This window comes from Streptomyces dysideae (genome assembly GCF_001514305.1).
Classification (GTDB): Bacteria; Actinomycetota; Actinomycetes; order Streptomycetales; family Streptomycetaceae; genus Streptomyces; species Streptomyces dysideae.
Genome location: NZ_KQ949106.1, coordinates 58698 through 116368, shown reverse-complemented (window position 1 = coordinate 116368; position 57671 = coordinate 58698). Strand labels below are relative to the sequence as shown.

The following is a 57671-nucleotide window of genomic DNA, read 5'->3' as shown; positions in this document are numbered from 1 at the left end:
CGTCCGCGTCGGTGCCGGCGCCGCCGGTGGTCTTCGCGGGGGCCTTGCCGTCGCCGGAGCCGCCGGCGCCGACGAGGACGGTCTCGGTCTCCTCGGCCTTCTCCTCGACCAGGACCTCGTCCAGCGTCAGCACGCCCAGACGCTTGCGCTCCCGCATGCCGAGGACGTACGAGAGGATGAAGACGCCGAGGAGGCCGACCAGGAGCGCCGGGATCATCGGCACGAAGATGTCGCTGGCGTCCAGCTTCAGCGCGGTCGCGGCACGGGCGGTCGGGCCGCCCCACGGCAGGGTGTTCATCACGCCGTTGGCCATCGCGGCGACACCGGTCATCACGACCATGCTCATCCCCAGGCGCTTGTACAGCGGGTACAGCGCCGAGACCGTGATCATGAAGGTGGTCGAGCCGTCGCCGTCGAGGGAGACGATCGAGGCCAGCAGGGCGGTGCCGATGACGATCCGCAGCGGGTCCGCCTTGCAGAACTTCAGGATCCCGCGAACGATCGGGTCGAAGAGCCCGACGTCGATCATCACACCGAAGTAGACGATCGCGAACATGAGCATCGCCGCGGTGGGGGCGAGGCTGGTGACGCCGTCGATGACGTAGTCACCGAGGTTGGCGCCCTTCCCGACGAAGACGCAGAACAGTGCCGGGATCAGCACGAGCGCCGCGATCGGCGACATTTTCTTCAGCATGATCAGGACCAGGAAGGTCGCGATCATGGCGAAGCCGAGGATGGTCAGCATGAATGGATACCTAACGTTCGCCCTTGAACATCCCACCAGGGACGGCGGTGCGTTGACGTTAGGTCCCGCCAAGCAGCGTTAACAAGACGTTGACATGCGAGCAATAAGCGCAAAACTCCAGGTCAGCGCTTTGCTCAGGTCAGCGGGGTGAGCTTTTCGGCCACGGCGGCCAGTTCGACGGGCACCCCGTTGAACACGGCGTTGCCCGACAGCGGGTCGAGGAGGGTGCCGTCGAGGAGCTGGTTGACGTTGACGCCGGGGTCGGCGGAGGCGTGGCTGAGGCGGGTGCCGGGGCGGTCGTGGCCCCAGCCGTGCGGCAGGCTCACCACACCCCGGCGCACGCCGTCGGTGACCTCGGCGGGGGCGGTCACCTCTCCCCCGGCGCCCTTCACGCGCACGGCGGCCCCGTCCCGTACGCCCAGCCGCTCGGCGTCCTCGGGGTGGATGTGCAGGGTGCAGCGGTTGGTGCCGCCGGTGAGGGCGGGGACGTTGTGCATCCAGCTGTTGTTGGAGCGCAGATGCCGGCGGCCGACGAGCACGAGTCCGTCGGGGCGCGCCCGCAGCGCTTCCCTGAGCCGGGGCAGATCGTCGGCGATCGGCCGCGGCAGCAGTTCGACCTTGCCGCTCGCGGTCTTCAGCGGCTGCGGCAACCGCGACTTGAGCGGCCCGAGGTCGATGCCGTGCGGATGGGCGAGCAGTTTCTCCAGGGTCAGCCCGTCCGGCCGTACGCCGAACCCGTCGCCGTACGGGCCGAGGCGCAGCATCATGTCCAGCCGCCGCTCGGGACCGCTGTCGCCGGTGAGCTGAGCGGCCAGTTCGCGTGGATCCCGCCCGTACGCCGGGGAGTGCGGCTCCTTGACCGCCTTGCCGAGGGTCTGCTCCACGACCATGGCGTCGACGGCGGCCGGATCGGCGCCGTGCATGCCCGTCGCCGCCAGGATCAGCCGGGCCAGGATCTCGGTCTCGGCCATGCGGCCGGGCTCCAGGGGGACGGCGGGACGGGTGTAGCGGACCTGGTTGCGTACGGCGAGGGTGTTGAAGGCGAAGTCGTGGTGCGGGCTCTGCGAGGGCGGGGGCGGGGGGAGGACGACGTCGGCGTGCCGGGAGGTCTCGTTGAGGTAGGGGTCGACGCTGACCATGAAGTCGAGCGAGTCGAGGGCCTTGTCGAGGCGGTTGCCGTCCGGGGCGGACAGCACGGGGTTGGCGGCGACGGAGACGAGCGCCCGGACCGGCTCACCCTGCTCCGTGGCGGTGTCGATCTCCTCGGCGAGCGCGGAGAGCGGCAACTCGCCCTTCGCCTCCGGGTGCCGGCTCACCCGGGAGTGCCATCGCCCCAGGGCGAAGCCGTGGCCCGGTCCGGCGGGACGGGGCGTCTTGTCGGTGGCCGCCTGCGGGAAGAGGGCGCCGCCCGGGCGGTCGAGGTTGCCGGTGAGGATGTTCAGGACGTCCACCAGCCAGCTGGCCAGGGTGCCGTGCGGGACCGTGCAGCTGCCGATGCGGCCGTATACGGCGGCGGTGGGGGCGGCGGCGAGTTCACGTGCGAGGGCGCGGATCGTGCCAGCGTCCACGTCGCAGGCGTCGGCGACGGCTTCGGGCGTGAAGTCCCGTACGGATTCCCGAAGTTCGTCGATCCCCTGGACGTGCGGGGCCAACTCGCCGAGATCCACGAGCCCTTCCTGGAACAGCACGTACGTCATCGCCGCGAGCAGCAGGGCGTCAGTGCCCGGCCGGATCGCGATGTGCCGGTCGGCGAGCTTGGCGGTGCGGGTGCGGCGCGGGTCGATCACCGTGAGGGTGCCGCCGCGGGCCTTGAGGGCCTTCAGCTTGCCCGGGAAGTCGGGGGCGGTGCACAGACTCCCGTTGGATTCCAGGGGGTTGGCGCCGAGGAGCAGCAGGTGGTCGGTGTGGTCGAGGTCGGGGACGGGGATCGCGAGGGCGTCGCCGTAGAGGAGCCCGCTGGAGACGTGCTTGGGCATCTGGTCGACCGTGGACGCGGTGAAGAGGCTGCGGGTGCGGAGGCCGGCGAGCAGGACGGGCGGGTAGAGGGCGCCGGCCATGGTATGGACGTTGGGGTTGCCGAGCACGACGCCGACGGAGTCCGGGCCGTACCGTTCGACGACCGGCCGGATCCCGGCGGCGACCGCGTCGAAGGCCTCCTCCCAGGTGGCCTCGCGCAGCTCACCGTCCCTGCGGACGAGGGGGGTGCGCAGCCGGTCGGGGTCGCCGTCGACGGCCCCGAACGAAGCACCCTTGGGGCAGATGAAGCCGCGACTGAACACGTCGTCGCGATCGCCGCGGGCACCGGTCACCCGGGTGCCCTCGATGGTGAGGGTCAGGCCACAGGTGGCCTCACACAGGGGGCAGATGCGCAGTGCGGTGCGGGACACGGGTCCTCCCGGAGGGTGGCGGCTTCGCTGACGCAGGGACGTATGTCGCAGCCCGAGCATACCGACCGGTAGGCATGGAGGGGAGGCCCTGGCAGGGGTGAGGTCGCGAATTCGCGCACGGTCGACCGCCAGCCAACACACTGTCACCCCAGCGCCCGACCGAGGTCGCCATTCCACGAACGCGCCCACCGACTCCGACGGAACCGCCGCCGCGCCCGGCCGCGCCCGGCGATTCCACGAACGCGCCCACCGCGCCCGGCTGGACCACCGCCGTCCCCCGCCCTACGCGCTGCCGCCCCGCGACCGAACCCTGCCGCTCCACGGCCGTCCCACGACCGAACCACCACCCAACACCGGTCCCCCGACCGTCGCGCCGCCCATCTCACAGCCGCACGCCATTGCCCCGCAGGTCTTGCCGCCACTTCAGCGGCACCCCGCCGTCGCCACGACGGCCACCCGCCGCTCCCCACGTCCGTCGCGCTGCCGGCACCGCGAGCACCCGCCGCCAGCCCGCGACGCTCACCGCCACGCCCGCGACCACCCGACCACCAACCCCCACAGCCACCCGCCACTCCCCCACAGCCGCCGCCCCGGCGAGCGCCCGTCTTTCCCGCCGCCATGCCGTCGCTGCGCCGCAACCACCCCCGTCGCCCGCGGCCGTCTCACCATGCCCCCGGCGGCCGCCCCGGGCCCCTCAGTCCAGCACCCGCGCCAAATACGCCCGCAGCATCTCCCGGGTCTCCGCGATGATCCGTTCGTCCCCCTCCGGGGCCATCCGGAAGGCCAGGTGGACCAGGGTGTCCGCGGTTTCCACCGCGATGAGGAAGGTGCGGCGCAGGTCGTCGTCGGGGGTGCGGTCGAGGTAGGTGGAGAGGAGGTCGGTGAGGCGGTCGGCGACTCGGTGGTTGGGTTCGGTCTGGCGGTTGCCGACCGGGATCTGGTTGCCGAAGTCGACGAGGGAGAAGCCGGGAGCGGTGCGCTTCATGGCGAGGTACTCGTCGAGTACGGCGTCCACCACCGCGCGCCAGCCGATGTCGCCGGCCTGCTTCAGGCGCTCGGTGACACGGTCGGTGTAGCGCTCGAGGTTGCGCTGGGCGAGCGCGTCGGCCATCTGCCGTTTGTTGCCGAAGAAACGGTAGACAGAGCCGATGGGGACGCCGGCGCGCAGGGCGACGGCGCGGGTGCTCAGGGCGTCGTAGCCGACCTCGTCGAGGAGGTCGGCGCAGGCGTCGAGGATTCGGGTGAGCCGTTCGGCACTGCGCCGCTGCACGGGCGCACGGCGTAGCGGGGTCGCGTTTGGCACGGTGCTCATGATGCCCCTACGGCCCGGTCCAGTGAACCTCGGCCCCCACTGTGGAGCCGGGCAGCCGCGGAGGCCGTCGGGGTCGCCGTCACCGCCTCCGACGCGGTGATGTCGGCCGTGCTCTCGACGGGTTCGCCGTCGACGGCCCATACCGTGCCGTCGTCGGCATGGAGACGGGCGGTGACGTGGTGCGTGCCGCGCGGGACCAGGTCGGCCGGGAGGCGGCACTCGGGGCCGCGGAGCCGGGTGACGAGGTGGCCGTCCAGGTAGACATACGCAAGCCCGCGGCCGGCCGCCGCCTCCGCCTTCGTACCGGCCGGTGAGAAGCGGAAGTTGCGGACGGTCAGCCGTACGTCCCAGCTGTCGTCCTCCTCCGGCTGCACCTCGATGCCGACCTCGGGCGCACCCTTCTCGCCCACCTCGCGGTACTTCCGCCCTTCCTCGTCGGCGTCGTCGAGAAGCCTGCCCACCGGCGAGGGCGACGCCCCGCCCGGCTGTTCCCGGGCACCACCGGAGGCGCAGCCCGCGGATCCGGTCAGCAGCAGGACACAGACCGCGAGCGCGGCAGGAAGGGCCCGCATCCACGACGACATGCGGGGGAGCGTAGAACACCGGTCCGAAATACGGATCCTTCTGAGGTCGGGTTCCGGTCGTCCTCAGAGAGGAGGTCAAGCGTCCCCCTTGCGCCCGCGAATACGCAATCCTACGGTGAAGCATAGGAATCAGATCTCAAGGGAGCGATCATGAGCGGGGACGCGCGGAAGACCGCGGAAGGGCTGACCTACCTCTCCGGTTTCGGCAACGAGCACAGCTCGGAGGCGGTGCCGGGCGCTCTGCCCGAGGGCCGCAACTCACCGCAACGTGCGCCGCTCGGGCTGTACGCGGAGCAGCTGAGCGGTACGGCGTTCACCGAGCCGAGGGCGCACAACCGCCGCTCGTGGCTGTACCGGATCCGTCCGTCGGCCGCGCACCCGGCGTTCACGCGCACGGACAACGGCGCGATCCGCACGGCGCCCTTCACGGAGTCGGTGCCGGACCCGAACCGGCTGCGCTGGAACCCGCTGCCGGAGCCGGCCGAGGGCACCGACTTCCTGGCGGGCCTGTGGACCCTCGGCGGCAACGGCGACGCGACCCAGCGCTCCGGCATGGCAGTGCACCTGTATCACGCCAACTCCTCGATGGACCGCGTCTTCAGCGACGCCGACGGCGAGCTGCTGATCGTGCCGGAGCGCGGCGGACTGCTGCTGCACACGGAGTTCGGGCTGCTGCACGCGGAGCCGGGACAGGTGGCGCTGGTCCCACGTGGGGTGCGGTTCCGTGTGGAGCTGCTCGACACCGCATCCGACGGCGGGCAGAGCCCGACCGCGCGCGGCTATGTGTGCGAGAACTACGGTGCGCCCTTCCGGCTCCCCGACCTGGGCCCGATCGGCGCCAACGGGCTCGCCAACGCACGGGACTTCCGGGCACCGGTCGCCGCGTACGAGGACTTCGAGGGGCCGGTGGAGGTGGTCAACAAGTTCTGCGGCAACCTCTGGACGGCGACGTACGACCACTCGCCGCTCGACGCGGTCGCCTGGCACGGCAACCATGTGCCGTACATCTACGACCTGCGCCGTTTCAATGTGCTCGGGACCATCTCCTACGACCACCCGGACCCTTCGATCTTCACGGTGCTGACGTCGCCGTCCGACACCCCCGGCCTGGCGGGCATCGACTTCGTGGTGTTCGCGCCGCGCTGGCTGGTGGGCGAGGACACGTTCCGGCCGCCGTACTTCCACCGGAACGTGATGAGCGAGTACATGGGCCTGATCGAGGGCGCGTACGACGCGAAGGCAGCCGGTCCAGGGGGCTTTGTGCCGGGCGGCGGCTCGCTGCACAACATGATGTCGGCGCACGGACCGGACCGGGAGACGTTCGAGCGGGCGAGCGCTGCCGAGCTGAAGCCGCACAAGGTCGACGACGGCCTGGCGTTCATGTTCGAGACGCGGTGGCCGGTGACGCTGGCACCGCAGGCGGCCCGCGCGGAGCATCTGCAACAGCGGTACGACGACGTCTGGCAGGGCCCCGAGCGTCATTTCCGCCCCTTGCACTGAAGATTGCCTACCGGTACGGATGGCCCTGTGACCTCCTTCGCCCCGGACTCCATCGTCCTGAACCGCAAGCTGCCGCTCTGGTACCAGGTGTCGCAGTCGCTGCGCGCCTCGATACTGGGCCGCCGCGCCCAGGACCCGCTGCGGCTGCCCACCGAGGAGCAGCTGGCCGGGCACTACGGCGTGAGTGTGCTGACCATGCGGCAGGCGCTGAAGGAGCTGGAGGACGAGGGGCTGATCACCCGGCACCGCCGGCGCGGCACGTTCATCGAGCCGGACGCCCGCCGGGGCGCCCCCGTGCGGCTGCTCGGCTCGGTGGACGCGATCGTGGCCCAGCAGTCCGGCATGGCGACGGAACTGCTGGACCACGGCAAGGCGCCCGTGCCCGGCGACCTCGCCGAGTACTTCCCGGATCTCGACGAGGTGGCCACGTACCACCGCCTGCGTGGCGACGAGAAGACGGGCGAGCCGACCAACCACGCCCGCAACTACGTCCGCCCCGAACTGGCCGCCCGCATCGACCTGGACGACCTGCTGCGCTGGCCGATGACAAAGGTGCTGCGGGATGCCGTGGGGGCGGACATCAGCCGCATCACGGACACGGTGGAGGCAAGGCTGGCGGACCCGGAGACGGCGCGCCTGCTCCAAGTCCCGCTGCTCAGCCCGATCCTGCACTACACGGGCATGACGTACGACGCGGCGGGGCGGGTGCTGGACGCGGCGGTCATCCACTACCGGGGTGACCGCTTCTCCTTCACGGTGACCCTCGACGCCACCTGACCCCTGTGTCGCGGACAAGTCGTACGATGCCCAGCGTGACGCACGACGACGCTCCGCTGCTGGCGGACCTTCTGCCGTGGTCCGTCGCACCGCCGCGGCTCGGCCGGGGGTGGCCGACGGGCCCCGACGAGGCATCCCTGAAGGCCCGCTGGGACGCCCTGGTGAAGGCCGAGGGCCCGGACCGGGAGGCCCTGCTGGAACCGACGCGCTCGCGCACGCTGCACTCGGCGGTGGGCCAGCTGCCGGGCCAGTCGACCGGCACCGAGAAGCTGATCCGCGCGACCGGCCCGTGCGCGGACCCCGTACGCGTCCTGCACGCCCCCTTCGACGAGCAGTGGCTGATCCCCGACCACCGCCTGATCGACGCGGCCCGCCCCGAGCTGTGGCGGGTGGCGGACGAGCACCAGATCTTCGCGGTCGAGGCGACGGCGGTCCCCGACGCCTCCGGCCCGCTCCTGCTCGCCACCTCGCGGCTCGCGCTGTTCCGCCCCGGCCGCGTCCGCCCGCTCTACCGACGACCCGGCGGTGCGGAACCGAACCTGGCGCCGGGCCTGCTGGAGCACCTGGGCGCGCGGCTCGGGCGTCCCGTGGCGGCGGTGGACGTCCTCGCATGGTCTCTGGCGACCGTCCGCCACTCCCCCTGCGGACATGCCGTCCCGCTCACCGAGGACACCGAACTCTGGGCACACGGCGTCGAGTTGGGCCGGCGCCTGCTGTGGCTGATGCGCCGCAACGGCGACCGCCCCAAGCTGCCGGGCGGCCGCCGCCCCTACGTCCGCGCGCCACTCCCGTCCCGCCCCGTCACCCTCCATTACGACCGCGACGAGGAGACCCTGCACCTCGACGAGGGCCGCGTCTCCCCGGTGCCGCCGGAGGCCTGGGACTACGAGGTCGACGGGGTGCGGGTCCTGGAGCAGTGGTTCACCGCCCGTACCACTGAGCCCGAGCCCGGCACACTGGCGGCGATCCGCCCGGCGGCATGGCCGCAGACGTGGACGTCGGAACTGCTGGAGCTGATCACGGTGCTGGCGCTGCTCGCGGAACTGCGGCCGCGGCAGGAGGAGTTGACAGTGACGGCACCGGTGACGGCGACGGAGCTGCGCGGGGCGGGGGTGCTTCCGGTACCGGAGGCGGCACGGAAGCCGGCGTCTGTCTTGGATCACCATGAGGAAGGCCCGGAGGGCCAGTTCGCGCTGATCTAGTGCCCCGGCAGGCAACGTTTGACCGCGGGCACCGCACAGGACTTTCGAAACACCCCCTAGTTCTTGGGCTCGAACGCGTCCAGGATCCGGCCCAGCATCAACGCAAACGCCCCCTCAAGATCAATCGGCCCCGGATCCTCCATGAACGCCGAGGCCAGCCTCGGATACGCCCCACTCGCCACCTGACTCCCGAAGTAGGCGACCCGCACCGCACTCTCCTGCTCCGCCGACCACGGAAGCGACCGCGTCCGCTCCTCCGCGGCCAGCTCGGTCGCGACGTACGACGTCACGCACCCGTTCAGCATCCCGACGAGCTGCATCTTCATGCCGTAGGGCGCCTCCAGCGGATCCAGGCAGGCCAGGCAGTGCTCCAGATAGCGCAGGGCGTTGGGGCTGAAGCCGTAGACGGGCGACATCAGCCTCGTCAGCCAGGGATGCCGGTGCATCAGTGAACGCGTCTGCTGGGCGACCCGGGCCATGTCCGCCCGCCAGTCACCGCACGGCTCCCACAGCTCGTGCTCCCCGGCGACGGCGTCCACCATCAGCTCGTACAGGTCCTCCTTACGGGGGACGTAGTTGTACAGCGACATCGTCCCGCACCCCACCTCGGCAGCGACATGCCGCATGGAGACGGCGTCGAGCCCCCCGGCGTCGGCGAGCCGCACGGCCGCGGCCGCGATGTCGGCACGGGTGAACGCCGGTTTCGGCCCGCGCCCCGTCCGCTCGGGTCGGGCCCAGATCACTTCGGGTTCGGCCGCTCGGCCCGCCATCGATCATCACCTCGACCACCATCCTAGTTACGTACAGCGTACGTAGTGCGCTATGGTCAAGCCATGACTTCTACGTACGCTGTACTTAGTGAAGGTCTGGAGAAGAGGTTCGGTGAGGTGCGCGCCCTGCGGGGACTGGACCTCGCCGTCGCCGAGGGCACCGTCTGCGGGGTCCTCGGGCCGAACGGCGCGGGCAAGACCACGGCCGTGCGGCTGCTGACGACGCTGCTCCGGCCGGACGCCGGCTCGGCTCGCATCGCCGGGCACGATCTCGTCCGGGAGGCGGCGGCCGTACGGCACAGGATCGGCGTCACCGGGCAGTACGCGTCGATCGACGGCGACCTCACCGGACGCGAGAACCTCCGCCTGTTCGCCCGGCTGCACCGGGTGCGCGGGCCGGCCGGGCGGGCCGGTGAGCTGCTGGACCGGTTCGGGCTGGCCGAGGCCGCCGACCGTCCGGCGTCGACGTACTCGGGCGGGATGCGGCGCCGCCTCGACCTCGCGGCGAGTCTCGTCCGCCGCCCCGACGTCCTGTTCCTGGACGAGCCCACGACAGGCCTCGACCCGGCCAGCCGGAACCAGATCTGGGACGCGGTGCGCGAGCTGACCGGCGACGGGACGACCGTGCTGCTGACCACGCAGTATCTGGAGGAGGCCGATCAACTCGCCGACGACATCGCCCTGGTGGACCGGGGCCGGGTCGCGCACACGGGGTCCCCCGCGCAGTTCAAGGCGCTCATCGGGGCGCACGTCGAGGTCGTCGTCGCGGACGCGGACGTGATGGTGAAGGCGGCCGCCGTACTGGACCAACTCACCGGCGCCGAGCCGTCGTTCGACCATGACCGCCGCGCGGTCGGCGCGGTCACCCGGGACGGCACGCTCACCCTCCCCCACCTGGTACGCGAACTCGACGCGGCCGGCGTGCCGTTGCTCGACGCGAGCCTGAAACCACCGACCCTCGACGACGCCTTCCTCCGGCTCACCGAGGACACCGAGGAGCGTGCGGCATGAGCACGTTGGCGTACGACGGCAGCGCGATGCTGGGCCGGCAGCTGCGGCGGATCCGGAACAACCCGGGGCTGATCATCCTCACCCAGACCATGCCGATCACGATGCTGCTGTTCTTCGGCTACGTCTTCGGCAGCGCCCTCGCGATGCCGGGCGAGGAGTACCGGTCCTTCCTGGTGCCAGGGCTGCTGGTGGCGACCGCGGCCAACGGGATCATGACCGGCATGTTCCAGGCGGCCCAGGACACACACCGGGGGGTGACGGACCGGTTCCGGACGCTGCCGATGAGCCGGGGCGCCGTGCCGCTCGGGCAGGCGGTCGCGGATCTGGTCGTGACGGCCGCGGGGACGGTGCCGTTCCTGCTGGTCGGGCTCGCGGTGGGCTGGCGGATCGAGGGGTCCGCGCTCGAAGCGGTGGGCGCCGTGGGCCTGCTGCTGCTGTTCCGGTTCGCGACGACGTGGGTCGGGATCTTCCTGGGCCTGCTGACCCGCAACGAGGAGGCGGCCGGTCAGCTGGGCGGCGCGACCTTCCTCCTGCCGCTGCTGTCCAACGCGTACATCCCGACCGACGGGCTGCCCGGCTGGCTGCGCACGGTCGCCGAGTGGAACCCGATCAGCGCGGTGGCGACGGCGCTGCGGGACCTGTTCGGCAATGCGCCCGCGCCGAACAGTGCGGCATGGCCGGTGGCGCATCCAGTCGCCGGGTCACTCGCCTGGTGTGCGGCACTGCTCGTGCTGTTCGCGCCGCTCGCGGTACGCCGGTACGCGCACGGCGAGCGCTGAGCTCCGCTCCGTACGCGCTACTTCTGGGCGGGCCCGGCGGGTGCTGCCGTTGGGGGAGGTGAAGCGGGGCGGGGGGGGCGGGGGGCGGTACGCGTAACGAAAAGGGACGTACCCGTGCCCAGACGGACACACCTGGACGCCGCTGCATGCCGTGGGGATGACGGACGACGGGATCGCAGCACTGCGCCGGGACGGTGTGACCGTCTGAGCCCGGATCAGGAACCTCTGAGTGTGGTGACTCAGCGCCCACCGAACAGCGAACGGCGCAGTCGGCGCAGCGGCGCGAACAGCGAGACGCGACGCACTCGCGCACCCCTGCCGCTGCGGTCGTGCGTGGTGTCACGCGCGGTCAGCTCACGCATCAGTGAGGTCGCCTCGGCCGTCTCCCGCTGCGGGACCGCAGGACCCGCCAGCACCGAGAGATGGCGGTCGAGGCGCGAACTGGTCGCGCCGCTCCCGCAGGTGATCGCAGGAACCCTCGCCCTGCTGCGCACTGTTATCTGTTCCATGTCACTCCCCACCCGTACGAGTCCACCCGGCCCGGGCAGGGTAACCCTATCGCCCCCTCGGGGCACTCGTGTATCGCGGTCACAGGATTCACCTTCCCTGTAGGGGTGTTGACGACTCCTCCTTGGTCACTCTCCGAATCCAACCGATTTCAGGGCGAGTTGGACAACCGGCTGGCTGGTGGGCTGCGGTGAGCCCCCGTCGGGTTCGACGGTCACAGCCAGTGATGTCGATGCCTTGTCGAGGCCGCTCGCGACCAGGGGCGTGTCACTGTCGAAGAGCCCCAGGGAGCGTGGTTGCACATTGGGGCGCATGAGCCACAGCTGGTGCACGCGGCCGCTCGGGAGGTCGCCGTATCCGCCGAGGGTGACCACCGCGCGCCCCTCAGATACGGAAGCGATCACTCCGATCGTCCGGCCCTCGGTGTCCTCTCCGGTGCTCGCGCGGGCGTCGGGCGCCGCGAGAACGTGGGCGATCTCACGCGCCTGGGCCTGCTGGGCGGCCAGCTGGTCCTGTGTCTCGTTCGCCTGGACGGCGAACAGGGAGGCGACCACGAGCGCCGCTGCGGCCGTGGCCGTCGCGAAGGGCACGAACAGGGGGATCCGGCGCCGTTCCCGCGGCGGCGGCTGGGTCCCCCACACATGCGGCGGCAACTGGGTCGCACGCGCGCGTGCCGGCTCCCGCTGCCGGGCGGGCTGCTCCTGCGGTGTGTGGCGTACGGCGGCCAGGACCCGGTCGCGCATCGCGGCCGGCGGCGGGGCGGCCGTCGACCAGGCGAGGCGGACGGCGTCCTCGGTGAGCGCCCGTACCTCGGCGGCGCAGACGGCACAGTCCTTGAGGTGCTTCTCGAAGCGGACCCGCTCGGCGGGCTCCAGGGCGTCGAGGGCGTAGGGGGCGGCGAGGGAGTGCAGGTCCTCGCGGCGGAAGCGGCCGCGCAGGCTCATGCGACACCTCCCAGGCACTCGCGCAGCCGGGTCAGCCCGTCGCGCATCCGCGTCTTCACCGTGCCCAGCGGCAGCGAGAGCCGCTCGGCCACTTCACGGTACGTATAGCCGTCGTAGTAGGCGAGGGTGACCGACTGGCGCTGCAGCGCCGTGAGCCGGTCGAGGCAGCGGCGGACCCACTCGCGTTCGAGGCCCGCCTCGACCTCCTCGGTGACCTGGTCGAAGGCGGGGTGGTGGGCCCGCTGTGCCTCGCGCTGCTCGCGTTCGCCCGCCGCGCGGGCGCTGCGCACCCGGTCGACGGCGCGGCGGTGGGCCAGGGTGAGGACCCACGACAGGGCGCTGCCCCGGCCCGGGTCGAACCGCGCGGCGGACCGCCAGAGTTCGAGCAGCACTTCCTGAGCCACCTCCTCGGACTGGGCGGGGTCCCGCACCACGCGCCGGACCAGCCCGAACACCGGGCCGGACACCAGTGCGTACAGCTCCTCGAATGCGTTCTGGTCCCCGCCTGCCACGAGCACCAGAAGCTCGTCCGCCTCCAACTCGTCTCCCCCTCCAGCCAGGCCGCATCCGGGCCGTCTCGTCCCACGAGGCATTCGCAACGAACCCACCTCCGGATGGGGTTACGGATCAGCGGGCCCAAAACGCGGGTCGGCCGCCGACTGAAACAACTTTCCGGCCTCGCCGTAAGAACGTTTGAGATTCGACCAATCCGCCCTGGCGACCGGCTCCGAATGGCGAGCGTCAGGCAAGTTGGCACTGAGGACGGACAGGCATGACACCAGATTCCAGGGGCATCCCCAGGACCAGCGCGGGACGCAAGGGCCTCGCGACCCTCGTATGTGGCGCGCTGGCCGCCGGGGGGCTCGCAGCCGCCGGCGTCGCCGCGCTGGAACCGGGGGCGGCTGTCGCCTCCAGCCACCGGGAGGCCCCGCTGATCTCGGGGACCCCGCAGTACGACAACACGGACGTGTACGCGTTCGTCAGCCCGGACAAGCCGGACTCGACGACGATCGTCGCGAACTGGATCCCGTTCGAGGAGCCGGCCGGCGGACCGAACTTCTTCACGTTCGCCGAGGACGCGCAGTACGACATCCACATCGACAACAACGGTGACGCGCAGGGCGAGTTGCTCTACCGGTTCACCTTCAAGACGCACATCAAGAACAAGAAGACGTTCCTGTACAACACGGGTCCGGTCGAGAGTCTCGACGACCCGGACCTCAACATCACGCAGACCTACGACGTCGAGCTGCTGAAGCTGAAGGACCAGTACCCGGTGTCGCGCACGAAGGTCGCGGACGATGTGCCGGTGGCGCCGTCGAACGTCGGCAAGGCGTCCATGCCGGACTACGCCAAGCTGCGCGACCAGGCCGTGTACAAGCTGGCGGGCGACTCGACGACGTTCGCCGGGCAGGCGGACGACCCGTTCTTCCTGGACCTCAGGGTCTTCGACCTCCTCTACGGCGGGGACCTCTCCGAGGTCGGCAACGACACCCTCAAGGGCTACAACGTCAACTCCATCGCCCTGCAGGTCCCGACCCACATGATCACCGAGTCGGCCGAGCAGCCGATCGTGGGCATCTGGTCGACGACCCAGCGCAAGAACGCGAAGGGCCAGTGGAAGCAGGTGTCCCGGCTGGGCAGCCCGCTGGTCAACGAGGTCGTCAACCCGCTGAAGGACAAGGACAAGTTCAACGCGTCCGCGCCCGGGGACGACGCGCAGTTCCTGAAGAACGTCACCAACCCCGAGCTGCCGAAGCTCATCGAGGCGATCTACAAGATCGAGGCGCCGGACGAGCCGCGCAACGACCTGGTCGACGTGTTCCTGAAGGGCGTGGAGGGCCTCAACCAGCCGCCGCACGTGACACCGTCGGAGATGCTCCGCCTCAACACCTCCATCGAGCCGGCCGCCGATCCGAAGCGGCTCGGCGTCCTCGACGGTGACAACGCGGGCTTCCCGAACGGGCGCCGGCTCACCGACGACGTGATCGACGCCTCACTGCAGGTCGTCGAGGGTGAACTGCTGGGCGCCAAGAACGACTTGGGCGACGCGGTCGACAAGAACGACAAGGAATTCGAGAAGCACTTCCCGTACGTCGCGCTGCCGACGGAGGGTTCACGCGGCCCGCTCGCCAAGGGCACCGACGGCGAGACGGACGTCCGCAGCCAGCTCGGCGACGCGCTTCAGCCGGCCGGCTCCGACAACATGCCGCTGATCGCCGCCTCGGCCGGCGCCGGTGCGCTCGGCATCCTCCTCATCGGCGCGGCCCTGATGTGGTGGCGCCGGATGCGGGAGCGGGCGTACTAGCCCTCCCCGCAGGGCGGACCACTCCGGTGGCTCCGCCCCCCAGACTGGCGCGGCCCGCAATGTACTCATCCCCCACGGCGCGGGCCGCGCCGCCGCCTGCGTGAACTTCCGTACAGAACAAGCGGACTGAGGAGTAGGGCATGACCCGGCCCACGAACGACACGGCCCCGGAGAGGGAACCCGGCCCCGATGTCACGCAGCACAACCAGAAAGCCGGGGATACGACGAACCAACCGGCCCCCACGGCAAACGCCGAACGCGTCGCCGCCGTCCGCCGGCTCGCGGCAGCCGGGTCGGAAGCCCGACGGGAGGGAGGGGCGAGCGGCAAGCGGGAGCTCGGAGGCGATGAGACGCTGAACGGCGGGGCGAGGGACGGGCAGAGCCCGGAGCCGGACGCCGCGGCCAACGGTCATGAGGCCGGCCGGTCCGCCGAGCCCGGGCACGGGCAGAGCCCCGAGCCGGGTGCCAGGCCGGACAGCGGGCACGACGACACACCGCCCCCCGGGCCGGAAACCCCGCGGAGTCCAGAGCCAGGTGCCGGGGCCGCGAGCACGCCGAGTCCGAAGGCTGCCGTTTCCTCTGTGGGCGCCGGCCCCCGCGTCGCCGCCCTGCGTCGCGTTGCCGCTTCGAGTCGGCGGCGGGGGATTCATCTTGCGGGGTGTGCCGCTCTGTTGGCCGTCGCGATGACTGCCGGGGCCGTCGCTGTTGGAGCCGTGCGGGACGGTGGGGGTAACGCCGTCGCGTCGGTGCCCGCGGCCGTGGCTCCGGGGGTGCTCGTTGGTGGGGATCTCGACGCGGGTATCGACTCTCTTCAGGCCCATCTCCGGGACCAGCCACGGGACTTCAGCGGCTGGGCCACCCTCGGGCTCGCCTATGTCGAGCAGGCCCGCACCAACGGTGACCCCTCGCGTTACCCGCAGGCCGAGCAGGCCTTCACGCGCTCGCTCGATCTCGGACCCGGCAACGACCAGGCCCTCGCCGGCCGCGCCGCCCTCGCCGCCGCGCGGCACGACTTCGAGGACGCCCTGACGTACGCCGACCAGGCGCTCGAACAGAACCCCTACAGCGAACGCGCCCTGGCCACCCGCGTCGACGCCCTCGTCGAGCTCGGCCGTTACGCCGACGCGTCCAAGGCCGCCGACACCGCCGACGACCGGCGGCCCGGCGTCCCCGTCTTCGCGCGGTACGCGTACGTGCGGGAGCTGCGCGGCGACGTGGCCGGCGCGCAGCGCGTGCTGGAGCAGGCGCTCAGCTCCGCCTTCTCCCCCGGCGACATCGCCTACATCGCCACCCAGCTCGGCCAACTCGCCTGGAACCAGGGCGACTACAAGGCCGCGCTCACCCACTACGCCCGCGCCCTCGCCGCCGACGAGAACTACGTCCCCGCCCTCGAAGGCCGCGCCCGCGCCCAGGCCGCCGGCGGTGACCGGGCCGGGGCGATCAAGGGCATGGAGAACGTCGTGGCCCGGTATCCGCTGCCCGGGCCCCTCGTAGTGCTCGGCGAGCTGTACGAGGAGCGCGGCGCCGACGGCGACAAGGCGAAGGCCGGCGACCAGTACGCCCTCGTCAACGCCTGGACCGCCCTCGCCCGCGCCAACGGCGTCAACGCCGACCTCGACACCGCGCTCGCCGCCGCCGACCACGGTGACAAGGCCTCCGCCCTGCGCGCCGCCCGCGCCGAATGGGACCGCCGCCACACCGTGCACACCGCGGACGCCTTCGCCTGGGCCCTGCACGTCAACGGCCGCTCCGACGAAGCCCTCCCCTACGCCCGCGAGGCCACCGCCACCGGCTACCGCAACGCCTCGTTCCTCTACCACCGCGGCATGATCGAACGCGCCACCGGCCACGCGAAGGACGCCCGCGAGCACCTCCAGGCAGCCCTGAAGCTGAACCCCGGCTTCTCCCCTCTCGGCGCTCGCGAGGCCCGTACCGCGCTCAAGGACCTGGAGGCGGCCGAGTGACCCCCCGTCGTCTGCTCGCCTCCGCCGGCGCCGTCCTCACGGCGGCCTGCGCGCTCGCGCTGTTCCCCTCCACCTCCGCGAGCGCGCACCCCCTCGGCAACTTCACCGTCAACCGCTACGACGGCCTCGTCGTCGCCCCCGGCGAACTGCGCGTCCTGCACGTCGAGGACCTCGCCGAGATCCCGGCGACCCAGGCGGCACCGGACATCAAGAAGTCGGGCATCAGTGAGTGGGCGCGACGCCGGTGTGCGACGGCCGCGCGGGACAGCGCCGTCACCGTCGACGGCCGTACCGCCGCCCTCACCGTCACCGCGAGCCACGCGCGCGTACGGCCCGGTCAGGCGGGGCTCGACACGCTCCGGGTGGAGTGCAGGCTGACGGCACCGCTCCCCGAGGACACCACCGTCACCCTCGGCTTCCGCGGCGCGGGCGCGGACTCCGGGCCCGGCTGGCGTGAGATCACCGCGCGCGGCGACCGGACGACGCTCACCGCGTCGGACGTACCGGAGGATTCGGTATCCCGCGAACTGACCGACTACCCCGAGGAGTTGCTCTCCTCCCCCGCCGACACCACGACCGCCTCCCTGCGTATCCGCCCCGGCGGCCCGGCCCTCGCCGAGGAACAGCGGGACGCCCCCGCCTCCTCCGTCCTCCCGCGCGGCGCCGACCGCTGGACCCGCGCCCTGGACAACCTGGTCGCCCGCCACGACCTCACCGTCGGCTTCGCCGCCCTCGCCCTGGTCATCGCGGTCTTCCTGGGCGCGATGCACGCCCTCGCACCCGGTCACGGCAAGACGCTGATGGCCGCGGTGGCGACGGCACGCGGCGGCAGGGCCCGCCTCAAGGACGTCATGCCCCTGGCCGCCTCGGTGACGGTCACCCACACCCTCGGCGTGGTCGCCCTGGGCCTCCTGGTCACGGCAGGCTCGGCGGCGGCACCCTCGGTGATCGCCTGGCTGGGCATCGCGAGCGGGGTCCTGGTGACGCTGGCGGGCGCGACGCTCGTACGACGGGCGTGGCGCGGGCGGAAGCACGGGCACGGTCACAGCCACCCCCACGGTCACGACCACGGGCACCCGCACGGACACGGCCACAGCCACGGAGACGGCCCTGGGCGCACACACGACCACGATCACGGGCATGCCCACGACCACACGCACGACGCCGACCACGCCCATGAACGCCCGCGAGTCCTGGTCGCCGCGCACAGTCACGCCGCGTCACAAGACCCCGTTCACGCCCCAACCCCCACAGCCGGCCACGAGCACAGCCACGAACACGATCACCCCCACCCCCACCCCCACAGCCACAGCCACATCGAGCACACCCACGGCGGCTTCACCCACTCCCACCCCACCGCCCCCACTCTCCGCGGCACGATCCTCCTCGGCTTCGCCGGCGGCCTCGTGCCCAGCCCTTCCGCGGTCGTCGTGCTCGTCGGCGCCGCGGCGCTCGGCAAGGCGTGGTTCGGGCTGCTGCTCGTCGTCGCGTACGGCGTCGGGCTCGCCCTCACCCTGACCGCCGCCGGGTTCGCCGTCGTCAAACTGGGTACGGGGGTGACCCGGGTGCTGGACCGGCGCCCCCGCTGGACCGCACACCCCCTGACGGCGTTCCTCCGCAGGACCGCACCCGTCGGTTCCGCGCTCCTCGTCGTGGCCCTCGGGGCCGGATTGGTGCTCAAGGGGGCGGCATCCGCACTCGGCTGAGCTACTTTTGGGGAGAAAACGCACGGATGCGAATGGGGGACGCCCGTGTCCGAAGAACCGGGCAGTGAACGTCTGATCGCCGGCCGCTACCGCCTCCTTTCGCCGCTCGGCGAGGGCGGCATGGGCACCGTGTGGCGGGCTCGCGACGAGGTGCTGCACCGTGAGGTCGCCGTCAAGGAGGTGCGCGCCCCGGCGGGACTGCCGGGCCCGGACATCGAGCGGTTGTACGCCCGTCTGGAGCGCGAGGCGTGGGCGGCGGCGCGGGTCGCCAACCGCAATGTCGTGACGGTGTACGACGTGGCCACCGAGGACGGCCGGCCCTGGATCGTCATGGAGCTGGTGCGCGGCATCTCGCTGGCCGAACTCCTGGACGCCGAGGGCCCGCTGACGCCGCAGCGTGCCGCGCACATCGGCGCCGAGGTGCTGGCCGCCCTGCGGGCCGCGCACGAGGCCGGGGTCCTGCACCGGGACGTGAAACCGGCCAACGTGCTGCTGTCGAACGACGGCCGTGTCGTGCTCACCGACTTCGGCATCGCCACCGTCGAGGGCAGCTCCGCGCTCACCATGACCGGCGAGGTCATCGGCTCGCCCGAATTCCTCGCCCCGGAGCGGGCGCTGGGCCGCACGCCGGGTCCGCAGTCCGACCTGTGGTCCCTCGGCGTACTGCTCTACGCGGCCGTCGAGGGCAACTCCCCCTTCCGCCAGGACACCCCCCTCAGCACCCTGCGCGCCATCGTCGACGAGGAGCTGCCCCCGCCGCACCGGGCCGGTCCGCTCACCCCCGTGATCGAGGGGATCCTGCGCAAGGACCCGGCCGAGCGGCTCACCACCGACCAGGCCGAACAGGACCTGCGGATCATCGGCGCGGGCGGCACACCCCGCGCGGACACCGTGCGGGCGGCCCCGTACACCCCGACGATCGCGGCCCACCAGCAACCACCGCAGCAGCCACCCCCGGCAGCCCCCGTCCCCACCGCCGCGACCACGCCCACCACCCCCACGCCCACCGGTCCCGACCGCAACCGCCGTGCCGCCATCGCCCTGATCGCAGGCCTCACCGCCCTCGCCCTGGCCCTGGCGGGTCTGACGTACGCCCTCCTCGACCGCGAGGACGGCGGCGGCAGTCCGGGCGCCGACGGCCGCACCAGCCAGGCCGGCGAGGGGACTTCGCCGACAGCGTCCGATACCGACGATGACAGCACCGCGGGCGGTTCCGGGAGTCCGGAAACGAAACCGCCCAGCAGCAGCCCCGCCACCACCCCCGCCTCGCAGTCCGTGCAGGTGTCGTTGTCGGGTGCGAACACGGAGTACTCCGGGCCCTGTCCGCCGTCGGACGGCAGGGCACCCGCGTTCACGGCGACGTTCACGGTGGGCCGGCTGCCGGCGCAGGTGAGTTATCGCTGGGTGTCGGAGGACGGCGAGATCATGGATCCGGGCTGGAAGACGCTGTCGTTCCCGGAGAGCGGCGGACGGTCCAAGCAGGACCGGGCGTTCGTGACGACGTATGACGACAGCGGGACGTTCGAGAACGCGATCAGTGTCGAGGTCCGTGATCCGGTGCGCACCACGTCCAACTCGGTGCCGTTCTCGGTGACCTGTGAGGCGGAGACCCCGACGGGCGGGGTCTCCCCTTCGCCACCTCCTACGGCGGCTCAGTGACGGTTCAGGCCGCGCTGTTCAGCACCGGCAGATAGCCGCCGGACTGGCCGGCCGCGGTGGGGTGGTACGAGTCGCCGATGTTGAGCCAGTTCACGCTGTGCAGCCAGGAGCTGCCGGAGCAGATCTCGTGGCCGGTGAAGGTGGGCCGGACGTCACCGAAGGTGAATCCGTGGTTCAGGGCGCGCTTCTCGATCGCGGTGTCCAGGTAGTCGGCCGCGGCGTTGATCGCCTTCCGCTTGGTCTCGGAGAGGCCGACGCAGGAGGCGCCGAGCTTGTAGAAGCGGGGGTAGCCGAGGACGACCACATGGGCGGCCGGGGCCTTGGCGCGGATCGCCGAGTACACGCTGTCGAGGCGGCCGGGCAGCGTGGAGTCGACGTACGCCTTCGCGGTGTTGATGCGGGACAGGCAGGCGCTGTCGGACTGGAGCACACAGGTCGTCATGACGTCCGCGAAGCCGGCGTCGTTGCCGCCGACGGAGATCGAGACGAGGGCGGTGCCGGAGTTGAGCGGGGCGAGCTGGCCGGCCGTGACATCACTCGTACGAGCGCCCGAGCAGGCCGTGAAGTGGAACGACGAGGGTGAGTTCGCGGCGGCCCAGAGGTAGGGGTACGCCCTGGTGCTGCGCTTGCAGTCGCCGCTGGAGGAGATGTAGCTGCCGGCGCCGACGCCGGAGGAGTAGGAGTCGCCGAGCGCCACATAGCCGCCGGTGGCGGCGAGTTCGGACGCCTGGGCCGTCGTGGCGCCGGTGAGGGCCGCGGCGGTGGCGAGGAGGAGCGAGGTGACGTATGAGGTAAATCGGGAACGTCTCATGGAACCTCCCTTTAGCAGGATCTCTGCCACAACCGTCGTAGCAACTACGCGTGTTGATAGGAAGTGTCCATGCCAAGACTTTTGCGGTCATCACACCTCCTCTCCCGCGGGTTCACGATGTGGTTGATTACGTGCCCATGACAGATTTGTTGACAGGGCGTCAACTGCCTTGTTCTACCCGCGCAGATGGCGGACGCTTTACTGCAGCCCGGAGTGGAACGCGACGCTCCGGGTCATGTGCGCGATCGCGCGTACATCCCCCACAGACGCGCACCCCACCCCGGCGCGCGCCGCCAAGAGGAGGACTCCCTCGTAATGGCACAACTGCGTAGCAAGAAGTTCCGGGTCGCCGCGATAACCAGCCTGGCGACCGCCGCTCTCGTGGGCGGCCTCACCGCCATCCCCGCCCAGGCCGCCCCGGCCGAGGGCAAGGTCCTGGCCGCCGGCTCCCCCACGGCGATCAAGGACAGCTATATCGTCACGCTCAAGAAGAGCGCCGGCCTGAAGGCCTCTTCCAGCGCGGGCAAGAACCTGGTCAAGGAGTACGGCGGCTCGGTGATCAAGACGTTCAGCACCGCGCTGAACGGCTATACCGCCACCCTCTCGGCGACCGAGGCCAAGAGACTCGCCGCCGACCCGGCGGTGGCCTCGGTCGAGCAGAACCAGCGCGTCCAGATGGACGCCACTCAGTCCAACGCCCCCTGGGGCCTGGACCGCATCGACCAGACCTCGCTCCCGCTGTCCGGCACCTACACCTACCCGGACACCGCGGGCAGCGGCGTGACGGTGTACGTCATCGACACCGGCGTCCGCATCACCCACAGGGACTTCGGCGGTCGCGCCCGCTACGGTTACGACGCCGTGGACGGCGACACCACCGCGCAGGACGGCAACGGCCACGGCACCCATGTGGCCTCCACCGTCGCGGGTTCCACCTACGGCGTCGCCAAGAAGGCGAACATCGTCGCGGTCCGGGTGCTGAACAACAGCGGCTCCGGCACCACGGCGGGCGTCGTCGCGGGCATCGACTGGGTGACGGCGAACCACTCGGGTCCCTCGGTCGCCAACATGTCGCTCGGCGGCGGCGCCTCCACCGCCCTGGACACGGCCGTGCGCAACTCCATCGCCAGCGGCGTGACCTACGCGATCGCGGCCGGCAACAGCAGCGCCAACGCCTCCTCGTACTCCCCGGCCCGGGTCACCGAGGCGATCACCGTCGGCGCCACCACCAACACGGACGCCAGGGCCAGCTACTCCAACTACGGCTCGGTTCTGGACATCTTCGCGCCGGGTTCCTCGATCACGGCGGGCTGGTACACCAGCGACACCGCGACCAACACCATCTCCGGTACGTCGATGGCGACCCCGCACGTCGCGGGCGCGGCCGCGGTCTACCTGGCCGGCCACACCTCGGCCACCCCGGCCACGGTCGCCACGGCCCTGACGGGCGGCGCGACCACCGGTGCGGTCACCAGCCCGGGCAGCGGTTCCCCGAACCGGCTTCTGAAGCTCGTGCCGTGACCCCGGTGCGCACCACCCCCTGAACGACCGTTCCCCGGAGGCGTCCGCCGCCTCCGGGGAACGGCGTGCGCAAAGCCGGGCGAGAAGACGAGAAGTGGCCCCGGGACCTTTCGGCCCTTGACGCCCGCCACGGAGCTGAGCGACATTGAAGCCCGGCATCCGGCGCTTCAGGGGGCAAAGTCGCCAATGCAGACCTTACGTATCAAGACAGCTTCAAGACCGGGCGCCGAGCAGGCGCGACCAGGGCCGGGGAGGGACCTGTCACCGCTGCTCGCGGGCGCCGCGACGGCCGCCGCCGGATTCGGCGCGGTCCTCGCACTCACCGGGACGGACTCACCGCTGCGCGCTCCGCTCACCCTGTTCTTCCTGCTCGCGGCGCCGACCGCGGCCATCGCCGCCGCGCTGCGCGGGCTGGAACCCTTCGGCCGGACCGTCGCCGCGATTGCGGGCGCGGTCGTCGTCAACATGCTGGTGGCCCAGGGGATGCTGGCCGTGCACCGCTGGTCGGTACGCGGCGGGATCGTGGCCGTGACCGCGGTCAGCTCCCTCGTGCTCCTGCTGGTTCTGGTACGGCGGCTGCGTGGCCGCACGACGAGGAAGCGGACTCCCTGACGTGGACATCAGCGTGTACCGCCCCGGCGAGCTCAGTGCCGCCGACCGGGCGGCGTGGACGGCGATGCAGTCCAAGGCCCATCTGCACGGATCGCCCGAGCTGGCGAACCCGTTCCTGTCCCCCGAGTTCACGCTCGCGGTCGGCCGCTGCCGGCGCGGGGTGCGGATCGCGGTCGTACGGGAGGGCGGCGAACCCACCGCGTTCTTCCCGTACCAGCGCACGGCGGCCGGGGTGGGGCGGGCCGTCGGGCTCGGCGTCTCGGACGCCCAGGGCCTGGTGCACCGGCCCGGGGTCAGCTGGGACGCCCGGGAGCTGCTGCGGGCCTGCGGGCTCGCCGTATGGGAGTTCGACCATCTGGTGGAGGGGCAGGCCCCGTTCGCCGCGGGGGCGTCCGGCAGCTTCCCGTCGCCGGTCATGGACGTCGACCAGGGCTACGAGGCGTATCTGAGCCAGCTGCGCGAGCAGGCACCGAAGTTCACCAAGTCGACGCTCGCCAAGGAGCGCAAGCTCGGCCGGAACCACGAGGGCGTGCGCTATGTGCACGACGAGCGCGACCCGGGTGCCCTGCGCGCCCTGATGGACTGGAAGTCCGCGCAGTACCGCCGCACGGGACGCAGCGACCGCTTCGCGCACGACTGGATCACCCGGCTGGTGGAGCAGCTGTTCCACACCCGCTCCGAGCCGTTCGCGGGGATCCTGTCCGTGCTGTACGCCGACGGGAAGCCGGTCGCCGCCCACTTCGGGCTGCGCTCCGAACGGGTGCTGGCCTGCTGGTTCCCGGCGTACGACCCGGCGTTCTCGAAGTACTCCCCCGGTCTGGTCCTGCATCTGCGGATGGCCGAGGCGGCCGCCGCCGACGGCATCGCGTATCTGGATCTCGGCCGGGGCCAGAAGGAATACAAGGACTCCCTGAAGACACGTGAACTCAGCGTGTCCGAGGGGTGGGTGACACGCCGTCACCCGGTCGCGCTGGGACACCGCGCGCGGCGTGCGCCGGTGCGGGCGCTGCGCAACACGGTGCAGTCCCGGCCGGAGCTGTTCGAGCCGGCGGACCGGCTGCTCAAGCAGATGGGGAAGATCCGGTCGGGACGCCGGTAACAGGCCAAAAGCAACAAAAACGTGAGGCCTCGTTCCAGGTCTTGCCATACAGGCTCAATCGTCAATACCGTCGTACATCTCACTCGCATCGGACCGTCGGTACGCGGCTCCAGGGGAGGGCTCAAGGGACCGCGGCGGCATCCGGTGGGGGGCGCGGTAGGGGGGTGCTCGGTGACCGCTCATGTGACCGAGTCGTGCCGCGCGACCGGCTGTCGTCTTGTTCCGGAGGCCGGCCAGATTTGCCAGCTCACGATGCGTGCGCGGAGAACCATGGAGGTGTATTTCACCGTGCCGTGAGTGAGAACCCCCCTTTCGAACCGGACAAAGAGCCGGGCCGCCCAGGGGCGGGCGGTCCACCGGACGAGAGGGACCAGACTCATGAGTTCTGTTCTGCGCCCCGCGACCGCGGGTCGCGATCCTTTCACTGCCGGCAAGTACCGGCCGATCTCCTCTCACCTGGCCATAGCGCCGCCGGTGAGCGTGGTGATTCCCGCCATGAACGAGGCGGAGAATCTCCCTTACGTCTTCAAGACGCTTCCGGACTGGATCCATGAAGTGGTTCTCGTGGACGGCAATTCAACCGACAACACTGTAGAAGTGGCCCGTGAGCTGTGGCCCGACGTCAAGGTCGTGCCGCAGCGCGGGAAGGGCAAGGGGGATGCCCTGATCACCGGGTTCGAGGCGTGCACCGGCGACATCATCGTGATGGTCGACGCGGACGGCTCGGCCGACGGCCACGAGATCGTGTCGTATGTCTCCGCCCTGGTCTCGGGCGCCGACTTCGCCAAGGGTTCCCGCTTCGCCAACGGCGGCGGCACGGACGACATGACGCCGATCCGCAAGCTCGGCAACTGGGCGCTGTGCACGGTCGTCAACCGCAAGTTCGGCGCCCGCTACACCGATCTCTGCTACGGATACAACGCGTTCTGGCGGCACTGCCTCGACAAGATCGACCTCGACTGCACCGGCTTCGAGGTGGAGACCCTGATGAACATCCGGGTGGTCAAGGCCGGGCTCAAGGTGCAGGAGATACCGAGCCACGAGTACCTCCGTATCCACGGCACGAGCAATCTGCGCGCCGTGCGGGACGGGCTGCGGGTGCTCAGGGTGATCCTGAAGGAGCGCTCCAACCGGCGTGCCCTGCGCCGCCGTCCGGCGCACTCCCCGATGCTCGACTCGGTCCGGGGAGAGATGTCTTGAGCGGTCCCGACATCTCCGTCGTGATCTGCGTGTACACCGAGGACCGCTGGGAGGACATCCTCGCGGCGGTCTCCTCGGTGCGGGCGCAGTCGTATCCGGCGCTGGAGACTTTGCTGGTCGTCGACCACAACGAGACGCTCCTGGACCGGCTGGCCAGGGAGTACAAGGAGTCCGACGAGGGCACGCCCGTGCGGGTGCTCGCCAACGCGGGCCCCCGTGGCCTGTCCGCGGGCCGCAACACCGGCATCGCCGCCTCGCACGGCGATGTGATCGCCTTCCTCGACGACGACGCCGTGGCCGAGCGGGACTGGCTGCGGCACTTCGCCGAGGGGTACGCCGACCCGCGGGTGATGGCGGTCGGCGGGCGTACGGAGCCCATCTGGGCGTCGGGGAGCCGGCCGGACTGGTTCCCGGAGGAGTTCGACTGGGTGGTGGGCTGCACGTACAAGGGTCTGCCGCCGGGCCGGGTCCGGGTCCGCAACGTCCTGGGCGGCAACGCCTCCTTCCGTCGTACGGCGTTCGACGCGGCGGGCGGTTTCGCCACCGGCATCGGGCGGGACGGCGACAAGCGGCCGCTGGGCTGCGAGGAGACGGAGCTGTGCATCCGGCTCACGCGGGCCAGACCTGACGCCGTGCTGCTGATCGACGACCGTGCGGTGATCCACCACCGGGTGCCCGAGGCGCGCGAGCACTTCGGGTACTTCCGCACGCGCACGTATGCCGAGGGCCTGTCGAAGGCGCTGGTGGCCCGGAGTGTGGGCGCCGACAAGGGGCTCGAGTCCGAGCGCCGGTACACCACCCGGGTCCTGCCGGCCGGGGTGGCGCGCGGGCTGCGGGATGCCCTGCTCGCGCGTCCCGGCGGTGCGGGGCGGGCCGGCGCGATCGTCGCGGGGGTGCTGACGGCGGCCGGTGGGTACGTGGTGGGCAGTGTCCGGACGCGCCGGGGCGGCGTGACGTACACGGTGGCAGGGATCGAGGGGGCCAGCGGATGACGGACGCGCGCGTGCCGATTCTCATGTACCACTCGATCGCGACCTCACCGAACGACGCCACCCGCGAGCTGTCCGTGGCGCCGGAGGCGTTCGCGGAACAGATGGCGCTGATCGGCGACCTGGGCCTCACACCGGTCAACACGGCCGATCTCGCGGCCCGCTGGCGCTCGGGCAAGCCGCTGCCCGGGCGCCCTGTGCTGATCACCTTCGACGACGGCTACGAGGGCGTGCACCGGCACGCCCTCCCCGTGCTCGCCAAGCACGGCTTCGCCGCCACCCTGTTCGTCTCCACGGGGTGGCTGCGCGGCCCGTACGACACCGGGGGCGGCCTGGACGCCATGCTCGACTGGAACCAGGTCCGCGAACTCGCCGGGGCGGACGTCGAGATCGGCGGCCACAGCCACACCCATCCGCAGCTCGACCAGATCCCGGACGACACACTGCGCTCCGAGCTGATCCTCTGCAAGGAGATCATCTCGGACGAGCTGGGCACCGTCCCGTCCTCGTTCGCCTACCCGTACGGCTACTCCAGCCGCCGGGTGCGCGAGACGGTGCGCGAGACGGGGTACGCCCAGGCGCTCGCCGTCAGCAACGGTCTGGCCCGGCGCCGGCAGGGGCCGTACGCCCTGACGCGGCTGACCGTGCGCCGCAGCACCGGCATCGAGGAGTTCCAGCGGCTGGTCGAGGGCCGCGCCATCGCCCGCACCTTCGCCACGGACCGTGCCCTCACCAAGGGGTACGCCGTGGTCCGCAGAGCCCGACAGGTCCGCCGGAAGGCCATCCGTTCCCGTGTCTGACACGACGACCACGACCGAGCCCACCGCTCCCGACGCCAAGGCGCCCGAGCAGTCGGGGCGCCGGCTCCGTCTGCCCGGCCTGGGCCGGTCGTCCGGCGGCAGCCCGCTGTTCCGCAACGCCTACGCCCTGATGCTCAACACCGGCGTCTCCGCGGTGCTCGGGCTCGGCTTCTGGCTGGCGGCGGCCCGCTACTACTCCGAGGCCGCCGTCGGGCAGGGCTCCGCCGCGATCGCCGCGATGAAGTTCCTCGCCGGCCTGACCGCGGTGGCTCTGACCGGCGCGCTGGCCCGGTTCATCCCGGTCGCGGGCCGCGGCACCGGGCGGCTGATCTTCCGTACGTACGCGGGCAGTTGCGTGATCGTGGCGCTGGCCGCGGGCGTCTTCCTGCTGACGCTGGCCGCGTGGGGGCCGTCGTACCGCTTCCTGCAGGGGCCGGTGAACGGGCTCGGCTTCATCCTGGCCGTCGTCGCCTGGAACCTGCTCACCCTCCAGGACGGGGTGCTGACCGGGCTGCGCAGCGCGCTGTGGGTGCCGGTCGGCAACACCGCGTTCTCGGCGGTGAAGCTGGGCCTGCTGGTCGCCTTCGCGACGGCCGTCCCGACGACCGGTGTCTTCGTGTCGTGGGTCGCGGCGATCGCCGTCTCGGTGCTGCCGCTGGGCTGGCTGGTGTTCCGGCGGCTGGTGCCACGGCATGTGAAGGCGACCGAGGACCACGCGCGTCCGCCGGCCCTGCGGGAGATCGGCAAGTTCCTGGCGGGCGACTACACGGGTTCGCTGTTCTCCCTGGCCGTCGTCTACCTCATCCCCGTGATCGTGGCCGCGCAGGTCAGCTCCGAGGACAACGCGTACTTCTACATCACCACCACCATAGGCGGCACGGTCAACCTGCTCGCCATCAACATGGGCGCCTCCCTCACGGTCGAGGGCTCGCACGACCCGGGACGACTCGCCGCCAACACCCGGGCCGCGCTGCGCCGCATGGCCCGGATCATGCTGCCGGTGGCCGCGGTGCTGTTCTTCGGGGCGCCGTGGATCCTGGGCGTCTTCGGCGCGGGCTACGCCGACGCGGCGACGCCGCTGCTGCGCTGGTTCGCGGTCGGCGCGGTGCTGCGGGTTGTCATGGAGACGTACTTCGCGGTGCTGCGCGCGCAGAGCCGTACCGCCGGACTGGCCTGGCTGCAGGGCCTGTTGTGTGCCCTGGTGCTCGGGCTGACGCTGCTGCTGCTCCCGCGGATGGGCCTGACCGGCGCGGGCGTCGCCGAGATCTCGTCGCTCGCGGTGATCGTCGCGCTCGCCGCGCCCAAGCTGTACAAGGTGGCCAGGGCCGCGCCGGCCACGGTCCCCGAGGACGCGGCACCCGACGGCGACCTCGCCGATCTGGGGGCGCGCGAGGTGCCCGGGAGGCGAGGGCCCGCGTGGGCGCTGGACAGCGACACACTCGCGCTCGGCATCCATGTCGACTTCGACCACCAGGAGCGCCGGCCCGATGTCCGTCCGGGACCGGGGACGCCGCCCACCGGGGCGCCCGTCGGCCGGGACCCCCGGCCGACCTGGGCGCGGAAGCCGGAGCTGGGGCTGCCGGTCGAGGAACGGGAACCGGGCTCGGAGGCCTCGCTGGGGCCGACGGAGGTGGACGCGCCGTTCGAGTCCGAGTTCGACGCGGGCAAGTCGGCCGAACGCGAGGAGCCCGTCGTAGCCGCGGAGCCGGCCGTACGAGAGGAGGCCGCCGTACCGGAAGAGCCGCCCGCGCGCGACGAGGTACGGCAGCCCGAGGCGCCGCCGCTCGCCTGGCGGGACCGTCTGCATCCCACCCGCCTGGGTGTGGTCCTCGGCTGTCTGCTGACCGCCGCCCTGCTGCTGTACTGGGTGCCCGCGCTGCGGCTCGGCGAGGCCGACCTCGACGGGATGGGCGGGCTCGGGCTGATCTCCGTGCTGCCGCTGCCGACGCTGGTCGGGGCCGCGCTGCTGGCCACGGTGTTCGCGTCGCTGCTGTGGCTGGGCCGGGAGCACAAGGCGCTGCTGCTGATCACGCTGCTCGCGACGGTCGTGTCCCTGCACGCGCTGCCCGCCGTGATCGAGACCGAGCCGCGGTTCGCGACGGCCTGGCAGCATCTCGGCTTCCTCGACTACATCGACCGCACCGGGTCCGCCGTACCCGACCTGGACGCCCGCTGGAGCTGGCCGGGCTTCTTCGCGGTGGCCGCGTTCGTCGCGAAGGCGTGCGGGGTCACGGACTTCACCGAGGTCATCCGCTGGTGGCCGCCGGCCGTGCAACTGCTCTATCTGGCGCCGATGTTCCTGCTCGTGCGCTCGATGCGGGCGAGCTGGCGCGCCAAGTGGACCGGCATCTGGATCTTCGTGCTCAGCGGCTGGGTCGGCCAGGACTACTTCTCACCGCAGGGCTTCACCTACCTCCTCTACCTGGTGTTCGCTGCGGTCCTCCTGGTCTGGTTCCGCCCACCGCGCGTGATCTGGACGAAGCGGCGCCCCGGCGAGGCGGAGGTCGAACCGGCCGGCCGCCGCCAGCGGGCCGTGCTGCTCATACTCGTCACAGGGCTGTTCGCGGCGAGCGTCCCGGCCCACCAGCTCACCCCGTTCGTGATGCTGGGCGTGCTGGCCGCGCTCGTGCTGATCGGCAAGTCCGAACTGCGCGGGCTGCCCATCCTGTTCGGCGTGCTGGTGGCGTTCTGGGTCGGCTTCATGGCCGAGCCGTACTGGTCCGGACACTTCGACGAGCTCTTCGGCGGAGTCGGCGGCGTCGGCAGCAATGTGTCGTCGTCGGTGTCCGGCCGTATCGAGGGCGGCAGTTCGACACACAAGCTCGTGCTGTACACGCGCGTGCTGCTGGCCGGCAGTGTGATGACCGCCGCCTGCTACGGCTGGTGGCGCCGCCGCGACCACAAGTACCGCGAGCGGTCGCTGCTGGTCCTCACCTTCGTGCCGTTCCTGGGCTTCGGCATGCAGTCGTACGGCGGCGAGATGGCCCTGCGGGTCTTCATGTTCGCCCTGCCGGGCGCGGCCCTGCTCGCCGGTCTCGCCCTGTTCCCGCGCACCGGCGTCACCGCGAAGGAGCGCGACAAGGACCGGGTGAGTCTCGCTCCGCTGGCCGCGCTGATGGCGGGCCTGGTCCTCATCGGCGGCTTCCTGGTGGCCCGTTGGGGCAACGAGCCGTTCGAGCGGATCCGGCCCGGCGAGGTCGCCGCCATGGAGTACGTGTACGCCCAGGACGATCCGAGCCTGCGTCTGCTGTGGCTGAGCAACGACACGCTCAACAACGTGACTCCGGCGATGCCGTGGGGTTCGCGGGACATGGAGAAGGTCGAGTACGTGCCGACACTGGCGCCGACCGACCCGGTGCTGGTGTCGGGGCTGGTCAAGGCGCTGAAGGACGCGGGGCAGAACTCGTATCTGATGATCAACCGCAGTCAGGTCACCTATCTCCGGCTGGACATGGGCTATTCGACGACCTGGGAGTCCCGGCTCGTACAGAACCTGGACAAGCGGCCGGAGCTGAAGAAGACGTTCAGCAACACCGACGTCACCCTTTACACGATGGCGAAGCAGCCCGCGGGCAAGGTCCCCGCCGCCGATCCCGGGCCGATCGGACCGCAGGTGACCTGGACGCCGTGGTCGGTCGTGGGCGCTCTCGCGGCGCTGGCGCTGATCGTGCTGCTGACCGCGCGGGAGGTCGTGCGGGTGGCGGTGCGGCCGGGCGTGCGGCAGCTGCGGTGGCTGCAGAGCAGCTTCTGGTTCTCGCTGCCGCTGCTGGCGGTGCTGCTGGCCTCGCTGGTGCAGCGGTTCCTGACGATCAAGTGAGCGAGGTCGGCATGGTGGTCAAGTGGCTCAGCGGCTGAGCCACTTGACCTCATGCGCTCGCATGTCGAACCGCTTCCCGTCGACCTTCGCGCTGATCGGCCGGTCCAGGATGTTGACGACCAGGACGGCCTTGTCGGTGGCGAGGACGCGGACGTCGGGCACGTCGTCGGCGGCGACGGACACGCTCTCGTAGGCGGTCCCCGGCGGGAACTCCCTGCTGAACCGCGCGACCAGGTCGTACATCGGCAGCTTCTTCCCACCGCCGGCCCTGTCGGTGGGCGTCCACAGGCAGCCGGGGCAGTCGGTGCCCTTCTCCTCCTCCGGGTTCCAGTAGAACCCCGAGGTCGCGCCGCCCTCGGCCATGGCGATCATCCCGGCGGCCTGGACGGCGACACGGTGCGGCTCGGACCAGCCCTTGCGGTCGTCGTTGCCGTCGGCGGTCTCGACGTAGTACTCGGCCCACCACAGCGGCAGATCACCGGTCTGCCGCCGCACCCACTGGCTCACGGCCGTGAACTTGTCGGTGGCCGCGAACTCGTCGGACAGGAACTCGTCGTCCCGGGTGTAGCTGGAGCCGTCCACGACGACGAAGTCGGCGCCCACCTTGTTCTTGTTCCAGTAGGCGAAGGCGTCCACGATGCGTTGGTCCATGGCGCCCCAGCTGCCCGTCAGCGCCGTCGAGGCCTCCTCCGCGCGCGGGTCGACACTGTCCATCACCAGGTACGGCCCGCCGACCATGATGTCCGGGTCCACCGCCTTCAACGCCTTGTGGACGAGGTTGTAGAGCCTGGTGTACCCCTCGTAGTCCCAGCGGGCCTCGGCGTCGTTCCAGAAGCCCTTGAACTCGTTCCAGACGATGAAGTGGCGTACGTCCGGATAGCGCTTGGCGACGGTCACGGCGAGCGCGGCGAAGTCCTCGAAGTGCTCGGGTTCCGGGGCGGTCTCCAGGGCGGCCTGGCTCCAGTTCGTGTTGTCGACGCCGGCCTTGCCGCCCTTCATCCAGTCGGGCGCACAGCACAGGGTGACCACCGGGGTGCCGCCGGACGCACGGACGAAGTCGATGCGGCGGTCCATCGCCTCGAAGTCGTAACGCCCCTTCACCGGCTCGGGATTGTCGGCGCCCCAGCCCATGATGTGCTGGTTCTGCGGCAGCCCTCCGCCCTGGGAGAGCAGGCCCTCGGCACGCTCGACGGCGGCGCCGCTGCCCTCGTCGGCACTGTGCTGGGTGTGGGTGAAGCCCCAGCCGACGTCCGGTGTCGTCTCGTCCTCGGGTGCGGCGGGAGTGCCGTGCACCTTGTCGCCGTCGCGTGAGGTGCCCCTGGTGCTTCCGCCGTCGGCGGGAAGCGTGTTGAGCAGGGTCACCACCAGGGCCAGCGCGGCCAGACCCACCCCGAGCAGCGCGGTGAGCCGCCACCGCCCTGCCCCCGAATTCCACCCATGACGTCCCATCAAGGGCAACAGTAACGGCGGAAATCACCCCGGGGGCAGAGTTCGTAGGGCTACGCCCTTGTAACAGGACGGAGGGGGTACAAACGGAGCCGACGGGCACCGCCGACACTCCGGGCCGACCTCGGAAACCGGGTGCACACGGCGGCCTCGTGCCGGATCATGGCGGCATGTCTGCGAACCCACACGACGCTCTGCCGATCCGGCTCAACGTCGACGACAGCGACTCGCCGTCCGACGTCGTCGACGCGCTGTTCCTCGGCCGCTTCGCGACGGGCGAGCAGCCGTACTCGCACGCGTCCAACATCGACCGCGTACGGTCCGGGGCGACGCTCCTGCCGCCCGGCGCCCGCGTGCTGCGCGCCGCCCGCGACGACGACCGCAGCGCGACGCTGGCGGAGGGCGACGGCTGGACCCTGCTGATCTCCCGCTGGAACCGCGGCGCCGACATCACGGTGACGGCGACCAGCGCCGAACTGGCCGAGAAGGTCCTCGACCAGGCCACCGACGGCGCGGCGGACGAGCCCGAGCCGCAGCCGGAGAACGTGACCATGGGCTTCTGGTACGTCTCCCCGAGGCGCGGCCCGCACCGCACGACCCGCCAGATCTCGGCGGGCACCTGGGACGAGGTGCGGGAGAACTACACCGCGCCGGTGGCGGACGCCATGGACCACCTGATGAAGACGACCCCGGAGGACATCGCGGGCCGCCTGCTGCTCCTGCACGGCCCGCCGGGCACCGGCAAGACGTCGGCGCTGCGCACGCTGGCGCGTTCCTGGCGGGACTGGTGCCAGGTGGACTGCGTCCTGGACCCGGAGCGCCTGTTCTCCGACGTCGGCTATCTGATGGACATCGCGATCGGCGAGGAGGACTCCACCGGCAAGGGCCGCTGGCGGCTGCTGCTCCTGGAGGACTGCGACGAGCTGATCCGCGGGGAGGCGAAGCACACGGCGGGCCAGGCCCTGTCGCGGCTGCTGAACCTCACCGACGGCCTGCTGGGCCAGGGCCGCAACGTCCTGGTCGGCGTCACGACCAACGAGGACCTGGAGCGCCTCCACCCCGCCGTCGTCCGCCCCGGCCGCTGTCTGGCCCGTATCGAGGTGGGGCCGCTGACCCGGCGGGAGGCGGTGAGCTGGCTGGGCAGGGAGGCCGTCGGCCGGGAGGAAGATCTGGGCCGTGAGGGGGCGACGCTGGCGGAGCTGTACGCGCTGCGGCGCGGGACGTCTCCGACGGCGCTGCCGGAGCCGCGGGGCGGGGCGGACGCGGGGCTGTATCTGTAGATCCCGCCGGCCGGTGCTTTGATGGAGATATGACCCTGTTCGTCGGCACGTCGGGGTGGCAGTACAAGGACTGGCGGGGCGTCCTGTACCCGGCTGACGTGCCCGTGCGGCGGTGGCTGGAGGAGTACGCGGAGCACTTCGCGACGGTCGAGATCAACAACGCCTTCTACCGGCTGCCGACGCGGGAGAACTTCGAGGCCTGGCGGGCCCGGGTGCCGGACGACTTCGTGATCGCGGTCAAGGCCAGCCGCTACCTCACCCACATCAAGCGGCTGCGGGACCCCGAGGAGCCGGTGGACCGCCTGATGACCCATGCGGCGGGCCTGGGCGCCCGGCTGGGCCCGGTCCTGTTGCAACTGCCACCGACGCTGCAGGCCGACCCCGACCTGCTGGACACGTGCCTGGCCTGCTTCCCCCGGTCCACCCGGATCGCCGTCGAACCCCGGCACGACTCCTGGTGGACGCCTGAGGTCCGCAAGGTCCTGGAGTCCCGGGGCGCCGCCCTGTGCTGGGCCGACGTACGGGCCCGCCCGGTGACCCCGCTGTGGCGGACCGCCGACTGGGGGTACGTCCGCTTCCACGAGGGCCGTGCGCAGGCGTGGCCGCGCTATGGCAGGCAGTCGCTGAAGACGTGGGCCGAGCGGGCCGCGGGGGCGTGGTCCGAGGGCGAGGACGTGTACGCGTACTTCAACAACGACCCGTATGGGGCGGCGGTGGAGGATGCGAGGGCGTTCGGGCGGGTGGCGGCGGCGAAGGGGCTGGAGGTCACGCGTACGCCATGACGACCGTGCCGCCCGACGACAACCGCACCGCCTTCCAACCGCTCCCTTCATCTCGCCGCCGACATTGATTCCGCCGCAACGACGCTCAGCCGCGACGGCGTACTCCGGCGGTGCCGAACCCGGCTCAGCCTCCGGACGCCGAACCCCTACTTCCCGAACGCCGCCCGCAGGGCGTCCCGCACGGCACCAAGCGCCGCGTCCTCGTCCAGCCCCAGACGTCGGACACGCTCGGCGTAAGCCTGCGCGGCCGACGCCAGCTCCCGCTCCGCCGCCGAGCCTGCGGCAGCCACGAACGTGCCGTTGCGCCCCCGCGTCTCGATCACCCCGTCCGTCTCCAGCGCGCGGTACGCCTTGGCGACCGTGTTCGCGGCCAGCCCCAGCGACTCGGCCAGCCCCCGCACGGTCGGCAGCCGGTACCCCACGGGCAGCACCCCCGATCGCGCCTGTTCGGAGATCTGCGCCCGCACCTGCTCGTAGGGCGCGGCACTGTCGTCGATGTGGATCTTCAAGGTCACGCAGTGATTGTCCCGTACCCGCCGGAAAATGAGAGGAGCCCGCGCGCGCCACCACGTAGCGTGCGCACACATGACTGTGCTTGTGCGCGATCTGCGCCCCGAAGTCCCCGCCGACGCCGAGGGCTTCGTCCTTGTCCGGCAGCTTGCCGTGCCCTTCATGGTGACCACCCCGCGGTCCGCGGTGCACGCCCTCACCCACGCCCATCCGGACGCCGGTTTCCGCCAGCTCCTCGCCGAGCAGGGTGGTGAGATCATCGGCACGGCCCAGGTCGGTGTCGCCCACGACAGCCCGACGCCGGGCCTGGGCTTCGCCAACGTGTACGTGCATCCCGGGCGGACGGGACGCGGCGCCGGTTCCCTGCTGGTCCGCACCGCCGAGGAGTACCTGGCCACCCGGGGTGTGACCAAGGTCTTCACCTGGGTCCTGGACGAGCCGCACAACCACGCCTTCGCCGAGCGTCGCGGCTACGAGGCGAGGCGCTCCGCGCACTTCCTCCGCCTGGACCTGGCGAAGGGCGAGCTGCCCCCGCTCCAGTCCCCGCCCGCGGGCGTCGAGCTGCGCACGGCCGCCGACTACGCGGACGATCCGCGCCCGATGTTCGAGCTGGACGCGGAGGTGACGTCCGACGAACCGAGCGACGTCGGCGCCGAGTTCACGGACTACGAGGCGTGGCTCGAGGAGACCTGGATGCACCCGCTGCTCAACCGCGAGCTGACGACCGTCGCGGTCGTCGACGGCCGCCCCGCCGCCTTCAGCGTGGCCCACACCGACGACGCCGGCCGCTACGGCACCGCCATGACCGGCACCGCCCGCGCCTTCCGCGGCCGGGGCCTGGCCAAGCTCGCCAAGAACGACTCCCTGCACCGCGCCCGCGCCGCCGGGTTCACGGAGGCGTTCACGGGCAACGACACCGGCAACGAGCCGATGCTCGCGATCAACAATTGGTTCGGCTACGAGATCTGCGCGACGGAGGTCCGCTGTGTCCACGAACTCACCTGACACGGCACGTCACCTGGACGTGGTCCTGGTCAAGGCGGGCCGCACGAAGATCCGTTACGGGAGCACGCTGGTGAGCGACGACGGCACCCGTGTCGCCGTCCGCGCCCCCTGGGCCGGCGCCGGCGTACGCGACTTCGGCTTCGTGCGCTTCGAGCCGGGCGACGTCTTCACGGAGTACTACTGGCGTGACCGCTGGTACGCCGTGAAGGAGGTCCGCGACGGCACGGGCGCCCTCAAGGGCTGGTACTGCGACATCACCCGCCCGGCCACGGTCTCCGCCGGCGAGCTGGTCGTCGAGGACCTCGACCTCGACCTGTGGCGCTCCGCCGACGGCACGGACGTACGCCGCCTGGACGAGGACGAGTTCGCCGAGAGCGGCCTCGCGGAGACGGATCCGCAGGCCGCGGCGGCCTCCGTGGCGGCCCTCGACGAGCTGGAGTCGCTGGCCCGCGAGGACGGCTTCGAGGCGCTGCTGGCGTAACAGCCGGGCTCACGGCACGGCGGCCACCACGGCGTACCGCTCGTCGTCCACGTCCTTTCCCCACAACCGCGCGTCACCGGACAGCCGCTCCACGCGCACCGGCCCGGTGAGCGGGGCGAGGAGGGCGGCGAGCCGGTCCGCCGGTATGCCCACCGGTGTGACCGTCCCCCACACGCCCTCGACCAGGACGAGCCGCCCGCCGGGCCTGAGCAGCTCCCGCCAGTGCCGCAGGACCCGGCCCGGCTCGGGCAGCGCCCACAGCACATGCCGTACGAGGACCACGTCGAAGCGCTCCTCCCCGACCGGCGGCGCCGCCGCGTCACCGACGAGGAACGCCGCGTCACGTCCGACGAGCTTGGCGCGGGCGAGATCCACCATGGGCGGGGAGCTGTCCACGCCGGTCACTCGGTGTCCCTGTCCGGCGGCGAGCAGCGACAGGCTGCCGGTGCCGCAGCCGAGGTCGAGGACGTCCGAGGGGCGCTCGGGCAGCCAGCCGCGCAGGCGGTCCGCCCAGGCCCGGCGCGCCTCCGGGTCGCGCAGGCCATGGTCCGGTTCGTCGTCGAAGGTGGCGGCCGCCGCGTCCCAGTCGAGGCCGGTCCCGGTGCCGTCACCATGATCGTCGTTGGTCATGCACCCAGGGTGACACCCGCCACTGACAGTCGAATCGTGACAGCCGCCACTGACAGACCGACGCCGATGAGGAACTCTCGCCGAAAGGGTCTACCTCCGTGACAAACGCGGAACTCGGGTAGGCGCGAAGGAGGCAGCCATGCGCCGTGTGACCGTGCAGAAGCCCCTGAAGAAGACGGACGCCCGCCGGATCCGCGAGGAGGCCGACGAGCGCCCCGCGGGGCGCCCGGAAGTCCGAAAGGACATCGCGCGCACGTGGTGGCCGGACGGCTGAGCCGACCCGCCCCCAACAGCCCGTCCCTGACGGCGATGCCGTCCTACCTGATCTCAGTCTGAGCACTCCCTTAAGGCGGCCATAAAGATCGCCGCGGACCGCCTCCAGCAGGCGGTTTCGCGGTTTCTTGGATCCGGCACCCCATCAGCACCGGTTCCGAGGAGATCCCCCATGCCCGCACGCCGCAAGGCCGCCGCCGTCGCCGCCGTCGGCATCGCCCCGCTCGCCCTGACCGCCCTCGCCCCGGCGGCCGCGCACGGTTCGATGGGTGACCCCGTCAGCCGGGTCTCGCAGTGCTACGCGGAGGGTCCCGAGAGCCCCACGTCCGACGCATGCGAGGCGGCCGTCGCGGCGGGCGGCACGCAGGCGCTGTACGACTGGAACGGCGTCCGGATCGGTGACGCGGGCGGCCGGCACCAGGAGCTGATCCCGGACGGCAAGCTGTGCAGCGCGGACAACGAGGCGTTCAAGGGGCTCGACCTGGCCCGCGCCGACTGGCCGGCGACCAGCGTGAGCAGTGGGTCGTACACGTTCAGGTACCGGGTGACAGCCCCGCACAAGGGCACCTTCAAGGTGTACGTCACCAAGGACGGCTACGATCCCACCCAGCCGCTCGCCTGGGACGACCTGGACCTGGCGAACCCGGTGGCGACGGCCACCGACCCGGTCGCGTCGGGCGGCTTCTACACCTTCTCCGGCACCCTGCCCGAGCGCTCCGGCAAGCAGCTGCTCTACGCGGTCTGGCAGCGTTCGGACAGCCCGGAGGCGTTCTACTCCTGCTCGGACGTCACCTTCGGCGGCGATGCCGCCACCGTCGCCCCGAGCGCCTCGGCGCCCTCCGAGGAGCAGATCGAGGACGGTACCGACAAGTCGACGGTCGAGCACCACGGGCACGGCGACGACGACGCCGGTACGTCGGCGGAGCCGGCCGCGGCGCCCGAGGCCCCCGTCGCCAACCGGCCCAAGGCGGCCGGTGCCACCGGGAACCTCGCCGAGACCGGCGGCGACACCAGCACCCCGTACCTCGTGATGGGCGGCGCGGGCGTGCTGGCGCTCGGTGCGGCGATCCTGTTCGCGTCGCCCCGCCGGCGTGCGGTGAGCGGCGGCCGGCACGGTCGCTGAGACGGGCTTCGGGGCTTGTCCGGCGGCTCAGGCCGGACAGGCCCCGAGGACACGCACCGGCCTCAGCCGAACACCGAGGCGCAGGTGGTCGGGGTGGCGCGCGCCGGGTCGAGGGCGTTGGTCACCTCGTGGAAGGCGACCCTGGAGAGCAGCCCGATCGCCGCGTGCTCGGAGAGGTCCAGCGGGCACAGGTCCTGCAGGACGACGTTGTTGACGTTCGGTCCGCTGAGGAACTGGCTCCGGTACGGCGTGACCACCTCGTCGTACTTGGTGGCGAGGACCGTGTAGCGGACGCCGGGGACGGTGTCGCCGTCCGCGTTGAGCTTGGTGAGGAAGGCGGAGCCGGCGGCCTGGTCGGCGAGGGCGGGGATGTTGGCGGAGAGCAGGTCCCTGGCGCCGGGGAAGTAGTCCAGCAGCTGGGTGAGGCCGCCCAGGGTGGTGCCGTGGTTGCTGGGCGCGATCCCTACGAGGGCGTTCACCTTGGCGGCTCCGCCGAGGAACTTGAGGTAGTAGCGGGGCATCATGCCGCCCTGTGAGTGGCCGACGAGGTCGGTCTCGGCGGCGCCGGTCGAGCCGAGCACCTTGTCGACGAAGGCGGACAGCTGCTCGGCCGACTTGTCGACAGGCCCGAGGCCATGGAAGAAGGACACGCCCGGCAGCTGGCCGAAGTCGAAGGAGTAGACGCAGTAGCCGCGGTTCTTCAGGTACGGCGCGAGGGCCAGCCAGTTGTCGACGGAGTTGGCGAAGGTGCCGTGCACGAGGACGACGGGGCGGGGGTGGGCGGCGGACGGTTTGCAGGCGAAGTCGTTCCAGCCGCTGCTGGGTGCGTCGGCGGCGGCCTGGGCGGTGGTGGCGGCGGGGACGACGGCGACCACGGCGGTCAGCAGCAGCGCGGTCAGGGGTCTGAGCACTCGTTTCCAGGGCAGCATCGGGTGATCTCCTTGCGGCTCAAGGGAAGGACGATGGCCTTACGCCCTGTGATCCGGATCACGAGGATGCTGTTCACTCGTCAAGTTACGGACGGGTAGTTCACATGTGAAGTTACGCGTCAGTAAAAACTTCCAGTGATAACCGGCGGCGGGCGACAACTACTGATGAACCCTCACCAGGCAGGCCTGATGCGCCCATAGGGAGCGATGCGCACCAACCGATCGCACAACGCCCGCACTTCCCGCTCGCCGAGCACATCGACCCAGCCCTGCACAGCCTCCGCCGCCGCCTCCTCGGCCGCCCGCGTACAGGCCCACCCCCGCTCGGTCAGCACAACCAGCCGCGCCCGCGCATCACCGGGATGCGGCCGCCGCTCGACGAACCCCTTCCGCACGAGCTCGTCGACGAGCTGGCTGGCAGCCTGCTTGGTCACCCCGAGATGGGTCGCGAGGTCGGTGACCGTGGCACCGTCCGGAGCAAGCCGGGCGAACGCGAAGCCGTACGCCGGGCGCGCCTCGAAACCGCGGGCGACGACACCGTCGTTGATGCGCTGCGTGAGATCGCCCGCGGCGGCGAGCAGGGCGGCGGTCAGGGCCAGGGCCTCGGAGTTCTGCACCCGGGCATTGAAACACCCTTGACGAATTGGTCAAGCAGCTTGACCATAAGCCATATAGTCAAGCTACTTGACCAATCCTCACCTCGTCATCCGGAGGCGCAGCCATGCCCGTAGTCCGCCCGTCCGAAGCCGTGGTCCACGAGATGCACGGCGCCCGCTTCGTCTCGTACGCCACTCCCCGCACCGGCAGTAAGGAACTCTGCGCCTGGCGCGGCGAGATCCCGCCCGGCACAAAGGCCCCCGCGCACTCCGTCAGCCGGGAGGAGATCCTGCATCTGCTCGACGGTGAACTGCTGGTCACCCTCGATGACCGCACGACCCGCGTCACCACCGGCGACACTCTGATCATCAACCCCGGCGCCACCCTCGCCGTCGAGAACCCGACCGACCGGACCGCGGTCACCTGGGTCACGACCTCCGTCGGCCTGGAGGCGGAGCTGGCCGACGGGACGCGTATCGCTCCCCCGTGGACCCACTGACGTCTACGCGGCCAGCGACCCCGGCATCACCGCGTGCGGCCCGAACTTCGCTCGCGCGCGGTCCGCGACCTCCTCGATGCGGCGGGCCTTCTCGTCGAGCGGGTCGAAGGTGAGCTGGTGGGAGGCCTGTTCGGCGGGGTCGAGGCCCTCGGCGCGCAGGACCAGCGCGCGGACGCGGGCGCGTTGCAGGCCGAGGGCCTCGTACATGCCGTACGCCGCTTTGGTCAGTGCCACCGAGTGGGCGGTCGGTTCCCCGAGGGTGCGGGTGCGGGTCGTCGAGATGGAGGTCCCCCCGCTCGAGCCTGTTCGAGAGTGGGGGAGGTCGGCGTAGCGGACGGTGAGGGTCAGGGTGCGGCAGACCTTGTCGAGGGCGCGCAGCCGGGCGCCCAGTTCCTCGGCGGCCGAGAGCAGGGCGCGGCGGTGCCGGTCGGGGTCCAGTTCGTCGCGGGTGAAGGGGCGTTCGGTGACCAGCGAGCGTGACACCGCGTTCGGGACCACCCGGCCGCGGTCGACGCCGTTCGCCTTCTCGTGCAGCTCGCGGCCGGTCTTCGCGCCGACCAGCCGCTGGAGCGTGGACAGGGGGGCGGCGGCGACCCGGCCGAGCGTGTCGAGGCCGTACTCGCACAGGGTGCGGGCGGTCGCGGTACCGACGCCGGGCAGCGCGGTGACGGGCCGGTCGGCGAGGAACTCCCCGACGGCGTCCTCGGGCACCGCGCAGGTCACCCCGGGCCGGGCGTCCCCCAGTGCCACGCGGGCCAGCATCGGTCCCGGACCGGCGCCGATCGCGCAGTCGACGCCGTACAGGGCGAGGGAGCGGACCCGGATCACCGACGCCAGCGCCACGGCGTCGCGCCCGAAGTACCGCTCGGCGCCGTGCAGGTCGGCCAGCGCCCCGTCCGGCGGCAGCGCCTCGACGACCGGCGTGAACTCCTCCAGCAACCCGAGCAGCCCCGGCAGGGCCGCCTCGTGCATCGGCGGCAGCTGAAAACGTACGCAGAGGATGGTCATCCCGCACTCCCCGGACTCTGATGCCACAACTTCCTTGTCTTCGCGGGCTCTTCGCCCGCCGGGCGCAGATCGGCCCACGGATGCATTTCGTATCCGGTGGGCATCTGGATTCGCCGTCCCCGGGTCGGATCTCCGCCTGCCTCCGGCAGCGGCTCCGCGAGCCTGGCCGCCACCACGTCCAGCCCGCCCTCGGCGCGCAGTTCGACCAGCTCGGCGAGGTTCCAGGCGGCGGCGCCCACCACGCTGAGGCTGCGCGGGCCGCGCCGCTGCACGACCCCGCGCACCAGCAGCAGCCAGGAGTGGAAGACGGTGTGGGCGCAGGCGTCGTGGGAGTCGTCGAAGAAGGCGAGGTCGACCAGGCCCGTGCCGTCGTCCAGCGTCGAGAAGATGACCCGCTTCCCGGACCGGATCGGCGGCGTCTGGGTGGCCGCCTTGGCACCCGCGACCAGCACCGTCTCCCCGTGCCGGGCGTCCCGCAGCCGCCGCGCCGACACGACGCCCAGCTCGTCGAGGAAGGCCCGGTGGTCGTCCATCAGATTGCGCGAGGCGTCCATGGACAGCACCCCGAGCTCGGCACTGAGCCGCTCGGCGGAGGACAGGTCCGGCAGCCCGGCCGGAGCCGTCTTCCGCCCGCCGTCCAGCGGCAGTTGGCCACCGCCCGCGCCCCTCGCCCCCCGGTGCAGCTCGGTCAAGTGCAGTTGCAGATCACGACGGTTGGCACCGAAGGCGTCCAACGCGCCCACTTGCGCGAGCCGTTGGGCCAGCGGTCGGCTCGGGCGGGCCCGTTCCCAGAAGTCGAGCAGCGAGGCGTACGGCTGTCCGTCCGCGATCCGCGCCGCCTCGGCCTCGCTGATGCCGTGCACGTCGGAGAGGGCGAGTCGCAGCCCCCAAACCCTTTGAGAATCCCCAGATTCAGACACCAGTTCGATACGGTGTGCGACGCCCGACTTGTTCACGTCCAACGGCAGGATCGGCACCCCCCGCCGCCGCGCGTCCGCCAGCAGCAGCCGCTTCGGATACATCCCGGGGTCGTGCGTGAGCAGCCCGGCGTAGAAGGCGGCCGGATGATGGGCCTTCAGCCACGCCGACTGGTACGTCGGTACGGCGAAGGCGACGGCGTGCGCCTTGCAGAAGCCGTACGACCCGAAGGCCTCGACGATCTCCCAGGTCCGCCGGATCGTCTCGGCCTCATACCCCTTCGCCGCCGCGTGCTGCGCGAACCACACCCGGATCCGCCCCTGCGACTCCGGGTCGGACAGCCCGCGCCGCACCCGGTCCGCCTCGTCACGTCCGCAGCCGGTCATGATGTGCACGATGTCGATGATCTGCTCGTGGAAGACGACGACCCCGTACGTCTCCTTCAGCGGCCCCTCCAGATCGGGATGCGGATAGCGGACCGGCGCCCGCCCGTGCCGCGCCGCGATGAACGGCCGCACCATGTCGGCGGCGACCGGCCCTGGCCGGAAGAGCGAGATGTCGACGACCAGGTCGTGGAAGGTGGCCGGCTGGAGCCGCCCGACCAGGTCCCGCTGACCCGGCGACTCGATCTGGAAGCAGCCCAACGTCTCGGTGGAACGGATGAGTTGATACGTCGCCGGGTCGCCGGGCGGCACGGCGTCCAGGTCGACCCGCTCCCCCGTCGCCCGCTCCATCTCCGCGACCGCGTGCGCCATCGCCGACTGCATCCGCACGCCGAGCACGTCGAGCTTGAGCAGCCCGAGGTCCTCGACGTCGTCCTTGTCGAACTGCGACATGGGGAAGCCCTCGCCGCTGGTCGGCATCACCGGCGTACGGGAGAGAAGGGAGGCGTCGGAGAGGAGGACGCCACAGGGGTGCATGGCGACTCCGCGCGGGAGGGCGTCGAGGGCCTCGGTCAGCTCCCAGAGCCTGCCGTACTTCTCTTTCTCCCCTGCCAGTTGCCTGAGCTCGGGCAGCTCATCCAACGCCGCACGGGCATCCCGCGCCCGGATGTGCGGGAACGACTTGGCGATGCGGTCGATGTCGGCCGGGTCCATGGACAGGGCCGCGCCCACGTCCCGGATCGCGTGCCGCACCCGGTACGTCTCCGGCATCGCGACCGTCGCGACCCGCTCGGTGCCGAACCGGCCGATGATCGCCCGGTAGACCTCCAGCCGGCGCGCGGACTCCACGTCGATGTCGATGTCGGGCAGCACCAGCCGGCGCTTGGACAGGAAGCGTTCCATCAGCAGCCCGTGCTCGACCGGGTCGGCGTGCGCGATGCCGAGGAGGTGGTTGACGAGTGACCCCGCCCCGGAGCCTCGGGCGGCGACCCGGATGCCCATCTTCCTTACGTCGTCCACAACTTGAGCGACCGTCAGGAAGTAGGAGGCGAAGCCGTGGTGGGCGATGATGTCCAGTTCCCGGTGCATCCGCTCCCAGTACGCGCGCTTCTCGGAGTAACCGCGCAGCACCATCCCCGCCGCCGCCCGTGAGGCGAGCGTCCGCTGGGCGGTGCGGCGGCCCGCGCCGACGAGGTGCGGTTCGGGGAAGTGGACGGTGCCGATGCCGAGGTCGTCCTCGGGGTCGACCAGGCACTCGGCGGCGGTGGCCTGCGTCTGCTCCAGCAGCCGGTGTGCGGTGTCGCGCCGGTAGCCCGCGGCCTCGACGATCCGCTCGGCGGTGTGCAGCATGGCGCCGGCGTCCTTGAGCCAGGCCTCGCCGGAGTCCAGCCCCTTCGTCGGGTCGACGGGGACCAGACGGCGGGCGGCGTCCAGGACGTCGGCGACCGGGCCCTGGCCGGGGTCGGCGTACCGGACGGCGTTGCTGAGTACGGGACGTACGCGCTGCTCGGCGGCGAAGCCGACGGTGCGGGCGGCCAGGCGCAGGGAGCCGGGGCCGGTGCCCTTGCGGCCGTGCCAGACGGTCTCCAGGCGCAGGGCGTCGCCGTAGACCTCCCGCCAAGGGGCGAGGAGCTTGGCCGCGCGGTCGGGGCGGCCCGCAGCGAGAGCGCGGCCGACGTCGGAGTCGGGGCCGAGCAGGACGGTCAGGCCGGCGCCCCGGTTGTCGTTCCAGGGCAGCAGGGGCGGGCTCTCGCCGGCCGCCTGCGCTGCCGTAACGATTCTGCAGAGGTCGGCCCAGCCGTGGGCGCCGTCCCGGGCGAGGAAGGTGACGCGAGGTGTCGACTCATCGATGAAGATGCCACCCCGCACGGGAGCGCGGCGCTTCTCCCGCCGTACGGGCTCGAGTTCCGCCACCGCCAGCTCCACCCCGAACAGCGGCCGCACGCCCGCCTTGGCGCAGGCCTTGGTGAAGCGGACCGCGCCCGCGAGGGTGTCCCGGTCGGTGAGGGCGAGGGCGTCCAGGCCCCGTTCGGAGGCGCGCTCGGCCAGCCGTTCCGGGTGCGAGGCGCCGTAGCGCAGGGAGAACCCGGAGACGGTGTGCAGATGCGTGAAACCCGGCACACGCACCTCCCGCGCTTGCGAGCCCCAGCAGGCTCTCGAACATCTGTTCCCAATTATCCCACCCCCACCATAGACCAATTTTCGAACACATGCGCGACATCCGTTCGACCCTGTCCCACCTGCGCAAACGCCCCGCGGGCCACGCTGCCGGTGATCGGTGTGACCGCCCTCCGGACGCCGACCAGCTCGAGTGCGGGCCGGTCCTGGGCGCGCTGCCGGGCAGCTTCGCCGCCCTCTGGGGCCTCGGCGCCCTGACCGTCTCCGCGGTCGGCGCGGGCACGCTCCTGAGCGGCTCGCTCGATCGCCCGCCGACGCGTGAGTGAGCCGGGCCTCCGGCGTGGGGCCCGGCTCACCGGCGTACCTCTGACGTACGCCTGGCTCAACCGCCGTAGTACGCCTTCCGCATCAACCCCTGCATCTCGTCGATCATCGGCATCCGCGGGTTGGCCGGCGCGCACTGGTCGGCGTAGGCGTTGAGCGCCTGCTGCGGGACGGCCCTGATGAAGGCCTCCTCGTCGACTCCCGCTTCCTGGAAGGAAGCCGGGATCCCGCACCGCTCGCGCAGGTCCTCGACCGCCCGGGCGTACGACTCCACACCCTCCTCCGGGGTCGCGGCCGGCAGGCCCAGCATGCGGGCGATGTCCTGGTAGCGCTCGGGGGCGCGGTAGGTCTCGGCCTTCGGCCACGGGGTCGCCTTGTGGGTGACCGTGCCGTTGTGGCGGATGACGTGCGGGAGGAGGAGCGCGTTGGTGCGGCCGTGGGCGACCTGGAAGGTGTTGCCCAGGGTGTGCGCCATGGCGTGGACCAGGCCGAGGAAGGAGTTGGCGAAGGCCATGCCCGCGATGGTCGACGCGTTGTGCATCCGCTCCCGCGCGTGGGGCGCCTTGGCGCCGACCTTCACGCAGTCCTCCAGGTTCTCGAAGATCAGCCGGATCGCCTGCAGGCACTGCCCGTCGGTGAAGTCGCTGGCGTACACGGACACATACGCCTCGGTCGCGTGCGTCAGCGCGTCGAAGCCGGAGTCGGCGGTCACCGTCGGCGGGAGGTTCATCGCGAGCACCGGGTCGACGATCGCCACGTCCGGGGTGAGGGCGTAGTCGGCGAGCGGATACTTCTGGGCGGCCTCGGGGTCGGAGATGACCGCGAAGGGGGTGACCTCCGAGCCGGTGCCGGAGGTGGTCGGAATGGCGACGAGCTGCGCCTTCTGCCCCAGCCGAGGGAATTTGTAGGCCCTCTTCCTGATGTCGAAGAACTTCTCCTTGGTGTCCGCGAACTCGACCTCGGGCCTCTCGTACATCAGCCACATGATCTTCGCCGCGTCCATCGGCGAACCGCCGCCGAGCGCGATGATCGTGTCCGGCTCGAAGTCCCGCATCGCGGCGGCGCCCGCCCGTACGGTGGCCAGCTCCGGGTTGGGCTCGACGTTGTCGATGAACTGCAGGGTGACCGGCTCCTCGCGGGAGTCGAGGATCTCGGTGACCTTGCGGACGAAGCCGAGCTGCTCCATCGTGCGGTCGGTGACGAGGGTGACGCGGTGCACGTCCGGCATCGACTTCAGATAGCGGAGGGCGTTGCGCTCGAAGTAGATCTTCGGCGGGACCTTGTACCACTGCATGTTGTTGTTGCGCCGCCCGATCCGCTTGATGTTGAGCAGGTTGACCGCGGAGATGTTGTCGGACACCGAGTTGTGGCCGTACGACCCGCAGCCCAGGGTCAGCGACGGCAGGAAGGCGTTGTAGACGCTGCCGATCCCGCCGAGGCTGGAGGGCGCGTTGACGATGACCCGGATCGCCTTGACCCGCTTGCCGAACTCCTCGGCCAGTTCCTCGCTCTCGGTGTGGATCGCGGCGGAGTGCCCGAGCCCGTCGAACTCGACCATCTGGGCGGACAGTTCGATGCCGTGCCGGGTCGAGGACGCCCTGAGCGCCGCGAGCACCGGCGACAGCTTCTCCCGGGTCAGCGGCTCCCGCTCGCCGACCTCCGCGCATTCGGCGACGAGGACGGAGGTGTCGTCGGGCACGGTGAACCCGGCCTGCTCGGCGATCCACGCCGCGGTCTTCCCGACGACAGCCGAATTCAGTTTGGCCTGCGCGCAGTTGGCGCCGTGCGCGCCGACGCCGAAGAGGAACTCCTCGAGCTTGGCCTTCTCTGCCGCGGTGACGACATGGGCGTTGAGCCGCTTCAGCTCGGCGATCCCGGCCTCGTACACCTCCGTGTCCAGGATGACGGCCTGCTCGGAGGCGCAGATCATGCCGTTGTCGAAGGCCTTGGAGAGAACGACGTCATGGATCGCGCGCCCCAGGTCGGCGTCGGCCGCGACATAGGCGGGTACGTTCCCGGCGCCGACGCCGAGGGCGGGCTTTCCGCAGGAGTAGGCGGCACGGACCATGCTGTTGCCGCCGGTGGCGAGGATGGTGGAGACGTCCTCGTGGTGCATCAGCAACCGGGTGGCCTCCATCGAGGGCTCCTCGATCCACTGCACACACCCCTCCGGCGCCCCGGCCTCGATCGCGGCGTCCCGTACGATCCGGGCGGCCTCGGCGGAGCAGCGCTGGGCGTTGGGGTGGAAGGCGAAGACGATCGGATTGCGGGTCTTGAGGGCGATCAGCGCCTTGAACACCGTCGTCGAGGTCGGATTGGTCACCGGCGTCATCGCACAGACGACACCGACCGGTTCGGCGATCTCGGTGACACCGTTGAGCTCGTCACGGTGAACGACCCCGACGGTCCGCAGGCCACGCATCGAGTGGGTCACGTGCTCGCAGGCGAAGATGTTCTTGACGGCCTTGTCCTCGAAGAGCCCGCGCCCGGTCTCCTCCACCGCCATCCGCGCCAGTTCCCCGTGTGCGGCGAGGGCGGCGAGCGAGGCCTTCTTGACGATGTGATCGACCTGCTCCTGGTCATACGCCTCGAACCGCCGAAGCGCAGCCACGGCACCTTCCACCAGCACGTCCACCTGGTCCCCGACCTGCATGGCAGCCCCTCTTCCGTCACGACCTCCGCCTACGTCCCCATTCGAACGCCAAGACGGACCCGCCGGGGCATGAGAAGGGCCCTACCTACGGGAAGAAGGTCCCGCTGGGGGGCGGGGCCGAAGGTCCCGGGGACGGGTGGGGAGGGGTGAGCGAGCGTGGAGGGCGGAACGGCCCACAGGGGGACGGACACAGGCGCACGACCGGCCGCACGGCTGGGTGGGCACCGGCGGCACAGGATGGCGTCCCGCGATGTGGTGCGGCGGTGCGGAGTCCACGACTGCACGGACCGATCAGGCGACGCAGCCGACCACGAAACCCGCACGGGTGGCTGCGGGTGAGAAAACGAAAGTCCCGCCCCTCGCACGCGGGGCGGGACTTCACACGGTTACCGGCGGCGTCAGCCGATCTCGGTCCCCGTCGCCGACAGCGCCTCCGTCACCGGCTGGAAGAAGGTCTCCCCACCGGAGGTGCAGTCACCGCTGCCACCGGACGTGAGTCCGATCGCGTCGCTGCCCGAGAACAGCGCCCCGCCACTGTCACCGGGCTCGGCGCAGACGTCGGTCTGGATCAGGCCGTTGACGATGTCACCGCTGCCGTAGTTCACGGTGGCGTCAAGACCGGTGACCGTACCGTCGTGCACCTGCGTCGTCGAACCGCTGCGGGTGACCTCCATGCCGACGGTCGCCTCCGCCGCACCCGAGATCGCCTGCGCGGACCCGTTGTAGAGGTTGACCTCGCTCGGGTGGTCGACCTCGGCCGTGTACTTGACCAGGCCGTAGTCGTTGTCCGGGAAGCTGGACACCTCGTTGGTGCCGATCTCCGTGCCGCTGGAGTCGGACCAGGTGGAGATGGACTCGGTGCAGTGTCCGGCGGTCAGGAAGAACGGCTCGCCGCCCTTGACCACGTTGAAGCCGAGCGAGCAGCGCCCGCCACCGCCGGTGATCGCGTCGCCGCCCGCGATGAAGGGCTTGAACTCCCCCTTCGTCGTCTTGAGTTCGACCACCGTGCCGAGCCCGTCGACGACGTCGGTCAGCTTGGCCATCTCGGCCTTCGAGACCGTGCGGTCGGCGGTGACGACGACCTTGTTGGTCGTCGGGTCCGTCACCCAGGAGGTGCCGGGAATGGTCGCGTCCTGCTTGAGCGTCGTACGGGCGCTCTTGATCTCGGCGAGGGAGTTCGCGACGACCCTCGCCTTGGCGCCGGCCGCCTCGACGGTCTCGGCCGCGCCCTCGTCGAGGACGTTCACCACGAGGTTCCTGGCCGTGGCGTCGTAGTAGGTGCCCGCGGCGTCGGCGCCGAGGTCCTTGGCGAGCGTCGAGGCGAGCTTTCCGGCCGCCGCGACCGACAGGGTCTCGGGCGCGGAGGTCTGCACGGGCTCACTGGCGTTCGCAGTCTGGAAGGTGACTCCCGCGGCGACCAGTGCGGCGATGCCCGCACCTGCCACGGCTGCACGCCGCTTGGGTATGCGTCGGTGCTTCAACTCACGTCCTCCTGTGGGGGGTCGGCCCGGGAGGTTGTGGGGACCTCGCGAGCCGGAAGGCGTACGGCGCGGGGGACGGCATACAACAAAAGCCGCGTCAGCGCCGGTTGAACAACGCTCACTATTCCGAGGCCTGCAGGGGGCACACAAGGTCGACTTCCGGACGCGCGTAGAACGCGGTTGCGCGCCCCCCTAGTTTTGACCGTGCACAGTCACACCAGGCATCTTCGCACTGCAAACACTACGGGCGAGTAACTCATCACCATGGAGTGCGGTCTACGCCTGTCCTGAATTCGCCCCTTGCGCATCCGGCCCCGAGTCTGCTTCAGCGGGCGGAAGTTGCTCCGACGCCGGTTGCCCCCTCACCGCCCGCGGCCCCGCGGACGGTGCCTGCGCCCCCTTCTCCAGGAACCGCAGCAGCTCCACCGGAATCGGCAGTACCAGCGTGGAGTTCTTCTCGGCCGCCACCGCCATCACCGTCTGCAGCAGCCGCAACTGGAGCGCGGAAGGCGTCTCGGCCATCTCCTGTGCGGCCTCGGCCAGCTTCTTCGAGGCCTGGAGCTCGGCGTCGGCGTTGATGATCCGGGCCCGCCGCTCCCGGTCCGCCTCGGCCTGCCGGGCCATCGACCGCTTCATCGTCTCGGGCAGGGACACGTCCTTGATCTCGACCCGGTCGATCTGCACACCCCAGCCGATCGCCGGGCTGTCGATCATCAACTCCAGGCCCTGGTTGAGCTTTTCGCGGTTGGACAGCAGATCGTCCAGATCGCTCTTGCCGATGATGGACCGCAGCGAGGTCTGCGCCATCTGCGAGACCGCGAAGCGGTAGTCCTCGACCTGCACGAGCGCGTCGGACGCGTCGACCACCTTGAAGTAGACGACGGCGTCGACCCGCACCGTGACGTTGTCCCGGGTGATGCCCTCCTGGGCCGGCACCGGCATCGTCACGATCTGCATGTTGACTTTGTGCAGCCGGTCCACGGCCGGGACGATCAGGGTGAACCCGGGCCCGCGCACCTGGGACCGGAGCTTGCCGAGCCGGAACACCACGCCTCGCTCGTACTGTTTGACGACCCGGGCCGCCGCCATCACGTACACCGTTCCGACGGACGCGAGAGTCACTCCCGCCGCCACCAGTTCCTCGACCATCACGGCCCCCAGGGTCCGACGTGGGCGCATCAGGTGCGTCAGGTGCTTGTACGTTCCTGGCGTCCTTCGACGGTAACCCCGGGTCCGTACAAGGGCGAGCCCCCGCACGCCGGTTGCGTGCGGGGGCTCACCTGCTGCTGCCGGCTGCAGGTCAGGTCATGCGGGTGCCGATGACGCGTCCCGGGTCTAGTAGACGCTGACGCCGTAGGCGCTGAGGGCCTCCGTGACCGGCTGGAAGAAGGTCGTACCGCCGGAGGAGCAGTTGCCGCTGCCGCCGGAGGTCAGACCGTACGCGGTGCCGTTGCTGCCGTAGAGCGAGCCACCGGAGTCGCCGGGCTCGGCGCACACGGTGGTCTGGATCAGACCACCGACGATGTCGCCGCCGCCGTAGTTGACGGTCGCGTTCAGGGCGGTGACCCGGCCGCTGTGCGTACCGGTGGTGGAGCCGTCGCGGATGACGGTGGTGCCCACGCTCGGCGTGGCCGCCCGGGTGATGTCCACGCCGTTCGCGGTGCCGGGCCTGCTGACGGAACCGCTGTAGCGCACGATGCCGTAGTCGTTGCCCGGGAAGCTCGAGCCGGCGGTCGAGCCGATGACCGAGGTACGGCCCGAGTTGGAGTACCAGGTGCCCGCGCCGTCGGTGCAGTGACCGGCGGTCAGGAAGTACTGGTTGCCGCTGCTGTCCTGCACGTTGAAGCCGAGGGAGCAGCGCCAGCTGCTCGCATAGATGGCGTCGCCGCCCTGGATGAACTTGCTGAACTTGCCGTTGGTCCGCTTGATCGTGAGGGCGTCGGCGTTGGCGCCCGCCTGCTCCTTGATCTGCGCGATCTCGGCCTTGGAGACCGTGCTGTCGACGGTGACGACAAGGCGGTTGGTCTTGCTGTCGACGGCCCACGCGGTGCCCGGGACGTCTGCCTGCAGCACAGCGCCGCCGGCGCTCTTGAGCTCGGCTGCGCTGAAGGTGGTGGGGGTGTCGGATGCGTTCGCGCTGGGGATCGCGATCGCGGCCGCGGCCACGAGGCCGGTGGAAACGGCGATCAGCCGGGTCCGTCTCGTGATACCGCTGCGGGGGGTGGTGCGCTTGATCCTCACTTTTCGTTCCTCCACATGGGAAGTCGGGGGCCCTCGTGGGGTTTCGGGCCCGTGAGGCGCAGCCAGGGAGCCGGTTGGTTCGGATTCCGAACTCGCCGTGCCCCTGACAAGCGCTGTGGGGGAGTATTCGGCCGTACGACCGCTGCGCGCAAGGGCGCCTTTCGGCCGTCAACCGTTGAACGATCTTAACGAGTCCTGAACCATCTATGCGGGTCCACCACCGAGTTCGCCGTCAGCGCAGGTCGCGTTCCCCCGCGGCGACGGCGACCCCCGGGGTGTTCCCCGGTGGCGGGAAAGGACAGATGAAGTGGCCGGCGAAAGCCCGGCGAACCGTCGGCCTGCACCGACACCAGTAGGGCGTGGCCTCGACGCCGCGGGGTCGAAGTCGCGTACGCCGCACTCCCCTTCGCGTACCAGCACCACCAGCCGGCGCGCTCCCCGCACCCCACCGGGCCCGGCGTACCGGCCCGGGATCGGCCGGGAGTCGCACCTCGGCGCCGAAGGACCGCCCGTCCCGCGGTGAGCTCGTCCGCCTCGGCCGCTGTCAGCACCACCGCGTCGCCGTCGGCCAACCAGATCCCAGGGGATGTCCGGAAGTCGACCGTCCGGATTGTCCGTCGCGCTGCTCGTGCCACTGCTTCCAGGCATGGGATGCGTCCGTCGCATCCGTCGTCATACGGTCACCCGGCGACCCCGGCGGTCAGCAGTCGCAGCTGCAGTCGCAGCCGTCCTCGCCGCAGCAGCTGCAGCAATTCCCGCAGCAGTCGCAGCAACTGCAACAGTCACCGCACCCGCTGCAGTCACACTGACCGCACAGCCCCTCCTTGCGCTCCCGGCTCCACGGGTCCTCGTACGCTCCGCAGCACATCTGACACGTACACGCGAGGCCCGCCCAGACGAGACACCCGGCGAGCGGCCCGCGTGGGTCGCGGCGGGGCGGTTGGGGCGGCAGTGGGGCGCCGGGGCCGCCGGGCGGCGCGTAGGGACCGGCCAGTTCGGGCCGGTGGGCGCAGGAGGCGGTGCCGAAGGCGCGGTCGACGGAGGCGTGCAGTTCGTGCACGAGCAGCCGGTGCGCCAGCTTGCTGTCCGTGAAGTCCGCTTCGCGCAGCGCGAGCCGAATCCCGTGCACGGCGTCGTCGGCGAGCCGCCTGGCCTCGACGAGCGGGGTCCCGGTGGCGGTGAGGGGATTCCATGCGCCCGACGCGGCGTCAGCTTCCTTGTCCTCCACGGCGTCCAGGAGGTGCGCCAGCCGTCCGAAGAGGCGCCCGGCCTCGGCGAGCGGTACGGCGTTGCCCGGCCGTCCGGCCAGGATCGCGGTGTGCGCGAAGGCGGCGCCGGTCGCGGTCTCGGTCGGTTCGGTGACCGCGAGGATCGGCGTACCGGGCCCGGCGAGCGCCTCGACGCCGGCCTGCCGGTCCACGGCGTCGACCAGGACGGCGGTGTCGAACCCGACGGCGGATCCGGTACGGACACCGGCGGCGTCCCAGCTCGCGGCGACCCGGCGGGCGGCGAACGCGACCGGCCTGCGGGCCAGCAACCCGTCCCCGTCGGCGACATGGTCACGCACCTTGGCGGAGGCGAGCACCAGCGAGACGGCGGCCGCGAGCCGCGCGCCCTCACCCTGGGCGACGGAAGCGGACCGCATCCCACGCAACGGACACGGCCCCGCCGTACGCCGTCCCCCACCGCCCCGCTCTGCCTGAGCCTCCGTCAAAACGGATATGAGCAGCCCGTCATAGTTGGTCACGACCCGCGCGAACTGCCCGTGATCCCCGCGCAACGCGAGACACAGCCCACACAAATGCGCCATCCACTGACTCGCGAGGCTCTCCCCGAGCCGATGCCGGCAGGGCCTGACGATTCCGAACACGACACTCCCCCGTACTTCGTACAACACTGAGCTGCCGCATCGTATCGACTGACCGCGTTCACCCGGACGCTCCGCAACTCACCCATACGCCGCGAAGAATCATATTTCACTCACAGTCAGCAGCCGTATGTGTCAAGGCCCTTGGGAATCCAGGGCTCTCGACGGATTCGCTGTGCACCAGTACCGTCACAAACCCCCCGCGCGGCGTCTATCCACTTGGCGCGCCATCCGCATCATGGATGACCATAGGGATGCGGAAAGCAAGAAAGACCGCTGTGAGAGGAGGCGTCCATGGGATCGGTGCGCAAGGCGAGTGCCTGGCTGGGCCTCGTTGACGACAACGATGACGAGCGTTACTACGACGACGACGGATACTCCGAAGGGACCGAGCCCGGGGAAGCCTGGGTGACCGACCCGCGGGTCAAGGTGGCGTCCGACGTCGCCGAGGAGAAGGGCCGCCGGATCGGCACGGTCACCCCGGACAGCTTCCGGGACGCCCGCGCCATCGGCGAGCTGTTCCGCGAGGGCGTTCCGGTCATCATGAACCTCACGGCCATGGAGGCCGCCGACGCCAAGCGCGTCGTCGACTTCGCGGCCGGGCTCATCTTCGGGCTGCGCGGCTCCATCGAGCGCGTGTCCACCCGGGTGTTCCTGCTGACCCCCGCCAACACCGAAATCATCAACGGAGACCCGGCCGCGCACCGCACGGACGGTTTCTTCAACCAGAGCTGAGGCAGGGCCGCTCACCGGCCCTGCCCCCACGCAGGGTTCACCGGAAGCGGATCTACCGGAAGGCGTCGAGTCCGGTGAGCGCCTTGCCCAGCACGAGCTGGTGCATCTCGACCGTGCCCTCGTAAGTGAGGACCGATTCAAGGTTGGTCGCGTGCCGCATGACGGGGTATTCGAGTGAGATCCCGTTGGCACCGAGGATGGTCCGCGCCGTACGACAGATCTCGATCGCCTCTCGTACGTTGTTGAGCTTGCCGAAGCTGACCTGCTCGGGACGCAGGCGGCCGGCATCCATGCGCCGCCCGAGGTGATGGGCGAGCAGAATCCCCTTGTGCAGTTCGAGAGCCATGTCGGCGAGCTTGGCCTGGGTGAGCTGGAATCCTCCGATGGGCCGCCCGAACTGCTCCCGCGTCTTCGCGTATTCGACAGCGGCCTCGAAACAGGAACGCGCCGCGCCCATGGCCCCCCAGACGATGCCGTAGCGGGCGTGGGAGAGACAGCTGAGCGGGCCCTTGAGGCCGACGACCTCGGGCAGCACGGCATCGGCGGGCAGCCGTACGTCGTCGAGGACGAGTTCGCTGGTGACGGAGGCGCGCAGGGACCACTTGTGCTTGATCTCCGGGGCGGAGAACCCGGGAACGTCGGTCGGCACGACGAACCCGCGAATCCCGTCGTCGCTCTGCGCCCAGACGACTGCGACACCGGCGACAGACCCATTCGTGATCCACATCTTGCGCCCGTTGAGCACCCAGTCGGAGCCGTCGCGCTTGGCGTACGTCCGCATGGAGCCGGGATCGGACCCGTGGTCGGGCTCCGTGAGCCCGAAGCACCCGATGACGTCGCCGGAGGCCATCCGCGGCAGCCACCCCCGCTTCTGCTCCTCGGAGCCGAACCGCCAGATGGCATACATGGCAAGAGACCCCTGTACGGACACCAGGGACCGGATCCCGGAGTCGGCGGCCTCCAGCTCGAGACAGGCCAGCCCGTACTGCACGGCACTGGCCCCCGCACACCCGTACCCACTGAGCGACATCCCGAGGGCCCCGATTCCTCCGAGCTGGCGGGCCAGCCCACGGATCCCCGGCAGCTCACCGGCCTCGTACCACTCGGCGACACAGGGCAACACCCGGTCCGCGGCCCAGCTCCGCACGGTGTCCCTGACGGCCAGGTCCTCCGCGTCGAGCAGGTCGTCGATCCCCAGCGGATCAGCGGGATCGAACGGAGGCAACTTCGAGGACGCGGACATGGACGGACCACCCTCCGGCGACGGAAAACTAGCACTGCTAGTTACGACTCTGGCCTGACGCTACGACGCAGTGTCCCGCACGTCCAGCCCGGGTCGTCGTGTCTCGCAGCACCCGCACGGCACAACAGCCCGCAGCCGCCAACGGCGGACCACCCCCACGGGCGACGCCCACTCTTCTGTCGACTGTCACGGGTGGTGCGTGGAGAGCTTGGCGTCAGGCTGAGACGCGGGACTCCGCGACTTTCCTCGGGGCGGGCAACTCCACCTCCGGCGACTCGCACTGCATGACCCTCGGCAACCGCAACGCCATCACCGCTCCCAGCAGCAACAACCCCGCACTCACCAGCAACGTCACATGCAGCCCGTGCACGAAACACTCCCGAGCGGTCCGCCGCAGGGCAAGACCGGCCGCCCCCCCGAGCCTCCCGGCCACCTCATATGCCTCGCCCAGCGAATGCCCCGCGGACGCAGACGCCGACGCAGGCACCCCCGGCACAGACGCCACCCCAGGCGCATACGCCGCGTTCATCACACTCCCGAGCAGCGCGATCCCGATCCCCGCGCCCAGCTGATACGACGTCTCCCCGATCGCCGCCGCCCCGCCCGCCTGCTCCGGCGGCGCCTCGCTCAGCATCGACTCGTACGCCCCGAACAGCGTCGTCTCCAGCCCGAACCCGAGCAGCACGAACCCGACCAGCAGCAGCCCGGGATTGTCCGCCCCGCCCATCGCCGTCAGCGTCACCACCGCCGCCGCGGTCAGACAGAACCCGCCGCACACCATCCGCCGCGGCCCGAACCGCCGCAGCATCCGCGCCCCCGCGAGCCCCGACGCCATCGCCGCGATCGTCAGCGGCAGCAACCGCAGCCCCGTCTCCAGCGGCGACAACCCCAGCACCAGCTGCAGATACTGCGCCGCGATCAACTCAAGACCCACCAGCGCCAGCATCGCCAGCACGATGCACCCCACGGCCGTGCTGAACGCCGGCCGCGCGAACATCCGCAGGTCCACCAGCGGATGCGTACGGCGCCGCTGCCGGCGTACGAACAACACCAGCAGCACCGCGCCCACCACCAGCGGCAGCACGGTGAACACACTGCCCGCCGACTCCCCGCCACCCAGCCGCTTCACGCCGAGCACGACCCCGAACAGCCCGGCCGCCGCCATCAGCGCACCGACCACGTCCCAGGGCCCGTCCCCCGCCCCCTTCGACTCCGGCAGCAACAGCCGGCCCACCGGCAGGCTGACCAGCATCAGCGGAATATTGACGAGGAAGACCGAGCCCCACCAGAAGTGCTCGAGCAGGAACCCGCCGAGCAGCGGCCCGACCGCCGCGCCCACCGCGGCGACCGCACTCCATATGCCGATCGCGAGCGCCCGCTCACGCCGGTCCGGAAAGACCTGCCGCAGGATCGACAGCGTCGCGGGCATGATCATCGCGCCGCCGACGCCGAGCAGCGCCCGCGCCAGGATCAGCACCTGGGCGTCATGGGCTAGGGCCGCCAGGCCGGAGGCGATGCCGAACAGGCCGTAGCCGAGGAGCAGGACGCGTCTGCGGCCGACCCGGTCGCCGAGCGTGCCGAAGAGGATCAGCAGCGAGGCGCAGACCAGCGGATAGACGTCGACGATCCAGAGCAGTTCTATGGCGCCGGGCCTGAGGTCCTCGGTCACGGCGGGCACCGCCACGTGCAGCACGGTCGCGTCCACGGCGACGAGCAGCAGGCTGACACAGAGGACGACCAGGACGACCCAGCGGTTGGCACCGGCCCCGGCCGCGCGACGGCGCAGCGCAGCAGCAGCCGTGGCCGTCCCGGACATGTACGTACCTCCCAGATGTTCTCTCGCGTCCGGCGGGCTCACGGGGTGGGGACTCCCCGAGACTCGGCCGGAGAGGAGCGGTGGTCTCCGGCCCGCGCAACGAAGGCGAGTAGCTCGTCAGCGTACGCGAGTTCGTGCCGGTGCCGAGTGGCGGACCTCTCAGACCGGGCGTCAACGCGTGTGGCGTACGCCACGTTCGTACGACGCGGAAGCGCGGCGCGGACGCACGGCGCACGTCAGCGACAGCGCGCCCCTCCTCCGCCGACTCGCGCCCACTTCATGATCAACTCCAGGTGGCCGGATGAGGACCCGGCGAATTCCACCC

49 protein-coding genes (1 of these 49 only partly in view) are annotated in these 57671 nt (G+C 71.1%); 25 read left to right on the top strand and 24 right to left on the bottom strand.

The features are described from left to right. The 5 genes from AQJ91_RS36650 to AQJ91_RS36635 all read right to left on the bottom strand — a co-directional run. Nucleotides 1–745, bottom strand: the 5' portion of a protein-coding gene (locus tag AQJ91_RS36650; RefSeq protein ID WP_067030471.1) for a CitMHS family transporter. The gene continues 671 nt to the left of window position 1, outside the view; 745 of the gene's 1416 nt are visible here — the first part of the coding sequence; the start codon lies at nucleotides 743–745; the stop codon falls past the left edge of the window. A 134-nt stretch (nucleotides 746–879) separates the two neighbouring features. Then, the gene (locus tag AQJ91_RS36645) at nucleotides 880–3132 is read right to left on the bottom strand and encodes a molybdopterin oxidoreductase family protein (protein ID WP_067030468.1); all 2253 of its coding nucleotides are present in this window, start codon (nucleotides 3130–3132) and stop codon (nucleotides 880–882) included. A 382-nt stretch (nucleotides 3133–3514) separates the two neighbouring features. Continuing rightward, entirely contained in the window at nucleotides 3515–3697 is a 183-nt protein-coding gene (locus AQJ91_RS54010; RefSeq protein ID WP_159054728.1) for a hypothetical protein, read from the bottom strand. Between the two features lie 129 nt (nucleotides 3698–3826). Continuing rightward, nucleotides 3827–4444 (bottom strand): TetR/AcrR family transcriptional regulator, encoded by a 618-nt coding sequence (locus AQJ91_RS36640; RefSeq protein WP_067030464.1) that lies wholly within the window; start codon nucleotides 4442–4444, stop codon nucleotides 3827–3829. Next, entirely contained in the window at nucleotides 4441–5028 is a 588-nt protein-coding gene (locus AQJ91_RS36635) for a hypothetical protein (protein WP_067030462.1), read from the bottom strand. Before AQJ91_RS36635 ends, AQJ91_RS36640 begins: the two co-directional genes overlap by 4 nt. A gap of 150 nt (nucleotides 5029–5178) precedes the next feature. Here AQJ91_RS36635 and hmgA point away from each other — a divergent pair, with 150 nt between their 5' ends. Genes hmgA through AQJ91_RS36620 form a run of 3 tightly spaced genes read left to right on the top strand, consistent with a single transcriptional unit; the run spans nucleotide 5179 to nucleotide 8507 of the window. Further along, a complete protein-coding gene (gene hmgA / locus AQJ91_RS36630; protein WP_067030458.1) occupies nucleotides 5179–6528 on the top strand; it encodes a homogentisate 1,2-dioxygenase in 1350 nt (449 codons plus the stop codon). Nucleotides 6529–6555: 27 nt separating this feature from the next. Further along, the gene (locus AQJ91_RS36625) at nucleotides 6556–7305 is read left to right on the top strand and encodes a GntR family transcriptional regulator (protein ID WP_067030454.1); all 750 of its coding nucleotides are present in this window, start codon (nucleotides 6556–6558) and stop codon (nucleotides 7303–7305) included. Between the two features lie 26 nt (nucleotides 7306–7331). Continuing rightward, nucleotides 7332–8507: a type ISP restriction/modification enzyme gene (locus AQJ91_RS36620; protein ID WP_067030452.1), complete on the top strand. Its 1176-nt coding sequence runs from the start codon at nucleotides 7332–7334 to the stop codon at nucleotides 8505–8507. A 56-nt stretch (nucleotides 8508–8563) separates the two neighbouring features. On the opposite strand, the gene AQJ91_RS36615 is transcribed toward AQJ91_RS36620, so the two are convergent. Next, nucleotides 8564–9277: a TetR/AcrR family transcriptional regulator gene (locus AQJ91_RS36615; protein ID WP_067030450.1), complete on the bottom strand. Its 714-nt coding sequence runs from the start codon at nucleotides 9275–9277 to the stop codon at nucleotides 8564–8566. 63 nt (nucleotides 9278–9340) lie between these two features. Between AQJ91_RS36615 and AQJ91_RS36610 the strand changes: the two genes are divergently transcribed. Together AQJ91_RS36610 and AQJ91_RS36605 are read left to right on the top strand one after the other, a co-directional pair. Further along, nucleotides 9341–10288, top strand: coding sequence for an ATP-binding cassette domain-containing protein (locus tag AQJ91_RS36610; RefSeq protein WP_067030448.1), 948 nt, complete (start codon nucleotides 9341–9343; stop codon nucleotides 10286–10288). Next, a complete protein-coding gene (locus AQJ91_RS36605; RefSeq protein WP_067030445.1) occupies nucleotides 10285–11067 on the top strand; it encodes an ABC transporter permease in 783 nt (260 codons plus the stop codon). The genes AQJ91_RS36610 and AQJ91_RS36605 overlap by 4 nt, the downstream gene beginning before the upstream one ends. 239 nt (nucleotides 11068–11306) lie before the next feature. On the opposite strand, the gene AQJ91_RS36600 is transcribed toward AQJ91_RS36605, so the two are convergent. The 3 genes from AQJ91_RS36600 to AQJ91_RS36590 form a co-directional block, all read right to left on the bottom strand. Continuing rightward, entirely contained in the window at nucleotides 11307–11576 is a 270-nt protein-coding gene (locus tag AQJ91_RS36600) for a hypothetical protein (protein ID WP_067030442.1), read from the bottom strand. 126 nt (nucleotides 11577–11702) lie between these two features. Continuing rightward, entirely contained in the window at nucleotides 11703–12518 is an 816-nt protein-coding gene (locus AQJ91_RS36595; protein ID WP_067030439.1) for an anti-sigma factor, read from the bottom strand. After that, on the bottom strand, nucleotides 12515–13057 hold the full coding sequence (locus AQJ91_RS36590) for a sigma-70 family RNA polymerase sigma factor (RefSeq protein WP_067030437.1): 543 nt from the start codon (nucleotides 13055–13057) through the stop codon (nucleotides 12515–12517). The genes AQJ91_RS36595 and AQJ91_RS36590 overlap by 4 nt, the downstream gene beginning before the upstream one ends. Nucleotides 13058–13290: 233 nt before the next feature. Between AQJ91_RS36590 and AQJ91_RS36585 the strand changes: the two genes are divergently transcribed. From AQJ91_RS36585 to AQJ91_RS36570, 4 genes are all read left to right on the top strand, one after another. Continuing rightward, nucleotides 13291–14826 (top strand): DUF4331 domain-containing protein, encoded by a 1536-nt coding sequence (locus AQJ91_RS36585; RefSeq protein WP_067030434.1) that lies wholly within the window; start codon nucleotides 13291–13293, stop codon nucleotides 14824–14826. A gap of 140 nt (nucleotides 14827–14966) precedes the next feature. After that, entirely contained in the window at nucleotides 14967–16790 is a 1824-nt protein-coding gene (locus AQJ91_RS36580) for a tetratricopeptide repeat protein (protein WP_234383256.1), read from the top strand. Next, entirely contained in the window at nucleotides 16787–18496 is a 1710-nt protein-coding gene (locus AQJ91_RS36575; protein ID WP_067030431.1) for an urease accessory protein UreH domain-containing protein, read from the top strand. Before AQJ91_RS36580 ends, AQJ91_RS36575 begins: the two co-directional genes overlap by 4 nt. A gap of 45 nt (nucleotides 18497–18541) precedes the next feature. Then, nucleotides 18542–20155, top strand: coding sequence for a serine/threonine-protein kinase (locus AQJ91_RS36570; protein WP_067030428.1), 1614 nt, complete (start codon nucleotides 18542–18544; stop codon nucleotides 20153–20155). Between the two features lie 4 nt (nucleotides 20156–20159). On the opposite strand, the gene AQJ91_RS36565 is transcribed toward AQJ91_RS36570, so the two are convergent. Then, on the bottom strand, nucleotides 20160–20966 hold the full coding sequence (locus AQJ91_RS36565) for an SGNH/GDSL hydrolase family protein (protein WP_067030425.1): 807 nt from the start codon (nucleotides 20964–20966) through the stop codon (nucleotides 20160–20162). A 315-nt stretch (nucleotides 20967–21281) separates the two neighbouring features. Between AQJ91_RS36565 and AQJ91_RS36560 the strand changes: the two genes are divergently transcribed. From AQJ91_RS36560 to AQJ91_RS36530, 7 genes are all read left to right on the top strand, one after another. Beyond that, nucleotides 21282–22487: a S8 family peptidase gene (locus AQJ91_RS36560; RefSeq protein ID WP_067030422.1), complete on the top strand. Its 1206-nt coding sequence runs from the start codon at nucleotides 21282–21284 to the stop codon at nucleotides 22485–22487. A 186-nt stretch (nucleotides 22488–22673) separates the two neighbouring features. Further along, on the top strand, nucleotides 22674–23099 hold the full coding sequence (locus AQJ91_RS36555) for a hypothetical protein (protein WP_067030419.1): 426 nt from the start codon (nucleotides 22674–22676) through the stop codon (nucleotides 23097–23099). Between the two features lies 1 nt (nucleotide 23100). After that, nucleotides 23101–24198, top strand: coding sequence for a GNAT family N-acetyltransferase (locus AQJ91_RS36550; RefSeq protein ID WP_067030416.1), 1098 nt, complete (start codon nucleotides 23101–23103; stop codon nucleotides 24196–24198). 378 nt (nucleotides 24199–24576) lie between these two features. Beyond that, entirely contained in the window at nucleotides 24577–25398 is an 822-nt protein-coding gene (locus AQJ91_RS36545) for a glycosyltransferase family 2 protein (protein ID WP_067030413.1), read from the top strand. After that, nucleotides 25395–26390, top strand: coding sequence for a glycosyltransferase family 2 protein (locus tag AQJ91_RS36540; RefSeq protein WP_067030410.1), 996 nt, complete (start codon nucleotides 25395–25397; stop codon nucleotides 26388–26390). The genes AQJ91_RS36545 and AQJ91_RS36540 overlap by 4 nt, the downstream gene beginning before the upstream one ends. After that, a complete protein-coding gene (locus AQJ91_RS36535; protein WP_199848118.1) occupies nucleotides 26387–27187 on the top strand; it encodes a polysaccharide deacetylase family protein in 801 nt (266 codons plus the stop codon). Before AQJ91_RS36540 ends, AQJ91_RS36535 begins: the two co-directional genes overlap by 4 nt. After that, a complete protein-coding gene (locus AQJ91_RS36530) occupies nucleotides 27180–31004 on the top strand; it encodes a hypothetical protein (RefSeq protein WP_067030407.1) in 3825 nt (1274 codons plus the stop codon). Before AQJ91_RS36535 ends, AQJ91_RS36530 begins: the two co-directional genes overlap by 8 nt. A 27-nt stretch (nucleotides 31005–31031) precedes the next feature. Here AQJ91_RS36530 and AQJ91_RS36525 read toward each other — a convergent pair whose 3' ends face one another. Further along, on the bottom strand, nucleotides 31032–32453 hold the full coding sequence (locus AQJ91_RS36525) for a GH39 family glycosyl hydrolase (protein ID WP_067030404.1): 1422 nt from the start codon (nucleotides 32451–32453) through the stop codon (nucleotides 31032–31034). 167 nt (nucleotides 32454–32620) lie between these two features. Between AQJ91_RS36525 and AQJ91_RS36520 the strand changes: the two genes are divergently transcribed. Both AQJ91_RS36520 and AQJ91_RS36515 read left to right on the top strand, forming a co-directional pair. Further along, on the top strand, nucleotides 32621–33730 hold the full coding sequence (locus AQJ91_RS36520; RefSeq protein ID WP_067030401.1) for a DUF5925 domain-containing protein: 1110 nt from the start codon (nucleotides 32621–32623) through the stop codon (nucleotides 33728–33730). A gap of 29 nt (nucleotides 33731–33759) precedes the next feature. Next, nucleotides 33760–34512, top strand: coding sequence for a DUF72 domain-containing protein (locus AQJ91_RS36515; protein ID WP_067030398.1), 753 nt, complete (start codon nucleotides 33760–33762; stop codon nucleotides 34510–34512). Nucleotides 34513–34658: 146 nt separating this feature from the next. On the opposite strand, the gene AQJ91_RS36510 is transcribed toward AQJ91_RS36515, so the two are convergent. Next, nucleotides 34659–35027 (bottom strand): GntR family transcriptional regulator, encoded by a 369-nt coding sequence (locus tag AQJ91_RS36510; RefSeq protein WP_067030395.1) that lies wholly within the window; start codon nucleotides 35025–35027, stop codon nucleotides 34659–34661. 70 nt (nucleotides 35028–35097) lie between these two features. On the opposite strand from AQJ91_RS36510, the gene AQJ91_RS36505 reads away from it, so the two are divergent. Both AQJ91_RS36505 and AQJ91_RS36500 read left to right on the top strand, forming a co-directional pair. Further along, nucleotides 35098–36027, top strand: coding sequence for a GNAT family N-acetyltransferase (locus tag AQJ91_RS36505; RefSeq protein WP_067030393.1), 930 nt, complete (start codon nucleotides 35098–35100; stop codon nucleotides 36025–36027). Next, nucleotides 36008–36508: a ribonuclease FAU-1 family protein gene (locus tag AQJ91_RS36500; RefSeq protein WP_067030390.1), complete on the top strand. Its 501-nt coding sequence runs from the start codon at nucleotides 36008–36010 to the stop codon at nucleotides 36506–36508. Before AQJ91_RS36505 ends, AQJ91_RS36500 begins: the two co-directional genes overlap by 20 nt. A 9-nt stretch (nucleotides 36509–36517) precedes the next feature. On the opposite strand, the gene AQJ91_RS36495 is transcribed toward AQJ91_RS36500, so the two are convergent. Next, nucleotides 36518–37138, bottom strand: coding sequence for a class I SAM-dependent methyltransferase (locus tag AQJ91_RS36495; protein ID WP_067030387.1), 621 nt, complete (start codon nucleotides 37136–37138; stop codon nucleotides 36518–36520). A 139-nt stretch (nucleotides 37139–37277) separates the two neighbouring features. On the opposite strand from AQJ91_RS36495, the gene AQJ91_RS57545 reads away from it, so the two are divergent. Beyond that, nucleotides 37278–37412, top strand: coding sequence for a hypothetical protein (locus tag AQJ91_RS57545; RefSeq protein ID WP_107122630.1), 135 nt, complete (start codon nucleotides 37278–37280; stop codon nucleotides 37410–37412). A gap of 171 nt (nucleotides 37413–37583) precedes the next feature. Continuing rightward, complete coding sequence (locus tag AQJ91_RS36490; RefSeq protein WP_067030385.1) at nucleotides 37584–38534, top strand: lytic polysaccharide monooxygenase; 951 nt, start codon at nucleotides 37584–37586, stop codon at nucleotides 38532–38534. A gap of 62 nt (nucleotides 38535–38596) precedes the next feature. Here the strand turns inward: AQJ91_RS36490 and AQJ91_RS36485 are convergent, their stop codons facing one another. Further along, on the bottom strand, nucleotides 38597–39463 hold the full coding sequence (locus tag AQJ91_RS36485) for an esterase/lipase family protein (RefSeq protein ID WP_067030382.1): 867 nt from the start codon (nucleotides 39461–39463) through the stop codon (nucleotides 38597–38599). Between the two features lie 173 nt (nucleotides 39464–39636). Beyond that, a complete protein-coding gene (locus AQJ91_RS36480; RefSeq protein WP_067030380.1) occupies nucleotides 39637–40080 on the bottom strand; it encodes a MarR family winged helix-turn-helix transcriptional regulator in 444 nt (147 codons plus the stop codon). A 104-nt stretch (nucleotides 40081–40184) separates the two neighbouring features. On the opposite strand from AQJ91_RS36480, the gene AQJ91_RS36475 reads away from it, so the two are divergent. Further along, a complete protein-coding gene (locus tag AQJ91_RS36475) occupies nucleotides 40185–40559 on the top strand; it encodes a cupin domain-containing protein (RefSeq protein ID WP_067030377.1) in 375 nt (124 codons plus the stop codon). Nucleotides 40560–40562: 3 nt separating this feature from the next. Here AQJ91_RS36475 and AQJ91_RS36470 read toward each other — a convergent pair whose 3' ends face one another. Beyond that, the gene (locus tag AQJ91_RS36470) at nucleotides 40563–41567 is read right to left on the bottom strand and encodes a DNA polymerase Y family protein (protein WP_067030375.1); all 1005 of its coding nucleotides are present in this window, start codon (nucleotides 41565–41567) and stop codon (nucleotides 40563–40565) included. Then, a complete protein-coding gene (locus AQJ91_RS36465) occupies nucleotides 41564–44989 on the bottom strand; it encodes a DNA polymerase III subunit alpha (protein WP_067030372.1) in 3426 nt (1141 codons plus the stop codon). The genes AQJ91_RS36470 and AQJ91_RS36465 overlap by 4 nt, the downstream gene beginning before the upstream one ends. A gap of 89 nt (nucleotides 44990–45078) precedes the next feature. On the opposite strand from AQJ91_RS36465, the gene AQJ91_RS36460 reads away from it, so the two are divergent. Further along, nucleotides 45079–45312, top strand: coding sequence for a hypothetical protein (locus AQJ91_RS36460; protein ID WP_067030370.1), 234 nt, complete (start codon nucleotides 45079–45081; stop codon nucleotides 45310–45312). A 56-nt stretch (nucleotides 45313–45368) separates the two neighbouring features. On the opposite strand, the gene adhE is transcribed toward AQJ91_RS36460, so the two are convergent. The 5 genes from adhE to AQJ91_RS36435 all read right to left on the bottom strand — a co-directional run bounded on the left by adhE (nucleotide 45369) and on the right by AQJ91_RS36435 (nucleotide 53555). Then, complete coding sequence (gene adhE, locus AQJ91_RS36455) at nucleotides 45369–47963, bottom strand: bifunctional acetaldehyde-CoA/alcohol dehydrogenase (RefSeq protein ID WP_067030367.1); 2595 nt, start codon at nucleotides 47961–47963, stop codon at nucleotides 45369–45371. Between the two features lie 398 nt (nucleotides 47964–48361). Further along, nucleotides 48362–49444: a S1 family peptidase gene (locus tag AQJ91_RS36450; protein ID WP_067030365.1), complete on the bottom strand. Its 1083-nt coding sequence runs from the start codon at nucleotides 49442–49444 to the stop codon at nucleotides 48362–48364. A 276-nt stretch (nucleotides 49445–49720) separates the two neighbouring features. Then, the gene (locus AQJ91_RS36445; RefSeq protein ID WP_067030513.1) at nucleotides 49721–50593 is read right to left on the bottom strand and encodes a slipin family protein; all 873 of its coding nucleotides are present in this window, start codon (nucleotides 50591–50593) and stop codon (nucleotides 49721–49723) included. Nucleotides 50594–50779: 186 nt separating this feature from the next. Further along, complete coding sequence (locus AQJ91_RS36440) at nucleotides 50780–51685, bottom strand: S1 family peptidase (protein ID WP_067030362.1); 906 nt, start codon at nucleotides 51683–51685, stop codon at nucleotides 50780–50782. A gap of 700 nt (nucleotides 51686–52385) precedes the next feature. Then, on the bottom strand, nucleotides 52386–53555 hold the full coding sequence (locus AQJ91_RS36435) for a DUF5685 family protein (protein WP_079085492.1): 1170 nt from the start codon (nucleotides 53553–53555) through the stop codon (nucleotides 52386–52388). 291 nt (nucleotides 53556–53846) lie between these two features. On the opposite strand from AQJ91_RS36435, the gene AQJ91_RS36430 reads away from it, so the two are divergent. Then, entirely contained in the window at nucleotides 53847–54287 is a 441-nt protein-coding gene (locus tag AQJ91_RS36430) for a cell division protein SepF (protein WP_067030356.1), read from the top strand. Between the two features lie 52 nt (nucleotides 54288–54339). On the opposite strand, the gene AQJ91_RS36425 is transcribed toward AQJ91_RS36430, so the two are convergent. Together AQJ91_RS36425 and AQJ91_RS36420 are read right to left on the bottom strand one after the other, a co-directional pair. Further along, nucleotides 54340–55530 carry an acyl-CoA dehydrogenase family protein gene (locus AQJ91_RS36425; protein WP_067030353.1) on the bottom strand — a complete coding sequence of 397 codons (1191 nt, stop codon included), beginning with the start codon at nucleotides 55528–55530 and terminating at the stop codon, nucleotides 54340–54342. A gap of 214 nt (nucleotides 55531–55744) precedes the next feature. Continuing rightward, nucleotides 55745–57346, bottom strand: a complete 1602-nt coding sequence (locus AQJ91_RS36420; RefSeq protein WP_067030349.1) for an MFS transporter — start codon at nucleotides 57344–57346, stop codon at nucleotides 55745–55747. Nucleotides 57347–57671: the final 325 nt, after the last annotated feature.

What these genes read in the sequence shown, in the direction of transcription:
- AQJ91_RS36640 (WP_067030464.1), bottom strand. Translation starts at nt 4,444, where the DNA reads ATGAGCACCGTGCCAAACGCGACCCCGCTACGCCGTGCGCCCGTGCAG.
- AQJ91_RS36635 (WP_067030462.1), bottom strand. Translation starts at nt 5,028, where the DNA reads ATGTCGTCGTGGATGCGGGCCCTTCCTGCCGCGCTCGCGGTCTGTGTC.
- hmgA (WP_067030458.1), top strand. Translation starts at nt 5,179, where the DNA reads ATGAGCGGGGACGCGCGGAAGACCGCGGAAGGGCTGACCTACCTCTCC.
- AQJ91_RS36620 (WP_067030452.1), top strand. Translation starts at nt 7,332, where the DNA reads ATGCCCAGCGTGACGCACGACGACGCTCCGCTGCTGGCGGACCTTCTG.
- AQJ91_RS36615 (WP_067030450.1), bottom strand. Translation starts at nt 9,277, where the DNA reads ATGGCGGGCCGAGCGGCCGAACCCGAAGTGATCTGGGCCCGACCCGAG.
- AQJ91_RS36610 (WP_067030448.1), top strand. Translation starts at nt 9,341, where the DNA reads ATGACTTCTACGTACGCTGTACTTAGTGAAGGTCTGGAGAAGAGGTTC.
- AQJ91_RS36605 (WP_067030445.1), top strand. Translation starts at nt 10,285, where the DNA reads ATGAGCACGTTGGCGTACGACGGCAGCGCGATGCTGGGCCGGCAGCTG.
- AQJ91_RS36600 (WP_067030442.1), bottom strand. Translation starts at nt 11,576, where the DNA reads ATGGAACAGATAACAGTGCGCAGCAGGGCGAGGGTTCCTGCGATCACC.
- AQJ91_RS36595 (WP_067030439.1), bottom strand. Translation starts at nt 12,518, where the DNA reads ATGAGCCTGCGCGGCCGCTTCCGCCGCGAGGACCTGCACTCCCTCGCC.
- AQJ91_RS36585 (WP_067030434.1), top strand. Translation starts at nt 13,291, where the DNA reads ATGACACCAGATTCCAGGGGCATCCCCAGGACCAGCGCGGGACGCAAG.
- AQJ91_RS36580 (WP_234383256.1), top strand. Translation starts at nt 14,967, where the DNA reads ATGACCCGGCCCACGAACGACACGGCCCCGGAGAGGGAACCCGGCCCC.
- AQJ91_RS36565 (WP_067030425.1), bottom strand. Translation starts at nt 20,966, where the DNA reads ATGAGACGTTCCCGATTTACCTCATACGTCACCTCGCTCCTCCTCGCC.
- AQJ91_RS36560 (WP_067030422.1), top strand. Translation starts at nt 21,282, where the DNA reads ATGGCACAACTGCGTAGCAAGAAGTTCCGGGTCGCCGCGATAACCAGC.
- AQJ91_RS36555 (WP_067030419.1), top strand. Translation starts at nt 22,674, where the DNA reads ATGCAGACCTTACGTATCAAGACAGCTTCAAGACCGGGCGCCGAGCAG.
- AQJ91_RS36545 (WP_067030413.1), top strand. Translation starts at nt 24,577, where the DNA reads ATGAGTTCTGTTCTGCGCCCCGCGACCGCGGGTCGCGATCCTTTCACT.
- AQJ91_RS36535 (WP_199848118.1), top strand. Translation starts at nt 26,387, where the DNA reads ATGACGGACGCGCGCGTGCCGATTCTCATGTACCACTCGATCGCGACC.
- AQJ91_RS36525 (WP_067030404.1), bottom strand. Translation starts at nt 32,453, where the DNA reads ATGGGACGTCATGGGTGGAATTCGGGGGCAGGGCGGTGGCGGCTCACC.
- AQJ91_RS36520 (WP_067030401.1), top strand. Translation starts at nt 32,621, where the DNA reads ATGTCTGCGAACCCACACGACGCTCTGCCGATCCGGCTCAACGTCGAC.
- AQJ91_RS36515 (WP_067030398.1), top strand. Translation starts at nt 33,760, where the DNA reads ATGACCCTGTTCGTCGGCACGTCGGGGTGGCAGTACAAGGACTGGCGG.
- AQJ91_RS36505 (WP_067030393.1), top strand. Translation starts at nt 35,098, where the DNA reads ATGACTGTGCTTGTGCGCGATCTGCGCCCCGAAGTCCCCGCCGACGCC.
- AQJ91_RS36495 (WP_067030387.1), bottom strand. Translation starts at nt 37,138, where the DNA reads ATGACCAACGACGATCATGGTGACGGCACCGGGACCGGCCTCGACTGG.
- AQJ91_RS57545 (WP_107122630.1), top strand. Translation starts at nt 37,278, where the DNA reads ATGCGCCGTGTGACCGTGCAGAAGCCCCTGAAGAAGACGGACGCCCGC.
- AQJ91_RS36490 (WP_067030385.1), top strand. Translation starts at nt 37,584, where the DNA reads ATGCCCGCACGCCGCAAGGCCGCCGCCGTCGCCGCCGTCGGCATCGCC.
- AQJ91_RS36485 (WP_067030382.1), bottom strand. Translation starts at nt 39,463, where the DNA reads ATGCTGCCCTGGAAACGAGTGCTCAGACCCCTGACCGCGCTGCTGCTG.
- AQJ91_RS36475 (WP_067030377.1), top strand. Translation starts at nt 40,185, where the DNA reads ATGCCCGTAGTCCGCCCGTCCGAAGCCGTGGTCCACGAGATGCACGGC.
- AQJ91_RS36470 (WP_067030375.1), bottom strand. Translation starts at nt 41,567, where the DNA reads ATGACCATCCTCTGCGTACGTTTTCAGCTGCCGCCGATGCACGAGGCG.
- AQJ91_RS36460 (WP_067030370.1), top strand. Translation starts at nt 45,079, where the DNA reads ATGCGCGACATCCGTTCGACCCTGTCCCACCTGCGCAAACGCCCCGCG.
- adhE (WP_067030367.1), bottom strand. Translation starts at nt 47,963, where the DNA reads ATGCAGGTCGGGGACCAGGTGGACGTGCTGGTGGAAGGTGCCGTGGCT.
- AQJ91_RS36445 (WP_067030513.1), bottom strand. Translation starts at nt 50,593, where the DNA reads ATGGTCGAGGAACTGGTGGCGGCGGGAGTGACTCTCGCGTCCGTCGGA.
- AQJ91_RS36430 (WP_067030356.1), top strand. Translation starts at nt 53,847, where the DNA reads ATGGGATCGGTGCGCAAGGCGAGTGCCTGGCTGGGCCTCGTTGACGAC.
- AQJ91_RS36425 (WP_067030353.1), bottom strand. Translation starts at nt 55,530, where the DNA reads ATGTCCGCGTCCTCGAAGTTGCCTCCGTTCGATCCCGCTGATCCGCTG.
- AQJ91_RS36420 (WP_067030349.1), bottom strand. Translation starts at nt 57,346, where the DNA reads ATGTCCGGGACGGCCACGGCTGCTGCTGCGCTGCGCCGTCGCGCGGCC.